The 55,838-nt window shown below is 41.3% G+C and carries 38 protein-coding genes and 3 pseudogenes; 36 read left to right on the top strand and 5 right to left on the bottom strand.

Annotated elements, in window-relative coordinates; genetic code table 11:
* The first annotated feature begins 94 nt into the window (after window positions 1-94).
* The 28 genes and pseudogenes from G5B12_RS12535 to G5B12_RS12410 all read left to right on the top strand — a co-directional run.
* Entirely contained in the window at window positions 95-520 is a 426-nt protein-coding gene (locus G5B12_RS12535; protein ID WP_003864588.1) for an N-acetyltransferase, read from the top strand.
* Window positions 521-614: 94 nt separating this feature from the next.
* On the top strand, window positions 615-929 hold the full coding sequence (locus G5B12_RS12530) for an L-2-amino-thiazoline-4-carboxylic acid hydrolase (protein WP_040466130.1): 315 nt from the start codon (window positions 615-617) through the stop codon (window positions 927-929).
* Between the two features lie 33 nt (window positions 930-962).
* Window positions 963-1,145, top strand: coding sequence for a DUF6440 family protein (locus tag G5B12_RS12525; RefSeq protein WP_003864586.1), 183 nt, complete (start codon window positions 963-965; stop codon window positions 1,143-1,145).
* A 112-nt stretch (window positions 1,146-1,257) separates the two neighbouring features.
* The gene (locus G5B12_RS12520; protein WP_130096804.1) at window positions 1,258-2,769 is read left to right on the top strand and encodes a hypothetical protein; all 1,512 of its coding nucleotides are present in this window, start codon (window positions 1,258-1,260) and stop codon (window positions 2,767-2,769) included.
* Between the two features lie 322 nt (window positions 2,770-3,091).
* A complete protein-coding gene (locus tag G5B12_RS12515; protein WP_003864584.1) occupies window positions 3,092-3,316 on the top strand; it encodes a DUF3791 domain-containing protein in 225 nt (74 codons plus the stop codon).
* The gene (locus G5B12_RS12510) at window positions 3,309-3,875 is read left to right on the top strand and encodes a DUF3990 domain-containing protein (RefSeq protein WP_020944841.1); all 567 of its coding nucleotides are present in this window, start codon (window positions 3,309-3,311) and stop codon (window positions 3,873-3,875) included. The genes G5B12_RS12515 and G5B12_RS12510 overlap by 8 nt, the downstream gene beginning before the upstream one ends.
* Window positions 3,863-4,093, top strand: a complete 231-nt coding sequence (locus tag G5B12_RS12505; protein WP_003864582.1) for a hypothetical protein — start codon at window positions 3,863-3,865, stop codon at window positions 4,091-4,093. Before G5B12_RS12510 ends, G5B12_RS12505 begins: the two co-directional genes overlap by 13 nt.
* Before the next feature lie 200 nt (window positions 4,094-4,293).
* The gene (locus G5B12_RS12500) at window positions 4,294-4,659 is read left to right on the top strand and encodes a DUF3847 domain-containing protein (RefSeq protein ID WP_015543456.1); all 366 of its coding nucleotides are present in this window, start codon (window positions 4,294-4,296) and stop codon (window positions 4,657-4,659) included.
* Window positions 4,659-6,386: a MobQ family relaxase gene (gene mobQ / locus G5B12_RS12495; protein ID WP_130096803.1), complete on the top strand. Its 1,728-nt coding sequence runs from the start codon at window positions 4,659-4,661 to the stop codon at window positions 6,384-6,386. Before G5B12_RS12500 ends, mobQ begins: the two co-directional genes overlap by 1 nt.
* A 38-nt stretch (window positions 6,387-6,424) precedes the next feature.
* Window positions 6,425-8,332 (top strand): AAA family ATPase, encoded by a 1,908-nt coding sequence (locus tag G5B12_RS12490; protein ID WP_023843669.1) that lies wholly within the window; start codon window positions 6,425-6,427, stop codon window positions 8,330-8,332.
* 257 nt (window positions 8,333-8,589) lie between these two features.
* Window positions 8,590-8,706: a putative holin-like toxin gene (locus tag G5B12_RS17570; protein WP_015543458.1), complete on the top strand. Its 117-nt coding sequence runs from the start codon at window positions 8,590-8,592 to the stop codon at window positions 8,704-8,706.
* Between the two features lie 303 nt (window positions 8,707-9,009).
* Entirely contained in the window at window positions 9,010-9,192 is a 183-nt protein-coding gene (locus G5B12_RS12485; RefSeq protein ID WP_015521925.1) for a hypothetical protein, read from the top strand.
* 26 nt (window positions 9,193-9,218) lie between these two features.
* Window positions 9,219-10,916, top strand: coding sequence for a recombinase family protein (locus tag G5B12_RS12480; RefSeq protein ID WP_015521926.1), 1,698 nt, complete (start codon window positions 9,219-9,221; stop codon window positions 10,914-10,916).
* Window positions 10,917-10,940: 24 nt separating this feature from the next.
* The gene (locus G5B12_RS12475) at window positions 10,941-11,072 is read left to right on the top strand and encodes a Maff2 family mobile element protein (protein ID WP_373153066.1); all 132 of its coding nucleotides are present in this window, start codon (window positions 10,941-10,943) and stop codon (window positions 11,070-11,072) included.
* A 4-nt stretch (window positions 11,073-11,076) separates the two neighbouring features.
* Window positions 11,077-11,949 carry a VirB6/TrbL-like conjugal transfer protein, CD1112 family gene (locus G5B12_RS12470; RefSeq protein ID WP_015541262.1) on the top strand — a complete coding sequence of 291 codons (873 nt, stop codon included), beginning with the start codon at window positions 11,077-11,079 and terminating at the stop codon, window positions 11,947-11,949.
* 14 nt (window positions 11,950-11,963) lie between these two features.
* Window positions 11,964-12,392: a PrgI family protein gene (locus G5B12_RS12465; RefSeq protein ID WP_005426563.1), complete on the top strand. Its 429-nt coding sequence runs from the start codon at window positions 11,964-11,966 to the stop codon at window positions 12,390-12,392.
* A gap of 55 nt (window positions 12,393-12,447) precedes the next feature.
* Window positions 12,448-14,829, top strand: a pseudogene (locus G5B12_RS12460) (VirB4-like conjugal transfer ATPase, CD1110 family).
* A gap of 27 nt (window positions 14,830-14,856) precedes the next feature.
* Entirely contained in the window at window positions 14,857-17,697 is a 2,841-nt protein-coding gene (locus tag G5B12_RS12455) for a CD1108 family mobile element protein (RefSeq protein ID WP_243102761.1), read from the top strand.
* Between the two features lie 12 nt (window positions 17,698-17,709).
* Entirely contained in the window at window positions 17,710-17,958 is a 249-nt protein-coding gene (locus G5B12_RS12450; RefSeq protein WP_021652602.1) for a DUF4315 family protein, read from the top strand.
* Complete coding sequence (locus G5B12_RS12445; RefSeq protein ID WP_174088425.1) at window positions 17,942-19,438, top strand: CD1107 family mobile element protein; 1,497 nt, start codon at window positions 17,942-17,944, stop codon at window positions 19,436-19,438. Before G5B12_RS12450 ends, G5B12_RS12445 begins: the two co-directional genes overlap by 17 nt.
* Before the next feature lie 48 nt (window positions 19,439-19,486).
* Window positions 19,487-21,589 (top strand): DNA topoisomerase 3, encoded by a 2,103-nt coding sequence (locus G5B12_RS12440; RefSeq protein ID WP_174088424.1) that lies wholly within the window; start codon window positions 19,487-19,489, stop codon window positions 21,587-21,589.
* A complete protein-coding gene (locus tag G5B12_RS12435) occupies window positions 21,579-28,316 on the top strand; it encodes a SpaA isopeptide-forming pilin-related protein (RefSeq protein WP_174088423.1) in 6,738 nt (2,245 codons plus the stop codon). The genes G5B12_RS12440 and G5B12_RS12435 overlap by 11 nt, the downstream gene beginning before the upstream one ends.
* A 63-nt stretch (window positions 28,317-28,379) precedes the next feature.
* Window positions 28,380-28,850: a helix-turn-helix domain-containing protein gene (locus tag G5B12_RS12430; RefSeq protein ID WP_173722373.1), complete on the top strand. Its 471-nt coding sequence runs from the start codon at window positions 28,380-28,382 to the stop codon at window positions 28,848-28,850.
* 130 nt (window positions 28,851-28,980) lie between these two features.
* Entirely contained in the window at window positions 28,981-29,082 is a 102-nt protein-coding gene (locus G5B12_RS17565; RefSeq protein WP_015524590.1) for a putative holin-like toxin, read from the top strand.
* Window positions 29,083-29,282: 200 nt separating this feature from the next.
* On the top strand, window positions 29,283-37,067 hold the full coding sequence (locus G5B12_RS18090; RefSeq protein ID WP_174088422.1) for a DEAD/DEAH box helicase family protein: 7,785 nt from the start codon (window positions 29,283-29,285) through the stop codon (window positions 37,065-37,067).
* A 54-nt stretch (window positions 37,068-37,121) separates the two neighbouring features.
* Window positions 37,122-42,482 carry a DUF3849 domain-containing protein gene (locus tag G5B12_RS12420; protein ID WP_059085541.1) on the top strand — a complete coding sequence of 1,787 codons (5,361 nt, stop codon included), beginning with the start codon at window positions 37,122-37,124 and terminating at the stop codon, window positions 42,480-42,482.
* Window positions 42,479-42,679 carry a transposon-transfer assisting family protein gene (locus tag G5B12_RS12415; RefSeq protein ID WP_059085542.1) on the top strand — a complete coding sequence of 67 codons (201 nt, stop codon included), beginning with the start codon at window positions 42,479-42,481 and terminating at the stop codon, window positions 42,677-42,679. The genes G5B12_RS12420 and G5B12_RS12415 overlap by 4 nt, the downstream gene beginning before the upstream one ends.
* A pseudogene (locus G5B12_RS12410) lies at window positions 42,646-42,768 on the top strand (sigma-70 family RNA polymerase sigma factor); the annotation flags it as partial. The gene G5B12_RS12415 and the pseudogene G5B12_RS12410, both read left to right, overlap by 34 nt.
* A 145-nt stretch (window positions 42,769-42,913) precedes the next feature.
* On the opposite strand, the gene G5B12_RS12405 reads toward G5B12_RS12410, so the two are convergent.
* Both G5B12_RS12405 and G5B12_RS12400 read right to left on the bottom strand, forming a co-directional pair.
* Window positions 42,914-44,278, bottom strand: coding sequence for a sensor histidine kinase (locus G5B12_RS12405; RefSeq protein ID WP_059085543.1), 1,365 nt, complete (start codon window positions 44,276-44,278; stop codon window positions 42,914-42,916).
* A gap of 4 nt (window positions 44,279-44,282) precedes the next feature.
* Entirely contained in the window at window positions 44,283-44,984 is a 702-nt protein-coding gene (locus G5B12_RS12400; RefSeq protein ID WP_015515120.1) for a response regulator transcription factor, read from the bottom strand.
* A 156-nt stretch (window positions 44,985-45,140) separates the two neighbouring features.
* On the opposite strand from G5B12_RS12400, the gene G5B12_RS12395 reads away from it, so the two are divergent.
* The 7 genes from G5B12_RS12395 (at window position 45,141) to G5B12_RS12365 (ending at window position 52,804) form a co-directional block, all read left to right on the top strand.
* A complete protein-coding gene (locus tag G5B12_RS12395) occupies window positions 45,141-45,905 on the top strand; it encodes an ABC transporter ATP-binding protein (protein WP_118511435.1) in 765 nt (254 codons plus the stop codon).
* Window positions 45,902-46,627: an ABC transporter permease gene (locus G5B12_RS12390; RefSeq protein WP_059085545.1), complete on the top strand. Its 726-nt coding sequence runs from the start codon at window positions 45,902-45,904 to the stop codon at window positions 46,625-46,627. Before G5B12_RS12395 ends, G5B12_RS12390 begins: the two co-directional genes overlap by 4 nt.
* 16 nt (window positions 46,628-46,643) lie before the next feature.
* A complete protein-coding gene (locus tag G5B12_RS12385) occupies window positions 46,644-47,414 on the top strand; it encodes an ABC transporter permease (protein ID WP_059085546.1) in 771 nt (256 codons plus the stop codon).
* A 4-nt stretch (window positions 47,415-47,418) separates the two neighbouring features.
* Window positions 47,419-47,577, top strand: a complete 159-nt coding sequence (locus G5B12_RS12380) for a hypothetical protein (protein WP_171030307.1) — start codon at window positions 47,419-47,421, stop codon at window positions 47,575-47,577.
* A gap of 692 nt (window positions 47,578-48,269) precedes the next feature.
* Window positions 48,270-50,372 (top strand): penicillin-binding transpeptidase domain-containing protein, encoded by a 2,103-nt coding sequence (locus G5B12_RS12375; protein WP_174088421.1) that lies wholly within the window; start codon window positions 48,270-48,272, stop codon window positions 50,370-50,372.
* 40 nt (window positions 50,373-50,412) lie between these two features.
* The gene (locus G5B12_RS12370) at window positions 50,413-51,570 is read left to right on the top strand and encodes a DUF6070 family protein (RefSeq protein WP_015541269.1); all 1,158 of its coding nucleotides are present in this window, start codon (window positions 50,413-50,415) and stop codon (window positions 51,568-51,570) included.
* Entirely contained in the window at window positions 51,557-52,804 is a 1,248-nt protein-coding gene (locus G5B12_RS12365; RefSeq protein ID WP_059085548.1) for a DUF6070 family protein, read from the top strand. The genes G5B12_RS12370 and G5B12_RS12365 overlap by 14 nt, the downstream gene beginning before the upstream one ends.
* 27 nt (window positions 52,805-52,831) lie before the next feature.
* Here the strand turns inward: G5B12_RS12365 and G5B12_RS12360 are convergent, their stop codons facing one another.
* Both G5B12_RS12360 and G5B12_RS12355 read right to left on the bottom strand, forming a co-directional pair.
* A complete protein-coding gene (locus G5B12_RS12360; RefSeq protein WP_117457978.1) occupies window positions 52,832-54,628 on the bottom strand; it encodes a BlaR1 family beta-lactam sensor/signal transducer in 1,797 nt (598 codons plus the stop codon).
* Window positions 54,629-54,638: 10 nt separating this feature from the next.
* On the bottom strand, window positions 54,639-55,013 hold the full coding sequence (locus tag G5B12_RS12355; protein WP_026077000.1) for a BlaI/MecI/CopY family transcriptional regulator: 375 nt from the start codon (window positions 55,011-55,013) through the stop codon (window positions 54,639-54,641).
* A 118-nt stretch (window positions 55,014-55,131) separates the two neighbouring features.
* Here G5B12_RS12355 and G5B12_RS12350 point away from each other — a divergent pair, with 118 nt between their 5' ends.
* On the top strand, window positions 55,132-55,545 hold the full coding sequence (locus G5B12_RS12350) for a winged helix-turn-helix domain-containing protein (RefSeq protein WP_019162151.1): 414 nt from the start codon (window positions 55,132-55,134) through the stop codon (window positions 55,543-55,545).
* 23 nt (window positions 55,546-55,568) lie between these two features.
* Here the strand turns inward: G5B12_RS12350 and G5B12_RS17300 are convergent.
* Window positions 55,569-55,838: pseudogene (locus G5B12_RS17300) on the bottom strand (hypothetical protein); the annotation flags it as partial.

The following is a 55,838-nucleotide window of genomic DNA, read 5'->3' as shown; positions in this document are numbered from 1 at the left end:
CGCACGTACGGATCTGTGAGGGGCTAAGATTGAGAGGTCTTAGTCTACTCGACTGAAAAATTGAGAAAATCGGAGTTTGAGGAGCATCACCGTTATGATTAGAGAATTACGGAAAGTGGATATAAATAAAGTTGCAGAAATATGGTTAGATACAAATATAAAGACACATTATTTTATCTCTGCTCAATATTGGAAAAGTAATTTTGAGTTAGTAAAAGAACTTCTATTACAGGCAACTGTCTATGTTTACGAGGATAAACAGGAAATACAGGGTTTTATAGGGTTAAGTAACGAATACATTGAAGGTATTTTTGTTTCTGCCGAAATGCAATCTCAAGGTATAGGTAAAATTTTGCTAAACTATGTAAAGGGAAAAAGAAACAAATTAATCTTAAATGTATATCAAAAAAATACACGGGCAATATCCTTTTATCAAAGAGAAGGATTTGAGATTCAGTATAGCGGTTTGGATGAAGCTACTGGAGAAAAAGACTATGTAATGGCATGGCAGCAGAAATAGAAATTCAAGTTTTAGTGTTTGGAAAATTATGACTTAGTGTGCAAGTTGGGAGAAAATATGGTAACGGAAAAAGAGAAAAAAGCATGTCGATTTATTGCCGAATGGCTATAAGATTGTGAGACAGTCTCTGGTAGATGATCTGGAGGGCGAAAAAAAGGTATGTTGGGAGACAGAAATTTTGCAGGATGATGATAGTGGATTTACTTATGAAATCAGCAGGTGTCTGTATTTCGATACCTGTAAGGAACATGGCTATGCAGAGTTCTGCAAAGTATTTTGCAACCATGACTGGTATGCTTATGGAGTATTAAAGCATCATTCGAGATTTATCAGAAAATCGACGATTGCCGAAGATGGAACTGTATGTCATGATACAATCGAGAAAGTAACAGAGAAACATTTTTTATAAAACCGAAAAATTGATTATGGGAGGAAATTGAAAATGGCGAAAGAAGAGAGATTTGAAAAAATATATTCTCAGGGAGCATTAACTACTACTGAGATATGGGTGGATAAGGAAACTGGTGTGAATTATTTATATCATGCATGTGGGTATTCAGGTGGACTGACTCCATTGTTGGACAGAGATGGGAAACCAGTTATTTCTCAGGCTATAAATAGATGACCTTAGAAACAGCAACTGTTATGGTAAGTAACAGCATCGTCACAATATGTATATGGTCGATTGGTGTGTGCGGTAATATACTATATTCAGAAAAACAATTCAGGAGATTTTTATGAGAAGATCAGGTTGGACAAAATGGTTGATCGTGATTCCGGCAATGCTAGGCATTGTGTTGGTGACCTATGTGCGGTATACAACGGATATCTGGGGATTTGGTGCATTTATCTGCCAGCTGATTGCAATTTTGGAATTGGCTTATGGTCTGCGAATTGCGATGCTGGCACAGAATAGAAAGAAGTCCTATCGGTTAACACCGGAAGAACGACATGAGTATGCACGGTATTTATATGAGAAGCAATATCACCGTTACCCTGCTGTAGCGAATCAGATGCTTTTGGTTATGGCACGGATGAGTGTACTCCTTAACAATTATGAACGGGCTGCACAGGAGCTGGCAGATATTCGTATAGATAAATTCAATCCAGCACAGTTGAAGTTGTATTATTACCTGAAAGTGGTTACAGCAATGGCAGCAGGAGATGCGACAGGGATTCAAGAGAGCCAGATGTGTTACGCAGGGATTCCGGATACTAAATGCACATATCCGTCAAAAGCAGAGCTTGCTATGTGGATAGAGCAGAGAGCGGCAGCGCAGATGGCAGAGGCACTGAAGAAGGCAGTGCCGGATAAAAAAGAGCATCCGATACGGATCAGTATCATTACTTTGGTTCTTGCGTATAGTACCTTCTTCTATGGATTGTGGTATGGTATAAAACGTGATATGGGATATGAAGTGAGATATCGTTTCGCAGAAATATCGATTACTGTTATTACAATCAGTCTGGCGGTTCTTTTGATCTGGGGGATCGTGAGTTTATACAGACACAATTGCCAGGCATTATCCATACAATTCGGTAAAAACAAAGTGGCATTGATAATTGTCTATGGAGCTGCTGCGATATTTGCACTTTTGATTATTGGAATGAGTGGTCTGAGTGTAGTGTTCGGAATGGATGGAACAGAAACGGTGACTGGTTGTGACAGCAAATATACGTATATAACTGTGCAGGAAGATTATGGTGGTGAACGGAGATACAGAACCAATAATCCATTTGTTATGCAGAGTATGGATGGTCTGTGGTGGTCTTCGGATACAATAGATGAAGAAGATAATCAAGAAGAGGATACTACAGAATTACCGGATTTGGATACAGAGAATTCAACAGATTCAGAGGATATTCAGAGTGGAAATACCATAGAAGATTACAAGACAGAAGGGCAGCATGATGGTCTGACAATTCAAAATGCAATGCTGGCAGTTTATAATTACCTTCAGGAGCAGAATACACTTCAAAATATGGCGTTCAGTTACACGGCGAATGCAAAGGGAGAAGTCTATGCTGTCGTCAGCGAAACGCAGGAAACAAAGAACGGTAATACGGTAAATGTGAGATACTGTCTGTACGATAATGGTTCCAAGACAGATGCAGATGGTAATTCCTGCGAAGAACTGGTGTTAGAAAAAGTATATCCGGATGGCAATTACGAGACCGAATTGGTAGATTTTTATCTGGTAAATGCAGATACGATGCAGGTGACAGACGAACAGAAGAATACGTGGTAAAATAAATTCTGGGGAAGTAGGTGCATTGTATGACAATGAGAGAAAAAATAAAACTATTATCGTAAATGTTTCAAGCGGACTGGGTTCTTTTGGAAGTATGCAAAAGGACTCCAAGACATAAGAGGTGAACTGCGCTGATCCAGGTGCCACGGCAACAGATTTGAATGTCGACGGAGGAAAGCAAACAGTACAGGCGCAATCGTAAAACTTGCAATGATTGATAAAACCGGACTAACAGTAACTTTTATTAGTCGATTTGGAAATATGCCTTGGTAATCAACAATTCCGGTTTTACTGACTAAGAAAATGAGGAGGATTCATAATGAGTGAGAAAACAGAGATTACTTTTATGCAAACAAGACTAATCCGGCTTGCTTCAGAAGAGTGGCATTTACCTGTTGAACAGATTATCCACTTGTTTAAAGAAGCCGATGTTCTTGGATATATAGAAAAATGCTATGGGATTTTTCATTGTGAAGGCGATGAAGCTGTGCTTGAAGATATTACTGAATTTTTGCAAAGAAAGGGGATAGAGATTAGTGCTTGAGTTAAAAGATGGATTTGTTCTCTATCATGGAAGTTATTGTGAAGTAAAAGAGCCAGATCTTGCCAAATGTGCAAAGAGAAAAGATTTTGGACAGGGATTTTATTTAACCACATCAAAGGAACAGGCAGAAAGTTTTCTGAGAACCTCAATAGCCAAAGCCATCGCAACCGGAACAATTGAAGAGGGGCAGAAGTTTGGATATATTTCAACTTTTGAATTCAAACTTTCAGAAAATCTTGAAACGCATATTTTTGAAAATGCAGATGTGGACTGGTTACATTGTATCGCCGCTCACCGAAAGAAAAAAATGTTTATTGAGGTTGAACGTGAAATGGCAAAATATGATATCATTGCAGGAAAGATTGCGGATGATGCAACAAACGCTACTCTTACCGCTTATCTTGCGGGTGCTTTTGGGACTGCAGGTGATAAAGTAGCAGACGATTTCTGTATCAGACAGTTGCTGCCGAATAAATTGAAAGATCAATACTGCTTTAAAACTGAGGCAGCTATTGAGTGTCTGAAATTTGTGAAAGGTGAGAAGATATGGCTGAAGTAACAATTCCAAAGGAAAAAATGAATTATACAATCGACCTTCTGATCACTATGGTGACAGATGAAATCGCAGAAGAGACAGGCAAGGACAGAAACGAGGTATTGACAGATTTTTTGTGTTCAAAGACAGGAAAAGCACTGTATGATGAGAAGACAAAGCTGTGGTGCACTGGTCCGGCATATATAGCTGAACTGTATATGGAAGAATTAAAGAAATCCTGATATGGGATGTGAGTTTAAATTTATACGACAATGGTGACAAAGACTTTCATTCCAAGGAGCAACAATTAAATATTTCAAAAACGCTGAGGTCAGCATTTCCTAATCACAGGACAACGACCTCAGTTTTTTATACCCAGGAATCGGCATTCATGAATAAGCCGGTTCTTTTTGTTTACAGAAAAAAGAAGGAGTACAAGAAAATGAGCAGAGCAAAAAATCCAAAGTATGAATCCATGTCATTGGAGGAACTGAAGGCCAACATGGAAAAGAGCAGACAGGAACTGGAGGCAGCAATTCACCACAAAAACATTCTGGAGCAGCGGAAGAAGCTGGTAGAACGCAGGGAACGTTCCCACCGGCTGATTGTCAAAGGGGCAGAGTTTGAGAAAGTATTTCCGCTGTCCAGAGATCTGGAACAGGAAGACGTCCAGGACATGATGAATCAACTGCAGAACAGCAGTTACAACAAGAGTATTGTGCGGCAGGCTCATATAGCCGCCTTACACAAAGATCAACAGCAGATTGCAGAAGCAGTAAAAAAGACAGAGAAGGGAGATGACAGTTAATGGCACTGTATCATTTTTCAGTAAGGAATGTATCCAGAGGGAAAGGGCAGATGGTGGTCGCTTCCGCAGCCTATATTTCCGGGCAGAGGATTTTTGACAGTTATTACAACAAGATACACGATTATACGAGCAAGTCAGGTGTGATATTTACAGAAATCCTGACACCGGAGTATGTGCCAGAGCGTCTGACTGACAGGGAAACACTCTGGAACGAGGTGGAGCATGTGGAACGGAACAACAAGGCACAGCTTGCCTATTCGTTTGACATTGCACTGCAGAATGAATTGACACTTGAGGAAAATATCAGACTGGCAAAAGAGTTCTGCCAGGAGCAGTTTGTGGCACGTGGCATGATCGTGGATCTGGCAGTCCATGAGGGAAAAGCGGAAAATGAAGAAGAACCGGATAATCCCCATTTCCATGTGCTTGTCCCAATCCGTCCTTTTACAGAGGAAGGAATCTGGGGCAATAAGCAGAGAAGGGAATATATTCTTGATGAGGATGGAAACCGGGTGAAGGATACCAAAGGAAAAGATATGTTCAATGCTGTTTCTACTACCGGATGGAATGATCCGGAGCTTTTAAAAGAATGGCGGCGGGCATGGACAGAGAAAGTAAATGGGAAATTCAGGGAGTGCCACATGGCATCCAGAATCGACCACCGTTCCTACAAAGAACAGGGGATTGACCTGATCCCGACCATCCATGAGGGATATGAAGTCCGGGCAATGGAGAAAAAGGGAATCAAAACGGTGATCGGAGAATTGAACCGGGCAATCCGGCAGTTTAACCAGATGTTTATTTCTCTGAAAGAATCCATTCAGTGGATGAAGACAGCTTATGAGGAAATGAAAGCAGAGCTGGATCGCAGGCAGAACCCGACACTGCTGGAAAGCCTGCAGGATTATTATGATAAAAAGACACAGGGCAGACCACCACTTCCCAATTTTTATGCGGAGATGAAACAGAGAGGTAAGAATCTCTCCAATTTACAGGAGTTTGCAAAATCCATCAGTTATCTTCAGACACATCAGATAGAAACGATGGATGACTTGCAGGAACGGATTGAGGAACTGAACGGTGTTGTTTCTGTCAGTAAAAAAGAAATTTCTGAAAAGCGGAAACAGTTAAAGGAACTTGAGAATCTGGAAAAGATGGCAGAGGTAATAAAAACAAATCAGCCATTGATTGATGAGTATAACCATTTCTATTTTCAGAAAAGACGGGAGAGATATTATCAGCAGCATAAAAAAGAAATCAATTATTACCGCAAATGTGAACGGGAACTGAAACAACATCTGGATAAAAATGGAAAAGTGCCAACTGCCAGATGGAAACGGGAGAAAGAAGAACTTCAGGCGGGGATCGAAGAGCTGAAAGCAGATAATCAGCCGTACCAGGAGGAACTAACTTTTGTGAAAAAGGTACAGAGCTGTGCGGATATTGCCAGACGTGACCGGGAAATGGCAGAAGCAGATACTTCCGGGCGTTCAGAAGAAAAAAGGGAGAAGCAGGTGAAGTTCCCGACATTTTACACAGTTCAGGCGAAAGAGATTCTTGAAGAAAACGGGAAAGCAGAGCAACAGCCGTTGAACCAGTCGGAGCAGAATCCAGAAAAGAAGACCTCTCTTCTGAGAAAACTGGATGAAAAAAAGAAAGAGTGTGCAGAGCGTGATGCAAAACAACAGGCAGTGAAGAAAAAGCGAAACTATGACATGAGTTTATAACAGTCTGTCAGCAGGACAGACGGGAAAGGATGAGCAAAATGCAGTATACAGAAGAACAAATTATAAGAGCAAATCAGACAGATCTTGTTTCTTTTCTGAGCGCACAGGGAGAACAACTAGGGAAAAGCGGAAAGGAATACCGTTGGAAAAAGCATGACAGTGTAACGGTATCCGGAAACCGGTGGTACAGGCACAGTCAGGGGAGGGGTGGCTATCCGGTGGATTTTGTGATGGAATTTTACAATGCCACATTTCCGGAAGCTGTCAAGATGCTAACCGGGGAGGAAGGCGAAGGCAGGAACAGTACCTGCCCCGCCCCGTCCCCTGACTTCCGATTACCAGAGAAAGAGGAAAATAATGATAGAATCATCAGATATCTGACAGAAAACAGAGGGATTGAAAAGAATATGGTGGAGGAATGGATCGGCAGTGGGGATATTTATGAAGAAAAGAAGCACCATAATGTGGTGTTTGTTGGCAGAGATGCAGACGGTATTCCAAGATATGCCCATTGCAGGGGAACTGGTGAAACAAAATACCGGGGAGATGTGGCTGAATCTGATAAATCTTACGGATTCTGTCACAGAGGGACGGATAATCAGTTGTTTGTGTTTGAAGCAGCCATTGATCTGCTTTCTTTTATCCAATTATTTCCCAAAGACTGGAAAAAGCGGAGCTACCTGAGTCTGGGTGGCATTTCCAGTGCGGCACTGATGGCTTTTCTTTCTGAACGCCCTCAGATTACTTCGGTTTTCCTGTGCCTGGATAATGACCATGCAGGGAATGAAGCCAGTGAGAAATTGGCAATAGAAATCCCGGACGGATACAGTGTCATCCGTCTGAAACCGTCCCGAAAGGACTGGAATGAAATCCTCTGTGATAAAAATGCAGACAGGAAGAAATCAATCATTGAAACAGTTACAATGAAAGTACCGGAGAAGGAAGAACTGGTGCCGATGTTGTGTTATGAAGACATTGAACAGACCAGTGTAGAATGGCTGTGGTTTCCCTATCTGCCATTTGGAAAACTGACGATTATTCAGGGCAATCCAGGAGAGGGAAAAACTTATTTTGCCATGATGCTGACCGCAGCCTGCACGAACCGTAAGACTTTCCCGAACATGGAAGAGATTGAACCTTTTAATGTGATCTATCAGACTGCAGAAGACGGTATGGGAGATACGATTAAGCCGAGGCTGGTGGAAGCAGGAGCAGACCTGAGTCGGGTGATGGTCATTGATGATACAGAGGAAGCATTGACGTTATCCGATGACCGTATTGAAAAAGCAATCCGTCAGAATCAGGTCAGACTTTTAATCATTGATCCGGTACAGGCTTTTATCGGTGCCGATGTGGATATGAACCGGGCAAATGAAGTCCGTCCGGTATTCCGGAAACTGGGAATGATCGCTGAAAAGACCGGTTGTGCGATTGTGCTGATCGGACATCTGAATAAATCTTCAGGGACACAGAGTACTTACCGGGGACTTGGTTCTATTGATATCATGGCGGCGGTGAGAAGCCTGCTTTTTATCGGGAAAGTAAAGAAAGACCCGACAACAAGAGTACTGATCCATGAGAAAAGTTCTCTTGCACCTCCAGGTGAGACGATGGCATTTAAACTTGGAGATGAAGAAGGATTCCGCTGGGTGGGAGCTTATGAGATTTCCGCAGATGATCTTCTGGACGGAAAGGAAGGAAAGCCGACAGAAACAAAACTGCAACGGGGAACGAAACTGATCTATGAACTGCTTGCAGACGGAAATGCAGTCACAATCCGGGAGCTGGATGAAAAGGCAAAAGCACAGGGAATCTCCCAGAGAACCATGCGAGAAGCCAGAAGCCGGATGAAAGAAGAACTGGATTATCGGATGAATGAAAAGCAGGAAAATACCATTCGATTAAAAAAACAAGGGAGAATGGGTGACGGCAGAATTTTGGAGTGAACGGCAGGCTTTATAGATACCCTATCTGCCGTCTGCCGGTGCAAGGCAATCAAACGGAAATAGCAGGTATCCATACAGAATAAGGATTGCTGTGAATCTGGAACAAAAATGAATTGTAATATGGCGGATATAATGGTATGATTATCCGGTAACAGCAATGTTACGGGGAAGCACCTGTGACAGGGTGTGGCTGCCTCCTGATATTTACAGACCGGAGCCTTTCGGGGTTCTGAGATGAAAGAAAGGAGGTGCGTGATATGACAGCTTATGAGATTATCTCAATATTCTTAGGCGTACTCAGTTTACTGATCGCTTTTGGTAGCCTGTTAATTGCGATTATTGCCTTTCTTGATCGGAAGAACAAGAGGAAATAAAAATGCCTATCCTGTCTGCCAACAGGATAGGCGGTGGTCGTAAGACCATTTAGTCAACTCAGGCGGCATCCACTTTGGAGTGGGTGCTTTTCCTATAACAAATGTACCACACATTCCTCTTGTTTTCAATGGGAAAATTAAAATATGCAGTTCATCTGACAGGGATTTATCCCTGTCTTTATTATATCCCCAATTTCTGAAATGTTAATACAAAAATTTTAATATATGTAACCAACAGTCTGGGCAGTTAATCTGTAAAAATGGATTAGCTGCTCTTTTTTTGCAAAAAATGGAGGTTTTACAATGGCAGTGAAGAAGAAAATTATCAACATCAGAGTATATTTTGACGGTGATCAGGACGCAAAAGAAGTGTTTGCAGAGGTGATCGCACAGAAAATACGTGACACGAAAACAAAAGATAAACTTGCAATAATGAAAGATAAGCAGTATAATGATTATGAGTTCAGTAATCTGAAATCTGCGTAGGATGTGCAAAGTAACGGAGGTATCAGATGAACAACAGATATATGAGTAACAATATAGAAAGAAATGCAACCTGGAGAGTTGGTGTATACTGCCGACTTTCCAAAGATGACGAATTGACCGGAGAGAGTGCCAGCATCTCCAACCAGAGAGACATACTGGTGAATTACTGTCAGTCACAGGGCTGGCAGGTGGTGGATGTGTTTCAGGACGATGGTTATACAGGATTGAACACAGACCGACCTGATTTGCAGAGACTTCTCAAAGCCTGTGAAAAAGGACTGGTGAATCTTGTAATTACCAAAGACCAGAGCCGACTGGGACGAAACCATGTACAGACAGGATTTCTGATGGAGGAGTTTTTCCCAAAGCATGGAGTAAGGTATATCGCATTATATGATAATGTGGATACCTTTGCCGGAGACAATGAGATTGCCCCATTTAAGAACGTGCTGAACGAGATGTATTCCAGAGATATTTCCAAGAAAGTCCATGCGTCCTATCACCTGCAGGCAACCAAGGGAAAGTTTACAGGTGTTGTTCCACCACTGGGATATCAGAAAGACCCGGAGGAAAAGGGACATCTCCTGATTGACGACGAGACAGCACCGATTGTCCGGAAAATTTTCCAGTGGGCGGTGGACGGTCATGGGATTAACTTTATATCCAGAGAACTGGAACGCCAGCAGATTCCCTGCCCGTCATGGTGGCACCGGAAACGGGGACTCCGCACCTATTACACAAAATGGGAAAAGAAAGACCCGGAAAATGGGAAATATGTATGGGATGAATCCTATCTGAAATCCCTGCTGATGAATCCCGTTTACTGTGGTGACATGGCTTCCCAGAAAAGGTACTACCGTTTCAAGATTGGCAATCAGGGAGATAAAGCTCCGGAGGACTGGATCACAGTCAGGGATACCCACGAAGCAATCATTCCGCAGGATGTATTTGATCTGGTACAGGCAAAGATGAAAGGCAGGAAACGCCAGACAGAACAGGGAGAATACAGCATGTTTGCCGGATTACTCCGCTGTGCAGAGTGTGGCGGTGCGTTGACGTTGAAGAAGACGCACACCAAAGACCAGCATGAAGTTTATACCTGTTCCACTTATATCCATAAGGGGAAAGCACATTGTACCCAGCACCGGGTGGACGCTGATGACCTGTATGATGCAGTCCTTACCAGAATCCAGGAATGTGCAAAAGCAGTTACCGGAGACGGAACAGAACTGGAAAACCGGGTAAAGGAGTTATGCGAGGAAGATACACAGGGACACAGGGAAAGTCTGGAGAAGCTGGTATCAAAGCAGAAAGACCGCCTGGAAACGTTAGACCGGCTGATTGCAAAACTGTATGATGACCTTATCAATGACAAGATTACAGAATCTGTTTTTGATAAGATGCTGGAGAAGACACAGAAGGAGCAGACAGATATCAAAAAGGAACTTTTCCAGAATGAGAGTGTGCTGAATACGGAAGAAAAACTGGATGCACAGTCCCAGCAGTGGATTGACGATATTAGCGAGTATGCGGACATCAAAGAACTGGATGCCAATCTTCTGAACCGGCTGATCAGTAAAATCGTTATCTCAGAACCGCAGGAGAAAGACGGAACAGAAAATTACTGCCGTACTCCTGAAACGGTCACAATGGAAATTCATTTCAACTTAAAACCAATACCGGAGCTTGGAACCATCGAAAGAGGTTCCGGCTCCCATAAATAAGAAAAATCTATCAAAATTTAATCTATTTTAATCTTTTCAAGGCTCATTTCGAGCAAATATTTTCTCATAAAAGACATAAAACAGTTGATGGCGGGCGGTGGCATCGTACTGATTGGAATAAACCTGATTCCACAGCTTGCAACTTTGTTTGGATAAATAAATGGGTGGAATAACCGAAAAAATAACAGAGTTCATAAAGGATCTGCTAACAGGTTGGATCACATCAAACCTGGATACCATGTTCACCGATGTAAATACCAAAGTAGAAACGATTGCTGCGGAGGTTGGGAAAACACCCCAAAATTGGAACAGTGGCATTTTTTCCATGATAAAAAATTTGTCGGATAATGTCATTGTCCCCATTGCGGGGATGATTATTACATTTGTACTGTGTTATGAGCTGATTTCCATGATTATGGAAAAAAACAATATGCACGATACAGATACGTTTATGTTTTTCAAATACATTTTTAAGATGTGGGTAGCGGTATATCTGGTTACTCATACTTTTGATATTGCGATGGCAATTTTTGATGTAGCGAATCATGTGGTATCCAATGCTGGCGGTATGATAACCGGTTCCGCATCTATTGATGTTACAGAAGCATTGAAAACGCTTCTTGAAACGCAGATTGAAGATATGGGAATCGGAGAATTACTGGGGCTTGGTCTGGAAACGATGCTGGTCAGTTTATGTCTAAAAATCATATCAGTCCTGATTACCGTCATTTTATATGGACGAATGATAGAAATATATCTTTATGTCTCTGTGGCACCTATTCCGTTTTCAACATTTACGAACAGGGAATGGGGAAGTATTGGAAATAATTATGTGAAGGCATTATTAGCGTTGGGATTCCAGGGATTTTTTATGATGGTATGTGTTGCGATTTATGCAGTTCTGGTAAATGCTATTACAGTTGCGGATAATCTTCATACAGCTATCTGGTCAGTTGCAGCATATACAGTTATTTTATGTTTCAGCCTGTTTAAGACCAGTTCCCTGGCAAAATCAATCTTCAATGCACATTAGGAGGAAACAAGAATATGGCATATGTTCCAGTGCCGAAAGATTTTTCAAAAATAAAGACAAAATTAGCACTGAATTTAACTAAAAGACAAATTATATGTTTTTCTCTGGCAGGAATTTGTGGTGTTCCGGTCTATTTGCTGACAAAAGCAGGACTGGGAACAGATGTGGCAGCAACGCTTATGATCATAGTGATGCTGCCATTTTTCTTTTTTGCAATGTATGAAAAGGATGGATTTCCAGCAGAGAAAATATTGCTTCACATTATCCGGCAGAAATTTTTAAGACCTGGAATCAGGGTCTATCGTTCCCAAAACTTATATGACCGGATTATAGAGTACGATAAATTAGAGAAAGAGGGTGCATGGCTTGAGAAAAAGGCAAAAGAAGCCAGGGAAGCGAGAAATCCGTTCCATTTCCTTAAAAAAGCAGACCGAAAAAAATAAGAAACAGAAAACCGGACTTACGAAAGAAGAAAAAAAGCGTCTGAAAGAACTTCGGATGATAAAAGCGGAGAATCAGAAGAAGAGGAAACCTTTTACAGCGCAGGATACGATTCCATATAAGGAAATATATAAGGATGGTATCTGCAGGACAGATGATAACTATTATTCAAAGATGGTGCAGTTCTACGATATAAATTACCAGTTAGCGCAGAATGATGATAAAGCGGCTATTTTTGAGAACTATTGTGAGTTCCTGAATTCATTTGACAGCTCTGTTGAGGTACAAATTACATTTCTTAATCAACAGGTGAATTTTGATGAGTATGCAAAAAATATTGATATTCCAGAGCAGGATGACTGTTTCAATGATATTCGGAAAGAATATTCGGATATGTTGAAAATGCAGCTTTCCAAAGGAAATAATGGGCTTGTAAAAACAAAATATATTACATTTTCCATTAAGGCGGATAATCTGCGAAATGCAAAATCCAGGCTGGAGAGAATTGAAGCCAGTGTATTGAATAATTTTAAGGTGATGGGAGCCATGGCAGAGCCTTTAAATGGGGTAGAACGTCTGAAAATTCTGCATGATGTGATGAATATGGACACAAAAGAATCTTTCCATTTCCATTATGGGATGGTTGCAAAAACAGGTCTGCAGACAAAAGACTTTATTGCACCTACCGGATTTGATTTTCGCAATGACAGCTATTTTCGGATGGGACAGACTTTTGGATGCGTGTCATATTTACAGATTACATCACCAGAACTTACGGATAAACTGCTGGCAGATCTGCTGGATCTGGAAGAGAATCTTATCATCAATATGCACCTGCGTCCAATTGATCCCAAGGCAGCTATTAAAAGCCTGAAAAGTACGCTGTCAAATATTCAGAAAATGAAAATTGAAGAACAGAAGAAAGCGGTCAGAAGCGGATATGATATGGATATTATTCCAACGGACATTTCTACATACGGAGAGGATGTGGAGGGATTGCTCAATGAAATCCAGTCCAGGAATGAGAAACTTTTTGAACTTACTTTTTTGCTGATGAATACAGCGGACAATAAGAGAAAACTGGACAATATTGTGTATCAGACTGCAGGAATCGCCCAGAAATATAATTGCAATATACGGAGACTTCAATATCAGCAGGAACAGGGACTTGTGGCATCACTACCACTGGGAATGAACCAGACTGGAATACAGAGAATTATGACTACGACTTCTACAGCAATCTTTGTTCCGTTTACCACACAGGAACTTTTCCAAGGCGGTGAAGCTCTTTACTATGGCTTAAATGCACTGTCAAACAATCTCATTATGGTGGATCGGAAACGATTGAAAACACCTAACGGCCTGATTTTGGGTACTCCTGGTTCCGGTAAGAGTTTTGCAACGAAAAGAGAAATTCTCAATGTTTTCCTGATTACAGACGATGACATTATTATCTGTGACCCGGAGGGAGAATATTTTCCGCTGGTAAATGCCTTAAATGGTGAAGTTATTAAAATCAGTGCAAAAAGTAATGATTACATCAATCCTATGGAAGTGAACCTGGATGTTATTTATCATCCGGAGAAATACAGGATTAATGGCGATGTGGAGGATATTGATACCATTATTGCTGATAAAGCAGAGTTTATCACATCTTTCTGCGAGGTCATTATGAAGAAACCTCAAAATGCAGAATTAAATGGTGATGAGGTTTCCATGATTGACCTGTGTGTAAAAGACATTTATAAAAAATATCTTTACAATGATCCAAAACCGGAAAATATGCCGACTTTGCAGGATTTCTATGAACGTCTGAACTTTTATGCACCAGATAAACCAGCAGCACAGAACATTGCCAACAGTCTGTAGTTGTATGTAACAGGATCGCAGAATGTATTTAACCATCGAAGTAATGTCGATACGCAGAACAGAGTGGTATGCTTTGATATTCGGGAACTTGGAACCACACTACGAAAAGCAGGGATGTTGATTGTCCAGCATATGGTTTGGACAAGAGTATCACAGAACCGCAGTCGTAGGAAATCAACCCGTTATTATGTGGATGAATTTCACCTTTTGCTGAACCAGCCACAGACTGCTAATTATTCTATTGAAATGTGGAAGAGATTTCGTAAGTGGGGTGGAATCATTACAGGAATCAGTCAGAATGTAACAGATTTTCTTGGCTCTCTGGCAGTAGAAAGTATTGTGGGAAACAGTGATTTTATCCTGATGTTAAATCAGCACAGCGGGGATCAGAAGATCCTTGCGGAGAAATTGAATATTTCCAAGCATCAGATTTCTTTTGTAAATAACAGTAATGCAGGAGAAGGGCTGCTTTTTTACGGAAATGTAATCATACCTTTTGCAGACAGATATCCGCAGGATACCAGAACCTATGCTTTGATGAGTACTAAACCGGATGAGATTCAGACTTAACGGACAAAAAAGCAGAGGTGAGGTACATTGGGAAAACAAAAATATACGGCGAAAGAGAAGAAAGTCAGCCGTATGACCAGAAATGGTCTGGTTGAGGAAAATCTTGCAACAAAGGAGACCAGAAAAGTTACAAACAGCGATCAGGAGTTGCCTTATAAACAGAAGGATGTAGAACAGGCATTTATTACTTCTGAAAAGAAGAAAAACTCTCATAAAAAAGCTGAAAAGAAACAATTTTCCGAAAAAGTTCAGGAGGGAAATCCTGCCAAAAAAGAAGAGGCTGCAAACAGTCCTCCGGGAAAACGAAAAACACAGGGACGGTACAGATACCGGGACAAGCCTGCAGGTGTATCTGTGGATTCAGCGGTAGAAATACGTGAGCGCAAAGAAAAACACAGGAGCCAGTATCAGCGACAGAAAAAGAAACAGCAGAGACTGCAGTTTGGAAAACTGGAGACAGATGGAAGTCTGAAGAAAGAAAAGAAAACTTCGGCTGAAACAGATGGAGGACATTTTCAGGCAGAGAAGAATGATGTTTCTACAAACCGAAAAAAAGGAAAGCAGAAATATAGCCGAAAAACAATAAAAACTTATCAGGAAGTGGATAAGGCTGCAAGAAAACAGGAAGCTGAGAGGCAGAACAAAATTCCGAAAGATTCTGTTTATACCAAGAAAACAAATGAGGAACAGAAAGCAAAGGTAAAGTACCATTTATATTTCGACAAAAAAACAGGGAAAACGGATGGTAAAAAGAAAACCTTGTCTTCTGTTCCAAAGAAAGCATTAAAAAATGCAGTATATCAGAAAGCAGGCGAAGACGAAGAGGAAAACAGTGCTGTAGATGCAGCACATAAGCTGGTGCGTTCAGGTGAGTGGATATTACAGGAACATAGCAGTAGAAATATCCGGAAGAACCGCAGTCAGATACATAAAGAAAACCGTTTAGAGAAAAGAGCCTGGAAGAGTGCATCCAGGTATCAATATCAGAAATATCTGGAAGAACATCCAGAGATGCAGAAAAAGCTGATCAGAAAATTAATACAGAAGCAAAGGATTAAGCGAGAGTATCAGATGGCATACCGGGCTGGGAAGATTGCAAAAGAAACAAAAGACACCTCAATCCGGTCAGTAAATCTTGCTACTAAAATTGCAAGAAAGGCACAGGAAGTATTTGTAAGAAATGTAACTACTCTGATCTCAATGGGGTTGTTATTGATTTTGCTTCTTTCCGTAATGACAGGATTTGCTTCCTGTTCGGCTATGTTTTCTAATGGAATTTCTACGGTAATCGCTTCCAGTTACATTGCGGATCCGGACGAAATTGAAAAAGCAGAGTTGTATTATACGCAGTTGGAAGCCAGTCTTCAACAGAAAATAAACCAGATGGAAGCCCGGTATCCAGGAAAAGATGAATACAGATATAACATTGGTGAAATCGGCCATGATCCTCATACATTGATCAGTTATCTGACTGCCAGTTATGGGGATTTTAAGTTTGATGAGATAAAAGGAGAACTGGAAACAATTTTTTCTTTACAGTACGGAATCACCGTAGAGGAAAAAAGTGAAACCCGGCAGGAAACATCTACAATACAGGTAGGGCAGTCATTGGGAAATGTTGTGACCAGTGGATACTGTAATTGTCCCATCTGCTGTGGCGTGTGGAGTGGAGGACCTACTGCTTCAGGGGCAATGCCACAGGCTAATCATACGCTTGCGGTTGATGCTGCAAACCCATTTCTTCCAATGGGGACGAAAGTAGTGATGAATGGGATTGAGTACACCGTAGAAGATACTGGAAACTTTGCCCAGTATGGTGTCCAGTTTGATGTTTATTATGATAATCACGCAGTAGCTGAGGCACATGGTCATCAGATCTGGGAATGTTTTCTGGCAGAGGGCAATCAGAACTCTGTGGAAGTTACCCGTACAGTAACTGCAGATGTACTGAATGTTTCTGTTCAGGCAAAACCGCTTAGAAGTGTTATTCTGTCCAGAATGGAAGAGGATGAGCAGGAAATTTATGAAGAGGTCTATTCCAACAGAGGAAATTTACAGACATATAAAACTCCGGTTGAGTTAAACTGGTATGCCTATATCAGTACCTATTATGGGTATTCTGTAAACAATGGAACCGGGCAGACACAACTTCACAGAGGTGTGACGATTAATGTACGACAGGGAACAGAAGTGAAGTCAGCGATGAATGGTTTTGTTGTAGATGTAGGATATAGCGGAACTTTTGGAAATTATGTAGTTACGCAGGATAAAAAAGGTGTGCAGATTAAATACGCTTATCTGCAGAGCATTTCGGTAGCAAATGGTCAGGAAGTAACAACAGATACTGTAATTGGTACAACGGGAAGTACAGGAAGTGCAACCGGAAGCCAGTTATATTTGGAACTGGTCAAAGATGGGGAATATTATAATCCTGTTTTTTATATCAGTACCGGAGATAGCGGGCTGTATGTTGGAGGAGGCAGTTATGATGATGAGACTGTGCGGAGATTATTTGCGGAAGCAGACAAATATCTTGGTATGCCGTATGTATGGGGCGGTTCCAGCCCGGAGACTTCTTTTGACTGTTCTGGTTTTGTAAGCTATGTGTTTACCAATTCGGGTGTCTGCAATATGGGAAGACTTACTGCACAGGGAATTTATGACATTTGTATGCCTGTATCACCAGAAGAAGCAAGGCCAGGAGATATTATCTTTTTCACTGGGACGTATGATGCGGGAGAGCCGGTTACCCACGTAGGAATTTATGCCGGAGATGGACAGATGATCCATTGTGGAAATCCAATTCAGTATACGTCCATTAATTCTGCATACTGGCAGTCTCATTTTTATGCTTTTGGCAGGCCATAAGGAGGGGCGTATTTGAACATTGAACGAATAAAAGAAGAACTTGCAAGAACCTACGTTAAGATTGAAAAGCTACAGAAAAAAGCAAGGGATCTGGAAGAACAGAAGAAACAGGCAGAGGATATGGAGTATCTGAAAATTATCCGAAGCAATGGAGTTTCCGCAGAGGAACTTCAGTTGATGATTGATATCAGCAAGGAGGAACAAAAAAAGATATTGGAAACCAGAGAAAAGGAGCAGACAGAAAATGAAGAAATTTCATAAAAGAGCAGCTGTATTTTTAACCGCAGCTACGTTAGCAGGACTTCCAGCAGGAGCTTTCTTTTATAGTTCGCCCGGAAGTCTGACTGTATGGGCAGATAATGTAGAAGTGGAATCATCAGAAGAAAGCAGCCCGGAAGATGTTGATTTTTCAGATGGATCAGAAGCTGAAATTCTTGCAGATCCGGTGGAACAGGCACAGGAAGATGCAGGAAATGATATGACGGAAACACCGGAAGTAGGGATTACCTTTACAGAACCCGAAGGCTGGCAGACAGATACGGCAACTGTAAAAATTCAAGTGGAAGATACAAAGAATACAGGTGCTTTTTCTATTGCAAAAGTAGAAGCAAGACTTTCAGAAAATGGAGGATGGTCAGACATAACCGGAAATATGGAAGTATCCATCTCTTCTAATTGTAGTGTTTATGTGAGAGTTACCGATCAGAATGGAAATACTTATGAGCAGAATCGTTACATAGAGTGTTTTGATAAAACCAAACCAACTATTATTGCGGCTGCGAAGAATGGGATACTGATCGTGCAGGGAGTTGATGCGGAATCGGGAATTGCTGCTTTGTATGTCAATGGAAATGAATTCACAGAACTGACGAATAATACATTAAATGTCCGTTTGCAAAAAGCGGATACTTCCTATGAATACTTTACCCTGCAGGCAAAAGACAAAGCAGGAAATATGTCAGAGATCTATAAAGTAGGAAACCCTTATTATGAAAATCCAGATGCAGTAAAAGAGAATACAGAGGTTTCCGGAACGGAGCAGAATGCAGCTTCTTTGCCAGCCGATGGAACTGCAAGTAAGCCCACCAGTGCTACGGCAACCGTAACGGAACATCAGACAACGAACGAGACTGCTACTGCACCAACAGAACCAGAAAACACAGGAAATGAAACGGATACAGAAGCAGATACCGGACGGGTGCAGGGAGAAAGTTCTGCTTCCGGCATGACAACAGGAACAGTTCAGGACAAAGGGGGAAAGGAATTTTATACGATCAAGACAAAAAGTGATAAGGTTTTTTATCTGATCGTAGATAAGGATAAAACGGATGAAAATGTTTATCTTCTTACAGAGGTAGGCGAAAATGATCTTTTGAACTTTACGGATACCAACATGGTCACACTTCCACAGAACCAGGCTATTGCAGAATCCGCACTGCCACTTGAAACAGAGAAGATCACAGAGATACCGGAACCAGAAGTTACGATCATACCGGAAGAAAAGGAAGAACCTGAGAAGAAAAGCAATAATTCTGGCACGATTTTATTAATGCTGCTGGTTCTGGCAGGAGTTTGTGGTGCTTACTATTATTGGAAATTTATGAAAGGAAGAAATACTTCTTTTGATTATGAAGAGGACGAGGACGACGATGAGGAGGAAGATACAATTCGTGAGGATGATGAAGAATTAGAAGAATATGAAATGGAAGGTGAAGTAGAAGACGAAGAATCAGAGGAATAACTTTGTTTCACTTAATTACAGCGACAGGTGCAGAAAGGAGATTGAAAATTGCAGCTTGTAATTGCGGAAAAACCCAGCGTAGCCAGAAACATTGCGAAGGTGCTTCATGCCACAAACGTAAAAGATGGCTACCTGGAAGGAAAAGAATATCTGGTTTCCTGGTGTATTGGGCATTTGATTGAACTGGCTAGTGCGGATCAGTACCGGGATGACTGGAAAGCATGGAAATATGAAACACTTCCCATGATTCCGGAGAATTGGAAATATCAGATTAAAGAAAGTACCAAAGGGCAGTTTCGGGTTTTAAAGGAACTGCTTCACAGAGCAGATATCACAGAAGTTATATGTGCAACAGATGCAGGAAGAGAAGGGGAGTTGATTTTCCGTCTGGTATATAACCAGGCAGAATGTAAACTTCCCTTTAAAAGACTGTGGATTTCTTCCATGGAGGAAAAAGCAATTCTGGAAGGATTTCAGCAGCTGAAAGATGGACATGAATATGATGATCTTTATTATTCTGCAGTGGCGCGAAGTGAAGCAGACTGGCTGGTAGGAATTAATGCCACCAGACTGTTTACGGTACTGTATCACCATCGGTTGATTGTAGGTCGGGTGCAGACACCTACACTTGCAATGCTGGTGGAACGGGAAAAGAGCATCGAGAACTTCCAGAAAGAGAAGTATTATCTGGTTCATCTTCTGATGGATGGATTGGATGCTGTAAGCAACCGGATAAAAGAGAAAAGTGCTGCCGTTCAGATGATGGAGGATATGAAGGATGAAACTGCACAGATTCTTTCAGTAAAGAAAGAGAAGAAAAAGGTACAGCCGCCGAAATTATATGATCTGACCACATTACAGAGGGAAGCAAATCGTCTTCTTGGATTTACGGCACAGCAAACCTTGGACTATACCCAAAGCCTTTATGAGAAGAAACTGGTGACGTATCCAAGGGCGGATAGCCAATATCTTACAGATGATATGGAAGAAAATGCTCTTCTGGTTGTCGGGGCAGTAAATAGTATGTTTCCTGAAATGTCAATAAAGGGTTCAGAACCAGATATAAAGAGACTTTTGAACAGTAAAAAGGTATCAGATCATCATGCAATTATACCAACGGTAGAAATTACAAACATGGATTTAAAAGCACTTCCGGGTGGAGAAAAGGAAATTCTCATGCTGATTGCATCAAAGTTATTATGTGCATCGGAACAGGAATACATATATGAGAGTATTAAGACTGAAATTTCCTGTCATGGAGAACTGTTTACTGCATCTGGAAAGAATGTTCTCCAATATGGATGGAAAGAAGTGGAAGAACGGTTCTTTAAATCATATGGGAAAAATGCAGAAAAGCCAGAAGAGGAGGAAAGTGATTTTCCAGATATAAAAATAGGACAGGTATTTGAATGTGTTGTTGTAAAATTTAGTGAACATTTTACAGCACCGCCGAAACATTATACGGAGGATACGCTCCTTAGTGCCATGGAACACGCTGGAAGCTCGGATACGATAGAAGACGCAGAGAGAAAAGGGCTTGGAACTCCGGCTACCAGGGCAGCGATTATTGAAAAACTGATTGAGAAAGGCTTTATTGAGCGTAAAAAGAAGCAGATATTACCTACAGCAGATGGAAGAAATCTGATCAGGATTCTTCCGGAAATGATCAAATCACCAAAACTTACAGCAGAATGGGAAAATGATCTGACACTGATTTCCAGAGGCCAGAAAAATGTAGAAGAATTTCTCTTCGAAATTGAAAAAATGGTTACCAAATTGGTAAGTGATAATGGACAGCCAGTGGAAGAATACCAGAAACTATTTTCAGATGGTCGGAAAGAAATTGGAAAATGCCCAAGATGCGGCAATAAGGTTTATGTGGGAAAGAGAAATTATTATTGTTCAGGAAGTGATTGCAGTTTTACTTTATGGAAAAATAACCGATTTTTTGAGAGTCAGGGAAAAACACTTGATGAAGCAACTGTCAGGAAGCTGCTGAGTGAGAAGCAGGTGCATTTCAAAGATCTGGTATCAGAGAAAACAAAAAGGAAGTATGAAGCAACTATAAAGATGGAGGTTTCAGAAACCGAAAATCCAAAGTTTCAGTTGATTTTCCCGGAACGGAAGAAAGGAAAAAAGAATGAAGAATAAAAAAAATATGAGAAGATTTTTGTCGGGATTCTTGGCAATGCTTACAGTGTTATCTACAATTCTATCTCCAATACTGTCCTATGCGGCAGATGTAGTGCCAGTGCCAGAAGAGCCACCGTTATACGAAGAGGTAAAAAATGAACTTGATGCAGATGAGGTGGTAAAAGCAAAAGATCTGGAACTGGAAACAGGCAGTATTTTTGAAGTGGAGAAAGATTTTACCGGACTGGAAATACCAGATGAAAAAAAGGTGAAGATCACTTTCCATGAGGCAAAAAATGAGGAAAAGCAGGACTTTACAACAGATTACGAAGATACATACAAAGCTGTTTATTATGTAGAGCCAGTAAGTGGCCACCCAATTTATCAGATCAATCGTAAGCTGATTGTAAAGGAAGCGGTGGTGCAGGTTGCTGAATCTGAGAATCAGGAATCTGTAAGCAACCAGGAAGATGAGAATGAAGCAGAAGGCGAGGAACCAGCCATAGGCACTGCAGAGAGTGAAGAACCTGTGCAGGATGAGGTAAATGTAGAAATTCCGTCAGAGGATGAAATCTATGAAGAAGTAACTCCGACAGAAATTCCGGTTGAGGAAGAGCCAATAGATACACCAATCCCGGAAAACCCGTCTGAGGAAGTTTCAACAGAAGAACCTGCCATAGATGATAATCCGGATACAGACAGCACATTTGAAGAAATTACAGATACAGATCCGGAAGAAATGCCAGAGGTGACAGACGACTCTTTTACAGATGGAACAGAGAAAACAGAAGATGCAGATGGAAATTATCAGGTAAATATTGTTCGTGGAGAAGAATTTCATATTGAGCTGAACCATGAAGATGGACAGTATCAGCCAGGAGAAACCGTTGTATTTTCCGGAGATATGCCGCAAGGCAGCTTAATTGCAGTAGGAACAACAAAAGTACAGGCAAACCAGACAGAGAATACAGAAGATTTATTGTATTCAGAGGTGACTTATCACGAAGAATCGGATAAATTCAGTTTTGAAATGCCAGCAGATGACATTGATCTAAGTGTTTCCACGGATCAGGCAGAGAACGGTATCATGTTACTTGCAGCCGATACTCCATGGGATGATGCAACAAATATTGAAGCAAATAAATATTACTATTATTCAGATGGCCAGCTTCATCCGTTTGATACAGTTATGGGACAGGGTGGAAATGACAGCTACAAATATGTTCGTTACAAAGCAGGCGGAAAGACTTATACAGTAAATGCGTATTGTATGCAGCACTCCATGCAGTCACCTCCAAGTGGGACAACATATAAAAATATGGTTGAACTGGATGAGGGCGGAGATGATAAGTATCTGCGGAAAGCTTTGTTCTATGGATATGGCGGTCCTGGATGGGGACATACATTCAACGGGTACAATGTAAAATCCATCATGGAAAAATATGGATGCAGTTCAGAGACAAGAGCCATGCAGCATTACCTGGTTGATTATTTATATGATGGCGAATCCGGATTTGGAGGTGCGCTTTCTACAACAGCGAAAAATATGCTGAAAGAGATTAAAGCAGCTCTTGCTAAAATGCCTGATCCGACAGCAATGAAACTTCTTCCAGGACTTTCTGTTAATGCAACGGGAAAGGAAACAGAAAGTTTTACCTGGAAGGCAAATGAAGCATTTACCATTACTATTCATCTGGAGAATGGAGTAAGCCTTGTTAATGAAACCACAGGAAAAACGGCATCTGGAAATGTCACTGTAAAGGGTGGAGAGAAATTCCATCTTGTAGCTACAACAGCCAATATGGGCAGTCTGAAAGGAAAGTATGCGATCACATCTAATTTTCCTTTGGATTTCCATGCAATGCTTTTAAAACTGGAGAGTTCACAGGACATTGGTTTTGGCTACTATACAGATTCCTCTGACCTGCAGATTACAGTTGACTGGCCGGAAGAAGCAGTTATCGAAATTACAAAGAAAGACGGCGATACTGGAAAAAATCTGGCTGGAGCAGTATATGGGGTATATAGTGATAACGCCTGCACAAAGCTAATTGTTAAAATGCCGCCAACAGACAGTAATGGTTCTTCACGTGTAACCCTTACTAAGACACAGGATACAGTTTACTTAAAAGAAATCACAGCACCAGAAGGTTATGTTGTCCAGGCTTCCTCTTATGGAGTGAAATTAGTAGTTGGCAGTACAACCAAACAGACTGTAACGGACAAAGAGCAGAAAGGAAATCTGACCGTTTATAAAGAGGGTGAGGTTTTCGTAGGAGCTGTATCTGATGAAAATGGAACTTCATTCCAGTATGAGAAACGCCGTCAGAAAGGAGCCGTTTATAACGTATATGCTGCCGAGGATATTGTAACAGCAGGTGGAAAAACAGTTTACAAAAAAGGCGCAGAAGTAGCGAAAAATCTGATCACAGGTGAGAACGGTTCTGTAACGGTAAAGAATCTTCCGCTTGGAAGCTATAATGTAACAGAAGCACAGGCTCCGGAAAATTTTTATAATGCAAAAGAAACAAAAAAAGTAACCATTTCTTATGCAGGGCAGACTGCAGAAGCGGCTTTCTCAGAGACTACCTTTACAAATGACCGTCAGAAAGCAGTGGTGCAGGTGATAAAGAAAGACAAAGATACTGAAAATACACTATCCGGAGGGCATTTTGCTCTGTTTGCAGCGCAGGATATGAAAACTGTGGATGGAAAAGTAGCAGTAAAAAAAGATGCTCTGATTGAGACTGCAATTACTGGTACTGATGGAAAAGCAGCATTTAAAGCAGATCTTCCAGTGGGATTTTCTTATTATGTAAAAGAAGTCCAGGCTCCGGCTGGTTATGTCAGAAATGAGAAAGATACTTATTCTTTCCAGTTCAGTTATACCAATGATGAACAGGCAAAAATTTCTTTCAGTCATACTTTTGTGAATGACAGGGTCAGTGCTGCAATCTTTTTGAATAAAAAAGATGCCGAGACAAAAGAAAATAAGGCACAGGGAGATGCTTCCCTGGAAAATGCGGTGTATGGACTTTATGCAAGAAACGACATTACCCATCCAGATGGAAAGACAGGCGTTATTTATAAAGCCGGAAGCCAGATTGGTACGCTAACTACCGATAAAGAAGGAAAAGCAAGGATAGAGAATCTTTATCTTGGAGAGTATTACATCAAGGAAATTACCCCATCCGTAGGATATCTGGCAGACGAGCATGAATATGATCTTGTATGCAGTGATGAAGGTGATCTGACAGCGGTTGTAGAAAAAGAGTGTACCTCACTGGAAACGGTGAAGAAACAGCCGTTTGAACTTATTAAAGCTGCCAATAATGGAGACACAGATGCTGCATTACTATCCGGAGCTGGATTTAGTGCATATCTGGTATCTTCTTTGGTGGTAAAAGAGGATGGAAATTATGATTTTTCCTCTGCAGAGCCAGTTGTGATCGGTGAAAATGGAGCAACGGAAATTTTTACAAATGAGAAAGGCTATGTAAAATCCATTGCAATTCCATATGGAACATATCTGGTGAGAGAAACTACAACACCCCATAATTACAAACCTGTAGATGATTTTATTGTCCGGATTACAGAGAATAAACCAACAGAGCCGCAGACATGGAGAGTTCTTTTGGATAAAGAATTTTCTGCAAAACTGAAAATTATCAAACAGGATGATGAGACTAAAAAATCTGTTCTAATTCCGGGAACAGAGTTTAAAATTTATGATATGGATCATGAAAAATATGTAGAGCAGGTAACTACATACCCGACAACTGTTACACATACCTCATATTTCACAGATATAGATGGATATCTGATACTGCCTCAGAATTTAAAAATTGGTCATTATAGAATCGAAGAGGTAACAGCACCGGACGGTTATACCATTAACAAAAATTATGTCGAAATACAGGTGGATACCAATACCCTGTATCAGACGGATCCGGTTTCAGGTGATGCGGTCATTGAAGTGGTATATGAGGACCATTCGGTGAAAGGAAAACTCACTGTACAGAAAAAAGGAGAGGTTCTTTCGACCTATAAGAATGATTTTAGGTATGAAGTTCAAAACCTTTCCGGTGCAGTATATGAAGTATATGCTGCAGAGGATATCTATACAGCAGATTTCCAGAAAGATGATACAGGAAAAAGAATCCTGAAATATGCAAAGGGTGCAAAAGTTGCAGAACTGACAACGGATGAATCCGGAAAAGCAGAGCTTGATAATCTGCCTCTAGGAGAATACAAAGTTGTAGAAAAGACTGCACCGGAGGGATTTGTATTAAATGAAGAAGAACAGAAGATTTCTTTCGTCTATGCAGACCAGAATACACCAGTGATCTCACAGAGTGCAGAGTTTATAAATGACCGCCAGAAAGTAGAAGTGTCAGTTGTGAAAAAAGATGCTGAAAATGAGAAAGGGCTTTCTGGAGCAGAGTTTGGTCTTTACGCAAAAGAGGATATAAAAGCAGGGGATAAGGTACTGGTAAAAGCAGACGAACTGCTTACAAAAGCGGTAACAGGTGAAGATGGAAAAACTGTTTTTGAGCAGGATCTGCCATTTGGAACTTATTATATAAAAGAACTGGCAGCACCAGATGGTTTTGTATCTTCAGATGAGCAGATTGAGGTGACTGCGAAATATCAGGGACAGGAAGTAAAAACAGTAAAACTGGAAACCGTTTTTAAGAATGAGCCGACAACAACTGAATTTACGAAATCAGATATTACAACAGGTGTGGAACTTGACGGAGCAACACTGACGGTTTTGGATTCAGACGGAAAAGAAGTAGAAAAATGGACTTCTGTAAAAGGAAAAGCTCATGTAATAAAAAGACTCCATGTGGGAAAAACCTACACACTTCGGGAAGAGTTTGCACCATATGGTTATCTGCAGGCGGAGGAAGTGAAATTTACAGTTTCTGATACTGCAGATGTTCAAAAAGTAGAAATGAAGGATGCTGTTCCGGTTGGACGAATCATCATCAATAAAAAAGGTGAATTTGTCAAGGAAGTTACCTGGAAAGATATGCTGGCAGGCGGCATGGACGCAGCATTTGGCTATGTTACAGGTTCTTTGAAAGATGTTACTTTTGAAATTTATGCAGCGGAGGATATCAAGGCTGCAGATGGGGAAAGCAGTGATTATTATAAAAAGGACGAATTGGTAGCAACAATTACGACAGATGCTCTTGGATATGCAAGATCAGAAGATCTTCCTTTAGGCAAATATTATGTAAAGGAAAAAGAGACGGCGGATGGATATGTTCTGGATGGAGAAATCAGAGAGGTTGATCTGACTTATCGTGATCAGAATACTCCGGTTGTGACTTATGATGAGGACTGGCAGAATAACCGCCAGAAAGCAAAAGTAACTGTAGTTAAGAAAGAAAAAAATACAGACCGTGTTCTGGAAGGCGGAGTATTTGCACTTTATACAAAGAATGATATTTTAAATGCAGAAGGCGAAGTAATCCTGAAAGCAGATACCATGATCGAGCAGAAAGCTACGGATCAGGATGGAAGGATTGTATTTACGGCAGATCTTCCAATCAATGGCAACTACTATGTAAAAGAAGTGCAGGCTCCTGCTGGATTTGTGACAACAGAAGAAATCAAGGAATTTGATTTTGCTTATGCGGGAGAAGAGGTTGCAGAAGTATCCTTTGAGTTCACTTATGAAGATGAGCCAACTACTTTTGAAATCACAAAATCAGATATTACAACCGGGGAAGAATTACCAGGTGCAAAACTGAAAGTATCCGATTCAGAGGGAAACGTTGTGGATGAGTGGACTTCCGGAAGCATACCACACATCATTAAGGAACTGGAAGTTGGAAAGAAATATACATTAACAGAGACAATTCCTGCTGATGGTTATGCAACTGCAGAATCCATTACGTTTGTAGTAGAAAATACTGCAGATATACAGAAAGTAGAAATGCAGGATGATACAACAAAAATTCTGATCAGTAAAGTTGATATGACAGATGGAAGCAGCGAGGTCAAAGGTGCTAAACTGTATATTCTTAATGAAAACCAGGAAGTTATGGAAAGCTGGACATCTGGTGATCAGCCCCATTATGTAGAGAAACTTTCAGTCGGCACTTATACGTTGTTGGAGGAAACAGCACCGAAAGGCTATATTGTGGCAAATAAAGTGACATTTGAGGTTAAGGACACCGGAGATGTTCAGGGAGCCAAAATGGAAGATGAACAGGCAATGGGCAAGGTAATCTTAAATAAAACGGATAAAGATACCAAGAAGCCAATGAAAGGTGTAGAATTTGCCCTTTGTGACAGTAAAGGTAAAGTTCTGGAAACTCTGGTAACAGACAGTGCCGGCCATGCAGAATCAAAGAATTATCCGATTGCGACTTTTAAGAATGGGCAGTATAAAAAAGCAATCACATATATCCTGAAAGAAACAAAAACACTGGATGGCTATCAGCTTGATGAAACCGAGCATAAGATTCAGTTTGAATATGTCAATGACCGTACTCCTGTGATTGAATATACTCTGGATCTGACAAATAAGAAAGCTCCGGAAAAAGACACTCCGGAAACATCAGAAAACCAGGGAGTCAGCACTCCTGGTTCCCATGGTTCTGATGCGACTTCTGTATCCAATTCACCAAAAACAGGAGATAATACAAATATTGCTATTTTTGTGCTGACTCTTGCGGTATCAGCAGGATGTCTGGGAACTGTAGTGGCAGTTAAGAGAAAACGCAAATGATAATATAAATAGTGTTCTGGGGCTGTGGTTACTGCACAGCCCCATTTTGAAAAGGAGAAGAAATTGAAATTAGGAGCAAGAATAAGAAAAATCCGTATGTTTCGCAAGCTAACGCAAAAAGAACTGGGGCGCAGGTTAGGGTATGGAGAAAATAGTGCAGATGTGAGAATTGCCCAATATGAAAGCGGACAGCGCACGCCAAAACAGGAAACGCTTATCCGGATAGCAGAAATATTGGAAGTTGATGTCCGGAATTTTTTAAGTCCTGGAATTGCGACAATGGACGAATTAATGGAAACTTTATTCTGGATGGATGAAGAAAATAGAGGGCTTTTTCATCTGTTCCTGCTAAATGATTCAGAAAGTGAAACAGTTGGAATCACAATAAGGGATAAAAAAACAATGTCTTATCTGCAGGAATGGATGGGGAAAAAGCAGAAATTGGGCGATGGAAGAATCACAGAAGAGGAATATCTGGAATGGAAACTGCATTGGCCAGAGAATAAGAGAAAAACAGAATATAAAACCGTATGAAGTAAAAAGGAATTGCTTTGCGGAGAGTTACCTGTTAGAATATTACTGGAGTAACCGTGTACAGGGTTGGTAAAAACCTCCTGGATTTTCAGATTCCGTTAAGGGATACAGAAGAAGGGAGGTGGAGCGAATGGATACATACGAAGTCTTGAGCTTATTGTTCTTAGGCGGTACGTTTCTGATTGCTTTGCTTGCCTATTTGGATAATAGGGACAACAAGCGAAAAAAATAGCCTACCCTGTCTGCCAACAGGATAGGCAGCTCTCTTTGAGAGCAAAATAAATTAAAACCTAATCCAGGAGCATCCACCTTGTGGGCGGTTACTCTTTTCAATTAGAATATAGCATTTTCTCTCCGAAAAGTAAAGTACATTTTATGCAGCCAATTCTAAAAAAGAGTGGGCTGTTTTTTTATTGATAGGAGGGAAGTTTAATGTCTAAACTACAGGACATCCGAAACTTGGTGCAGGAACATGCCGTATCAGTGAGCAGTTCGCCAGGGGATTGGATGGATTATATGGACACAGCATCAAGGTTATATCGTTATTCTTTTTCAGACCAGCTTCTGATCCATGCACAGCGTCCAGACGCAACAGCCTGTGCATCACTGGAACTATGGAATGAAAAGATGTTACGCTGGGTAAATCGTGGTGCAAGAGGAATTGCCTTGTTTGATGAAACCTGGCAGAATACCAAACTTCGTTATGTGTTTGATATTTCGGATACCCACATGGTAGCCGGAGGCAGAAGCCCATATCTTTGGAAGATGCAGGAACACCAGAGAGAAGAGATCCTCACCCATCTGGCAGAAGTCTATGCTCTGGAAGAAAAGGATGCGGCAACTTTGCAGGACGCATTGATGGCGGTCGCAAGGGAAATGGTCAATGACAATCTGGAGGAATACCTGGATGGATTGGAATATGCTGTAGAAGGTACTTATCTGGAAGATCTGGATGAGGTGACGATCCGCAGTGATTTTCGTCAGCTGGCAACAGACAGTGTTTACTATCTGCTTTCCAGGCGATGCGGGCTTGACCCGATGGAACTTCTGGAAGAAGAGGACTTCATGCATATCACAGATTATAACCGTCTGTCAGTTCTCACCTTCCTTGGAAATGCGGCAAGCCAGCTCAGTGAGAGTATTCTGATTGATATTGGAAAGACCGTACATAAAATTTCTCTGGAAGAAGCGAGAAAAGAGGTTGAAAAATCCAATGAAAGGAATTATAATAACTTTACCACGTTAATGCACGAAATTAAAGATCAGGATGCAGAAACGAAAAAAGAAGAAAATATTGAAAATGAAGGAGGAAACGATTATGGAACTGACATATCATCGCAAGGGAGATTACCTGTTTCCGAATCTGACCGTCGAAGAGGAAGAAGTGACGATCGGGAAATATGGGATGCTGCGGAGGACATTTCTGAAAGAACACAAGAACAGCCTTTATCAGAGCCTGTTTCTGACCGGGAAGCTGAACAGCCATCTGGAACAGATCGAGAAAGCAGCACAGGAGAGAATGGACAGCCAGATGGAGAAATTACTGGAGAAGAGTCCGGCACCGGACAAGGAAGCAGATCCGATGGCATGGACAGCACACATGAACGCACTGATGGCAACAGCGGAAGAGAGCATCTTGACGGAATTGGTATACAGTTAGTCGAAGATACAAGAGAAGATGGATTGAGTAAAGCAGAGGAAGAGATCGCCTCTGCTTTATCTTTGCCCGAATATCCCACCGCAAATGAACAAAGACGGCAGATCGAGGAAAGGGCAGCTGCCCTTTATGCCGGAGAAATTCCGATTCCAGAGCAAGTTGTTGATGAGATCTTACGGACAGGAGGAAACCGGAAAGCCAGCCAGCTCCGGATCATCTATAATTTCATGAGTGAACAGACACCGGAGGAATATACGGAGTTTGTGAAGCGTGAATACCGTAAAGGTGGAAAAGGTTTTCAGATTGATGGAAATGAATATTCAGTCTGGTTTGATGAAACCGGGATGCAGATCGCAGTAGGGCATACGGTTACAGACCATATCTTAGATAAGGCATTTTTATCATGGGAAGATGTCAGCGGACGTATCCATCAGCTTTTAGACCAGGGTGAATATGCACCGCAGTCTGTATTGGATGCGGCAAGAAGTAATGCAGTAAAAGAACACGCCCAGGCTCTTGCCTATATGAAAGGGGATATGGCAGAAGGAGTAGCGGAGATTGTTTTTGACGAAGAGGACTTACCACATCTTCGCAGTATCTATCCGGAGATCACGGATTATCTGGAAGAAAAGCTGGAGGATCCCCAGTGGCTTTCGGAACTGAATGAAAGACTGGATGCACTGGCAGAAGCCTATGAAGAAAATCATTCTATTATGCGTTTCCATCATTATAATCCTATAAATATCTCAAAGCAGTTTCAAAAGTTTGCGGATGAGGTGATTCCTTATCAGGCTAGGGACGGCTTTGCCTGGAAAGAACATCCGATGTTCATTACACAGGATGAGATTGATGCTTATCTTGCAGGAGGTGGAGCGTATTCGCAGGGCAGGCTTAGGACGTATTCCTTTTATCTACTTCATGAAGATGAAAGATCGAGGACAGGTTTTATCAAGGAACAGTATGGGATCGGTGGAAGCAGTCATGCACTGTCTGGTGCCGATGATTCACACGCAAACTATGATGGAAAAGGATTGTTTCTTGCAAGAGGTGCTTATGGGAATCCATATACGTCAATTTTATTATCCTGGAATAAAGTTGCAAACAGAGTAGCTTATCTGATAAAGAATGACCAGTTCCTGCAGGCAGAAGATTATGCTCGTATGCCGGAATATGAACGTGAGCAGATGGCGAATAAGGTACTCCGCTTTTATGACCGTCTTCCGGAAGAGATAGACAGACCCTTTACAGATGACTTCTTCTGGGAAAAACCAGGAAAAGAAATGGTCGCAGTATTAGAGAATCCAGAGCAGACAGAAGAACTGTTACAGAAGATGGATGCAGCATTGGCAGCTCTGCCATTGGATTTTGAAGCGTATGGGACAAACTATCAGCAGAAAACAGAACTTCTTTCGGAACTCCACCAGTATGCAGAAGGAACCTATACGATATTCCCGACACCGGAAGCAGAACCGTCTTTTGCGGAACCATCCGGACACCAGATGACCATGTTTGATTTCTTGGATACGAAGGCAGTGGCAGAACCGACCGTAGTAGATATGTCAGATGTGGAGGAAATAGAAGAGGAAGAGGTTACTGCCGAAGAATCTATTCTGGAAAGTCAGGAACAGGAAAAAGCTGTGATAGAACCATACAACTTCCGTATCCAGGATAATGACCTTGGTGCAGGCGGTCCGAAGGCAAAGTATAAGGCAAATATGGAAGCCATCCATTTGTTACAGACTTTGGAGAAAGAAGAACGTCTGGCAGCACCCGAAGAACAGGAAATTTTATCCCGTTATGTTGGCTGGGGTGGTATCCCGCAGGCATTTGAGGAGAGTAACAGCAGCTGGGCAGATGAGTATCTGGAATTAAAGAATACCTTATCACCAGAAGAATACAGAGCAGCAAGGGCATCGACCTTAAATGCTTTTTATACATCCCCGACCGTGATCCGAAGCATGTATGAAGCACTGGAAAATATGGGACTGAAACAGGGAAATATCCTGGAACCATCGTGTGGAGTCGGTAACTTTATGGGACTGATCCCGGAGAGTATGGGCAAAGCCAATATGTACGGTGTGGAGCTTGACCCGGTTTCGGGCAGGATTGCAAAACAGCTTTATCAGAAAAATAAGATTGCCGTACAGGGATTTGAGGAAACCAGTTATCCGGACAGCTTTTTCGACTGTGTGATAGGCAATGTTCCATTTGGGGCGTATCAGGTCAGTGACCGCAGATATGACCGGCATCATTTTATGATCCATGATTATTTTATTGCAAAATCCCTTGATCTGGTGCGTCCCGGTGGCGTAGTGGCTGTGGTAACTTCCAGTGGAACGATGGATAAGCAGAATCCGGCAGTGAGACAGTATATCGCAAATCGGGCAGAACTGCTTGGAGCCATCCGATTACCGAATAATGCGTTCCAGAGAAATGCCAATACCAGTGTTGTTTCTGATATTTTGTTTTTCCAGAAAAGGGACAGGGCATCCATTGAGGAACCGGAATGGTTAAATTTAAAGGAAATACCGGAAGGCTATTCGGTCAATGCTTATTTTGCAGAGCATCCGGAAATGGTGCTTGGTGATTTTACTACAGAAAGTACCCAGTACGGAAAGCAGGAAGTGACCGTAAAACCAAAAGAAGGCATTACCTTAGAAGAACAGTTAAAAGAAGCTATCAGGAATATCCATGGCACGATTACGGAACTGGAACTTTCGGATACAGAGCTGGAGGAGGATGTTGTCTCTATCCCGGCAGACCCGGATGTAAAGAATTTCAGTTTTACCGTAGTGAATGAGGAAGTCTATTACCGGGAAAATTCTGTGATGAACCGCATGGAGCTTCCGGCAATGACAGCGGAACGTGTCAAAGGGATGGTGAAGATCCGTGATGTTACGAATGAACTGATCCAGTGTCAGATGGAAGAGGGAAGCGATGAACAGATCATAAAGCTGCAGGGAAAACTCAATGAAGAATACGATACCTTTACAGCAAAATATGGTCTTATCAGCAGCAATGCCAATAAGAGGGCATTTAGTCAGGACAGTAGTTATTGTCTTTTGACTTCTCTGGAATTTCTGGATGATAAGGGAGAACTGAAACGGAAAGCGGATATTTTTACCAAAAGGACAATCCGTAGGGCAGAAACGGTAACTTCCGTGGATACTGCCAGTGAAGCACTTGCGGTTTCTATTGGTGAGAGGGCAGGCGTTGACCTTTCCTATATGGCACAGCTTTCCGGGAAAACAGAAGAGGAGCTTACTGAAGAACTGGCAGGGGTGATCTTTAAGAATCCAATCGGTGAAAAATGGGAGCCGTCGGACGAATATCTTTCTGGAAATGTGAGGGAGAAACTTCAGATTGCCAAACAGTTTGCAGAAGATCACTCGGAATATCAGGTGAACGTGCAGTATTTGGAGCAGGTACAGCCAAAAGATCTGGATGCATCAGAGATTGAGGCGAGACTTGGGGCAACCTGGATCTCTGAGGATTACATTACACGGTTCATGGCAGAAACATTCCATACACCAAGATATTATGTAGGGAGCAAGGTCAAAGTCCAGTATGCCGAAGTGACCGGACAATGGAATGTTATGGGAAAGAATGTGGACAGTTACGGAAATGCTCTTGTTACTTCCACATATGGAACGCAGAGAGCCAATGCCTACCGTCTTTTGGAAGATGCCTTAAACCTTAGGGATACCAAGATTTATGACACGGTACAGGATGCCGAGGGGGAACACCGGGAATTAAACCGGAAGGAAACAATGCTGGCACAGCAGAAGCAGGAACTGATCAAAGAGGAATTTAAGGAGTGGATATTTAAAGACCTGCACCGACGGGAAGATCTCTGTAAGATCTATAATGAACGATTTAACAGCATCCGTCCACGGGAATATGATGGAAGCCATATTCAGTTTGTCGGCATGAACCCGGAGATCACCCTAATGCCGCACCAGAAAAACGCAGTGGCTCATGTGCTGTATGGAAATAATACCCTTCTGGCTCATTGCGTAGGAGCAGGGAAGACGTTCCAGATGATTGCAGCCGGTATGGAATCAAAACGGCTGGGACTCTCACAGAAGAATCTTTATGTTGTGCCAAACCATCTGACCGAGCAGTGGGGCAGTGATTTCCTACGTCTCTATCCGGGAGCAAATATCCTGGTGGCAACGAAGAAAGACTTTGAGCCGGCAAACCGAAAACGGTTCTGTTCCCGTATTGCGACAGGGGATTATGATGCCGTGATCATTGGACATACGCAGTTTGAGAAAATCCCCCTTTCAAAAGAACGGCAGATTGCCATGCTGGAAGATCAGATTGCAGATATTACGTTCTCCATTGAAGAAGCAGCACATCAGGCAGGGCAGAATTATACCATCAAGCAGTTGGAAAAAACAAAGAAAAGCCTGCAGGCGAGGATGAAAAAACTCAATGACCAGACCAGAAAGGATGATGTAGTAACTTTTGAGCAATTAGGTGTAGACAGACTGTTTGTGGATGAAAGCCATTCATTCAAAAATCTTTTCCTATATACAAAGATGAGAAATGTAGCAGGTATTTCACAGACGGATGCACAAAAAAGTTCCGATATGTTTATGAAATGCCGGTACATGGATGAACTGACAGGCGGCAGGGGAATTACCTTTGCTACGGGTACTCCCGTATCGAACAGTATGACCGAGCTTTACACTATCATGCGTTATCTCCAGTATGACACACTCATGCGTATGGGCATGGGACACTTTGATTCTTGGGCTGCAACGTTCGGGGAGACAGTAACCGCAATCGAATTATCACCGGAAGGAACGGGCTATCGTGCGAAAACACGGTTTGCCCGTTTTTTTAATCTTCCAGAGCTGATCTCCATTTTTAAGGAAGCTGCGGATATTCAGACATCGGATATGCTGAATCTTCCTGTACCGGAAGCAGAGTTTATCAATGAAGTCTTAAAACCAAGTGAAGAACAGCAGGAAATGGTCAGTGCCTTTTCGGAACGTGCGGAAGAAGTAAGAGCCAGTCTTGTGAATCCAACAGTGGACAACATGCTCAAGATTACTAATGACGGAAGAAAATGTGCATTGGATCAGAGGCTATTAAATGAACTCCTTCCGGATGCAGAAAAAAGCAAGGTCAATACCTGTGTGGAAAATGCTTTTCAGGTATGGGACGAGGGAAAAGCAGATCGGACAACACAGCTGATCTTCTGTGACTTGTCTACTCCAAAAGGGGATGGGACTTTCAATGTATATGATGATGTCCGAAACAAACTGGTTGCCAGGGGAATCCCGAAAGAAGAGATTGCGTTTATCCATGAATACAACACGGAGACAAAGAAAGCAGATTTGTTTGCAAAGGTACGGGCCGGGCAGGTGAGAATCCTTATGGGTTCCACTCCAAAACTCGGTGCTGGTACCAACGTACAGGACAGGCTCATTGCCCTCCATCACCTTGACTGTCCGTGGAAGCCGTCTGATCTGGAACAGCAGGAAGGACGTATCTTAAGACAGGGAAACCAGAATGACAAAGTAAAGATATTCCGGTATGTGACGGAGAACACTTTTGATGCGTATATGTGGCAGATTTTGGAGAATAAGCAGAAGTTCATCAGCCAGATCATGACCAGTAAATCCCCGGTCAGGGCTTGTGAAGATGTGGATGATACGGCACTGTCCTATGCAGAGATCAAGGCACTTGCCACAGGTAATCCGCACATTAAAGAAAAAATGGATCTGGATGTGCAGGTGAGTAAGCTGAAACTCTTAAAGGCAAACCATACCAGTCAGATTTACCGTCTGGAATCCGATATTGCAAAGAATTTCCCGGTACAGATCAGTGCATTGAAAGAGCGGATTGCCGGGATGCAGGTGGATTCGCAGGTAGTAAAAAGCGTGGATTTACAGGATAATGACACGTTTGCCATGACGGTAGGGAATGTCCTTTATGAAGATAAGAAAGAAGCAGGCGAAGCGTTGATCGCCGCCTGTGCAGGTTTAAAAACCGTCAGCACCGGCGGAAAGGTTGGGGAATATCATGGGTTTACGTTATCTGCTTCCTACAATATGTTCTCCAATGCGTTTGAACTGACGGTCAAAGGAAAATGCTCTTATAAGCTGGAGATCGGAAAAGACCCTGTAGGAAATATGCAGCGTATCCATAACACGCTTTCTTCCATTGACAGGAAGCTGACGGAAAGTGAGCAGAAGTTAGAAACCGTACAACAGCAGCTTGCTACTGCACAGGAAGAGGTAAAGAAGCCATTTCCGAAAGAAACAGAGCTGAATGAAAAGATGGAACGGCTATCCGAGTTAAATGCATTGCTGAACATGGATGAAAAGGGTAATGAGACGATTATGGCAGATGAGGATATTGGCAGAGAAGGAAGCAACACAGACAGCAGGGATGCCATAGAAGAAAAAGAACTTCCGGAAACAGCAGACAGAATCCATAAGCCGTCTATTCTGGAACGCTTAAAGCAGGAGAAGGCACAGCAGAATACAGCGGAACAGCCATCTGTACAGAAAGCTGCAAAGAAAAAACATGAACAGGAGTTATAAAAGATTTCCCGTCAGAGTTTTCTCTGGCGGGGACATAAAATGGAGGGTTTGTTTATGGCAAATAATATAGAAAAACAGTTAAAAGAAATATCGGAACGGCTGGAGCAGGGAGTAAAAGAAATCTTTACTTCGGAGAGATATACCGAATATCTGAATACCATGTCAAAGTTCCACAATTACAGCTTTAATAACACGCTGCTGATCACCATGCAGAAACCGGAAGCAACACTGGTGGCCGGGTATCATGCATGGCAGAAGAAATTTAACCGTCATGTAAAACGTGGAGAGAAAGGAATCCAGATCATCGCACCAGCACCGATACGGGAGAAACAGGAGATTGAAAAGATCGACCCGGTAACAAAAGAGCCTGTGATCGGGGATGATGGACAGCCGGAAACAGAGATCGTGGAGATGGTGATACCGAGATTCCGTGTAACGACAGTGTTTGATGTCAGCCAGACAGAGGGGGAACCGATCGCAGAACTGGAGGTGCCGGAGCTTACCGGAAGTGTACAGTTTTATGATACGTTCATGCAGGCATTGCAGAATATTTCTCCTGTGCCGATCCGTATGATGAATGTGGAAGGGGATGCAAAAGGCTATTATCACCAGACAGAAAAATATATTGCGATAAAGGAAGATATGAGTAATGTACAGACGATGAAAACCGGAGTCCATGAGGTGAGCCACGCATTGCTGCATGACCGGGAAGTAATGGATGCGGAAGGAGTCTTAAAAGACCAGACAACAAAGGAAGTGGAAGCAGAAAGTATTGCTTATATTGTCTGCAACCATTTTGGTCTGGATACTTCAGAATATTCGTTTACCTATATCGCCAGCTGGTGCGAGAGCAGGGATATGAAGGCGTTGAAAGCATCTATGGATACCATCCGAAAAACATCGGCAGAGATCATTGAGAATATCGAGGCACAGATGTACGAGTTGGAAATGGAAAGACCAATCCGGGATACCTTCCATAAGGAAGATTTGATTCTGCATCTTTCGGGCAGCATGGGTTCCGAGTTTACTTATGATCTGATCGAAAATATGAGCAGGGAACAGTTAGAACAGAATGTGGGTGAATACGTCCGCCTTCTGGAAAGTGGTGAGATAGAGGAAAATGAGAAACCACTGGAAAGTTTTCTGGAAGAAAAAGGTGCTGCCGTCACACCACTCTATGACAGCAGTGGGCACGGAGAGAACTATCCGATTGATTTTTATGATGTGGAATATGATGCGGACACAGGCGTTACTTCTTTTTCTGACCTTTCTCCGAAAGATCAGGCAGAGATGTTGGTGCAAAAAGCAGAGTTTCCAAGAAATATTTTTTCGGAAAATGAAAAGGCATTTGTAAATGAATATGCAGAAACCTTCCCCGGACAGGTGGAAAGACTGAATGACCTGGTATGGGATATGAGGGAATCTTACGATGAAGCCGGTTCAAAGCTGGTGTATGAAGTGATCCAGGCAGCAAGGGCAAACTTCCCAGTGAAGGAACCGGAGATTGCAGAAGAAACAGCCATGCAGTATGCCCACCGTCTGATTGAAACGGCAGAAGCTGCAAATACAGGAAATTTCACAGATTCCCAGAGAAATCTTATTGTGAATTTTGCATATAAGATGGATGACAAAGACGAAGTGCTTGGACTGGTGAACCGTATGATGACCGCAATCCGCAGACCGGAAAGTGAATATACGAGAAACCTTATGAATGAAACACAGGCACAGATTGACAATTTCCCAGATGGCATGATCGGTTTTATAGAAATGCACGAAGCAGGAATCCGACTGGAACACATGTATCCTCTTGAAAAAAACAGGGCAGTAGAATTGTATCGTGAGGGTGCGGAAGTTTTTCTCTTACATGGAAATCCAGACAATCCAGAGCAGGCAGGACAGATTCTTGCAGAAACAGAAAATGCAATCCTGGGACATGACGGTATTTTTGGTATCACGGAAGCAGAATGGGAAGTACATAAAGAAAGAGAAGCAACTGCCGCCAGACAGGAAAAACTGGAACAGGACAGTGCGGAAAAGATTGATGAGACACTTCTTCTGCATGGAGAAAGCAGAAGGTTTGCCATTTATCAGATGGATAGTGGAGATGAGCATACTTATCAGTTTATGGGAATAGAATCCGCAAAGAGTCTGGGCTATACCATTGATGGAAAGGATTACCGGATGGTTTATGCAGCACCATGGATGCCAACGATCACGTTAGACAATATATTTGAACGATTTAACATTGATCGACCGGAAGATTTCCGTGGTCATTCCTTATCGGTAAGTGATGTGATCGTGATAAACAGGGGTGCAGAGATTACAGCCTATTATGTAGATTCTTTTGGATTTCAGGAACTTCCGGAGTTTGTCCAGCAGAGAATGAACATGCTGGAACATAATTCCGTCAGGGCATATCCGCCAGTTTATAAAGGAACATTGGAACAGGCAATGGGAGAACGGGATGTGGATGCTTATCTGGATTCCAGAAAGTTAAACCTGGACTGTAAGAAAGCCATCGAAGAAGCCATCCGGGAGAATTTTGACGGACTGCACTTAAAGCAGGGTGCGGCAAAAGAAGTCGTGGAACGCTTTGGGGAAGAACGTATGAATTTTGTTATGGCAAACACCATCCGTGAACTTTCTCATGATGGAAGATTTTCCAGACAGAACAAAGACTGGGCGGAGCATATCGAAATCCCGGAAAATATCAGCCGGGGCAGAAATCTGAACCTGGATTATGTGATTGAAAGCCACCCGGCAGTTTTAGATGGGTTTATCGACATGGCAAGAGCTGAGATCCGGATGCAGAGGATAGAACAGGCGATAGGAGAAAACGAAGTGACGATCACAGCAGAGACAAGAGGATATGAAGCAGAAGGACATAACGGGACATGGCATACGGTTGATAAAAAGGAATATGCTGGGGAAAAGTTTTTCTTAATGGAACATGATGAATTTGGCTCCGATGTGGCTGGCATTATCGTAGCAGAAAATGGACAGCTTGTAGCGGAGGACTTATGGAATGGATTTGATGAAGGAGCGTTAGAAACTGTATCAGAATATCTGCAGGAAAATGGAACAACACTTTATGACTTGACGGAATTCCCGAAAGATTCTGTTGTAACCCTGCGGAGTGGACAGACACTTACAATCGAAGAAATACAGGCAGTACAGAAAGACATATGGGAAGAAACGATGGCAGGAAAAAATGAATCGGGAACAGATGTCCGGTTTAATTTTCATGCAGTCAGTGAGGTGCAGCTGCCGGAAGGCATAAAGTTAAAAATGCCAGAGATTCATTACATTGATAATTTTTATGTGATGGAAGATGTAAATGCAGAGGGTGTAGTAAAAGTAAACCGGTATGAATCACTGGATGAAGCGATGCAGGAATATTTACGTCTGCCAAATCATCAGAAAAAAGTGCTTGGTATCCAGAATACGGAAACGATGCAGGAAAGCATGGATTTTATCCGATGTGAAAACGGGATAGATCGGCTGACCCATGCGTATGAACAGATCGGAGGGTGGCTGAATCCAGAAATATATGAAGCGGTAAATAAAATGGAAAACATGCTGGACTGGAATGAGGTACAGATTGCATATCAGATTGGAAAACAATACTTTACAATCCAGACCGCAGAAGATGGCTATGACTATACATTTTACAATGAAGATTATCAGGAGGATGATGGAGGAATCTATGACAATCCGACAATCTATGTGGATGAAGCTGCCAGTGATATTTTAGAAGATAAAGGGTACTCACTGGAAGATGCAAAAGTAGTGGATTATGAAGAACTGATGGCAGATGTGGAAGAAGTTCAGGAAGAACAGATGCAGCGGATACAATTAGAAAAGAACTGCCCGGCAAGTATTTTTGAAGGATTTCGCAGAGAAGAAGCACTGCAAACCTATGAGGGAATCGCAATGCAGTTTACCAGGAGTAAAGGGTATCTGACCATACAGGCAACAGAAGAAGGATATTCTTTTATTTTTTATGACTTTGACCTGCATGAAATCCAGAGAGGTGATTATGATAATCCCGACGCATTTATCCAGGAAGCCGCTTATGAAATTCTTAAAAGTGAGAGAATGGATGACATGGAATGTGTCAAAGTGGATTATAAAGAATTTGAGGAAATGACGATCCAGCACTCTAAAGATTTATTGCAGGAGGGGGAACTTCGTGTGACTTCTGAGATTGGAAGAAATGAACTGGCATTAAATAGCCTGAGCAGGGCAGAAGTAGAAAGAGGGGTTCTGTATCATGCACAGGCAGTATTAGAAGATATGGGAATGGAACAGGAGGTAGAGCTGCTTGCTGCAAGAGTGTATGGTTCCAGAAGCAGACAAGATCTTTACCGGGAAGATTCTGACCTTGATATAGCTCTTTCCTATAAAGGTGATATTCGAGAAGATAGCTTTTTCAATGCCTTAAATGAATCTGGTATAGCGATGGCAGGAATCCAGGTGGACATTAATCCGATAGCAGAGGAGCGAATCACTCTGGCAGAGTATATAAAAGAATCTGAAAAATATCTTGACCAGCAGGAGATTAAAAAGCTCGCTGCGGATCTGGATAATTTTAGTTATGACGTTGATACCTATGAGTATAACGATACGATTGAAAATAGAGAAGAACAGGTGGAAAAACTCACGGAGGATATTTTGAATAAGAAAACAGAAGCTATCAAGGACTGGCTGCTTGAGGTATCCGAGGAATCCGATATAGACAGCGATGTGATAACTGCCCGTTCTTTACTTTCCCGTTTGGAAGATACAGAGCGACTTTCTATCTTTGACAAACAGCCAGAACAGGAACAGCCAGAAGCTACGATCAGTTTTTATGTCGCAGAGTGCATGGAGTTTCCAGTCATGGGAGAGTACCATAATAACCTCACTTTAGAAGAAGCCATTAAAATATATGAGAGTATCCCAGCAGAGAGACTGCATGGGATTAAAGGAATCGGATTTGATCTGCAAGATGGTGATGAAGATTATTCCGGGGAATATGAGTTGATGAGTGCAGACCGGATACAGCGTGATCTGATAGATATGATTCCTCACTATAAAGAAAGCTCTCTGGTGCAGAAAGCAATCGCAGACATGGAAAAGTATCTGGATGAAAAGCATGGAAGGGTGAAGGAAACGGAACATACGGCAGAAACAGTAATAGGAAGTGGACAGAAACCTTCTGCGGTTACGGCAGACAGAAGGGCAAAGCAGGAACCGGTATCTGTAAGTCAGAGCCAGACACAAAAGGCGGAACCTGCAAGCAGAGCAAAAGGTGAAGTGAAGAAGTCTGTGCTGCAGTCTTTAAAAGATTTTCAGGCAAAGGCAAAAGCACAGGAGCAGAATAAGACAACAGAAAAATCCAAGACACATAAGAAAGGAGAGGTGGAATTATGATGGATCTGGCGATGAATTTTGATGCGGATGAATGTTTAGTAACCGCAATGTTTGATAAAGGAAACAGAAATGACACGATGGAGGCAATCGACCATATCATTCCTTTTTTAAAAGGCGATGCGGATATGATTGGTCTTGTCTGCAATACCATAAGAAAACTGTTCTGCATGCCCGATACTATCTGGGAATGGCGGTAAACGAAATTGCCGAAGTAGAAGGTGTAGACCCAAGCCGTGTCCGAGACAGTATCCGCCGTGGATTAAAGCAGCTTGTAAAATATTTTTGATAAAATTTCATTTGATGAGCCTGTTTTTTGTCAGTGTTAATAAGAAGGTTATACCGATTTGAAGTGCGCTTATTAAGACAACGCCAGATCCAGGGGCGTAGCACCTCTGCATCTGGCGTTGTCTTATAGATTTGTACTTGCCTGTTTATCCGATATACGGGAATATTAAAGTGGCTTCACACCCTTTCGGGAAAACATTAGTAAGTTTGAAAGTGCCGTTATGAGCTATGGCGACTTGTTGGACAATCAGCAATCCAAGCCCATGTCTTAAATCAAGCCGTTCATCTGTGCTTTCCATATAATGCGGTTTTTCTTCCAGCTCTTGCAGCTTTTCAGCAGACAGACCCGTTCCGTTATCCGTAACCGCCAAGATAAGATGGTTTTGCGATGCTGTAAGCGAAAGGCAGACTTCACAGCCCTGTGGGTTGTGTTTCATGCTGTTCTGGACAAGGTTGTTTACAGCTCGCGAAATCAATCTGGCATCACATTCCAACACAGCATTTTCGGCGTCAGGAGTGATCTTAATTCCGATGTTGTAGCTATCGGAAATTCCTGTATTCAACAGGTCTGCTACATAGGATCGCAGTAGTTTGGATAAGCGAACCATCTCTTTATGAAGCGGCTGCATCTCATATTCCAACTGCGATACTAAATTCAAATCCTGCACCAGCTCTTTGATTTTTACACTTTGCTTCCGTACTATTTCCGCCTGTTCACGGATGCTCTTGCTGGCAGCTTTACTTTCTGCAATACGGTCCGCATACCCCATAATCATGGAGAGAGGTGTGCGGATGTCATGGGAAACGCCGCTGATCCAGTTCGCCCGCGCTTCATTTTGCCTATTCAAAATGGAAGAAGCTTTGTTTACACTGCTTGCAATTTCCGATAGTTCTCCGCTGATATGAAGTGAAACTGGCTTTCCGTCTGCCAAAGTTTTCACAGCGGACACAATCGGTTCGGTATTGTGAATGATTCTGCGTTTGGAAAAGTAATAGGCTGAAAAGAGGCACAGCAAATCCAAGCCAAGCATCCCCAGCACAAAGATGGGGAGTCGTTGAAGTGCTGCAATGGAATAGTAATTGCTGGTGAGTTTTGTGTAGCTGTCTGTGGGATAGCCCAGCACCAACAACCCATCATCGGTGTTCCAAATAAAAACCGGGTAATCCTCAATATACCCTTTTGAAAATAGTGCGACATCTTGAATTGTGTAATTTTTCGGCACATTGTCCGGCAAATCAACCGACCAATAACATTGACCATCTGTGTTCAAGTAGATCGCCCAAATATGATTCTGTCGGAGCATTTGCACCGCCTCATCCGATAATTGTTCCGGTGTAGCAGCGGTAGCAGTCATTTCCAACATGGCTTGCGGGGATGAATCGCCATAATCCTCGGTCACAATCTTTTGAAAAGTCAGACCGAATACTACTGCATTAAGAAAAAGCAATATCAGAATAAAGGCAACGAACGACACAAGATATTTAGATATATAACTTCCGAATGATTTCATGACATCACTTCCTTGCTATCAGCTTATAGCCTAATCCTTTAATGGTTATTAGGGACACGGGTTTTGATGGATCGGTTTCAATTTTTTCCCGGACGCGCCGGACATGAGCATTGAGGCTGTTTTCGTAGCCAAAAGGATTATCCCCCCAGAGGGCTTCACAAAGCGCATCTACGGTAACAATCTTTCCAGCATTACGGGCAAGCGTTTCAAGTAAAGTATGTTCTTTGGCTGTCAGGGAGATAATTTCGCTGCCCTTATGGACTTCGGCCCGGCTGAAATCAATCGTACATCCATCCAAAACAAGCAGCGGTGAATCCTCTTTGTAGGTCCGCCGCAGTACCGCATAGATACGCAGTAACAGTTCCTGCGGCATAAAGGGCTTAGAAATGTAGTCATCTGCACCAAGCCCCAATCCCGATAATTTGTCTGCTGCTTCGTCCTTTGCTGTTAAGAAAATGATCGGCACATTGGTAAAAGTGCGGAAATGTTGCATCAGAGAAAAGCCATCCCCATCCGGCAGCATGACATCCAAAACAATTAAATCGGGAGTTTCCTCTTTTGCGGTCAAAATAGCTTCTTTGACTGTCATTGCGGTAAGGACAGTTTCAAATCCTGCATCTTTCAATATATCTGAAACCATTTTCAATAGTTCCTGTTCATCATCTACCAACAGGAGCCTTTTAGTATGTAAAAAGGAATTATCCATAGCAGTTTCTCCAATCTGATTTTGTTTGTTTCTATTATATCATGGGCTGTCCATTCTGCGTTCTTGTTCCTTGAAAAGTAAGGTAAAAGTAAGGACGGGAGAATGTAGATGTCAGGTTGAAGTTGTACCATAGAAGCATCGAAAGGAGATGTTTCTATGGACTATATCATTACAACGGAACAGTTGACCAAGAAATATAAGAACTTCACTTCGGTCAATCATGTTTCGCTTCATATTCGCAAGGGCAGCATTTATGGTTTTCTTGGCCCGAACGGGGCAGGCAAATCCACTACCATGAAAATGCTGTTGGGGTTGACCACTCCCACAAAAGGCAGCTTTACCATTGATGGGAAACAGTTTCCGCAGGATCGGATTGCCATTCTCAAAGAGATCGGCTCTTTCATCGAAGCGCCGTCTTTCTACGCGAATCTCACCGGGCGGGAAAATCTTGACATTATCCGCCGCATTTTGGGACTGCCGAAAGCTGATGTGGAAGATGCTCTGGAACTGGTAGGGCTGACCGAGTTTGGCGACCGGCTGGCAAAACAGTATTCGCTGGGAATGAAGCAACGCTTGGGCCTTGCCGGGGCGCTCTTGGGGCGTCCGCCGATTCTGATTCTGGACGAACCCACAAACGGTCTTGACCCGTCTGGTATCCATGAAATCCGCAATCTGGTAAAATCCTTGCCCAGCCTTTACGACTGCACGGTGCTGATCTCGTCCCATATGCTGTCTGAAATCGAATTGATTGCAGATGACATTGGAATTCTCAACCACGGGCGGCTGCTGTTTGAGGGAAGCATGAATGATCTGCGTCAATACGCCCTGCAATCCGGCTTCGCTGCGGACAATCTGGAAGATGTGTTCCTTTCTATGGTTGAGAAAGATAACATGGACAGAAAGCAGAGGGCAAAATTATGAAAACGCTGGCAATCGAACTTCGGAAAGAAAAGCGAACCGGCGTGATTCCTGTGCTGCTGGCCGTTGGTGTCTTGGGAGCCGCCTACGCATTTGTCAATTTCATTGTGCGGAAAGACACACTTCTGAATCTGCCGCTGGCCCCGATGGATGTCTTGTTGACCCAGCTCTACGGCATGATTATGGTGCTGAATCTGTTCGGTATCGTGGTTGCTACCTGCATGATCTACAACATGGAATTTAAGGGAAGTGCCGTAAAGAAGATGTATATGCTTCCCGTCAGCGTCCCAGTCATGTATCTGTGCAAATTTCTGATTCTGACGGTCATGTTTTTGGTTGCAATCGTGCTGCAAAACCTGGCACTTGCACAGATTGGAATGACGGACTTGCCGGACGGAGCATTTGAGATGGGTACGCTGGTACGCTTTGCCGGATACTCTTTTCTCACATCCATGCCGGTACTGTCGTTTATGCTGTTGATTTTCTCGCGCTTTGAAAATATGTGGGTGCCGCTTGGAATTGGTGTTGCCGGTTTTCTGAGTGGTATGGCCCTTGCAAATTCGGGGCTGATGCTTTTGCTGGTGCATCCTTTTGTGATTATTCTGAAACCAGCAGTAGCCATGAGTGCCCAGCCTGATTCGACGGTTGCCCTTGTCGCTTTGGTGGAAACACTGTTGTTCCTTGCTGTGGGCTTGTGGCTGGCGAAGTACAGACGCTACGAGTAAGGAGGGATAATAAGAAATGAGCTTTTTGGATTTACTCAAAATCGAGTTTATGAAAGTAAAACGCTCCAAAATCGTACCCCTGATTTTCATTGCACCTTTATTGGTGGTGGTTTCCGGGGTTGCGAATTTGAGCAACTACTTTACACCGGAATACACCAATGCGTGGCCTGCCATGTTTATTCAAAGTGCGCTTGTTTACGCCTACTATCTGCTTCCATTCAGCATGATCGTGGTTTGCGTGATGATCGCAGGACGAGAAACAGGAAATAACGGGATTCTGAAAATGCTGGCGCTACCGGTCAGCCGCTGCGCATTATCCATTGCCAAATTCTGTGTGCTTACCTTTTATCTGTTTATGGAGATGGTGGTGTTTCTTGTCGTATTTGTAATCGCTGGGCTGATTGCGACACAGACAATGGGAGTAACAGAAACCCTGCCGATCCTATATCTTCTGAAATGGTGCTTGGGGCTGTTTCTGACTATGCTGCCGTGCATTGCGGCTATGTGGGCCATCACTGTGCTGTTTGAAAAACCGCTTCTTTCTGTGGGATTAAATCTGCTGCTTGTGATTCCCGGTGTATTGGTTGCGAATACGCCGCTGTGGATCGCCTACCCGTACTGTTACAGCGGTTATCTCGTTTCCTGCTCTCTCCATGACTTTACAGCAGAAACTTCCGACGCCGCTTTTTCGTTTTCGGTGTTTCCGTTCCTGCCGTGCGCGATTGTAGTGTTTGGCCTGTTTTTCGCGTTGGCTGTCACCCAATTTGGGAAAAAAGAAATGAGGTAAAACTATGGAAAAGAAAAAATTTCAATCAGTTAGTATCGCTGCGCTCATTGTGAGCATCCTACCGCTGGTGGCTCTTGCCCCATCGCTTCTGCACCTTTCGCTGTCGGATGGAGTCCGAACCGCTTGGGCCGGAGCCAATATCGTTTTTGTCCAGTATGTTTAATAGGGTCTGACCCCAATGTCGGGAACTTTGAGAAGTGTTAACAGGTATATATTGGAAGAATTCAGCCAGGGAAACTCTGGCTGATATAAAAACACATCTGCAGAAACAGTGACTGAAGAAATTTTGAGTAGTGGAATTGGGAAGAAGTATTTAGATACTATAATAAAGAGATTAGCTGGCTTGTATACTGACAGAGAGGACATAGTAAACAGATTTGCGTTATTATCAGGGATTGTAGGGAGATTCCGAAGAGCTTTTGTTCAGATGATGAAACAATAGGATTGGTACAGGAAATATATGGAACAAAAGTTAATAAAGGGATTTGTTGCGTTTTCTGCTATAATAATCTGCCAGCAAAGAATGTGTTGTCTGAATATGTTTGTGATTATAAGAAACGAGCAGGGTTATTTCAAAGATCAGCAGATTTAGAGTAGTTCTTTTTTTTCTGAGAGAAAATTAAAAATCGTTTTTGGTTCTTCTGGAGAGTGATTATAGCGTTTGGGAAACATCCGGAGAAACCATTACCTCAGAGTGTCGTAAAGTTCTTTATCAAAGAAGGCTTTGAGATGCCCTTTCTTTTTTATGCAAATCTTTTCTCTTGTCTACATATATAAACCTAAGAAAAAGCTTGACGTTTAAATATTACAAGTGTAATATTTAAGAAAATATGAAAAAAGGAGAAATAAAACTATATGAGAAAAAAGAAAAGAAAAAAACACACGAAGATTATTACAAAAATAGTTTTATTTAGCGGTATATTGATTGGTGGTGGAATCGGTATTGTAACAATAATGAATTGTAATGTTCCTGAAAAAAGACTAATGGAATATATGAAATATATTGAAAAAGGGGAATATGAGCAAATGTATGCCATGCTGGATCAGAAAAAAAGCAGCATGAACAGTAAGGAAGAATTTATAGAACGAAATTCTAAAATATATGAAGGCATTGAGATGTCTGATCTGTCCATAACCGATATTACAGTAAAAAGACAAGAAAACGGAAATGCGGCAGTTTCCTATACAACAAATATGCAGACTGCTGCAGGAAATGTAGAATTTACCAACGATGCGGTATTTTCACATGATTGGACAGGATATCATTTAATCTGGCAGGATCAGTTGATTTTTCCAGAGTTATCTGCAACGGATAAAGTTCAGGTAACGTCAGAAGAGGCAAAGAGAGGAGATATTTTAGACAGAAATGGTCGTCAGTTGGCTGGAGAGGGAACTGCATCTTCGGTAGGAATTGTTCCGGGCAGGATGGAGAACAGAGAAGATACAATAAAAAAACTGGCAGAGTATCTTGGAATTGGAGCAGACGAAATTGAGGATAAGTTAAAAGCCGGTTGGGTAAAAGCAGATTCTTTTGTACCAGTAGCAACAATTCCTAAAATAAAAGAGGTCGATCTTTTGACAGTGAATCCGGATAAAACTGTTCTGGAAGAAAAAGAAAAGCAGGACACATTATTGAAGATTCCAGGTATTATGTTATCTGATGTAAAAGTACGAACTTATTATCTAAAAGAAGCTGCCTCTCATCTGGTAGGGTATGTACAGGCGGTTACAGCCGAAGATTTGCAGGAACATAAAGGGGAAGGGTATCGTACAAACAGTGTGATTGGAAAGACTGGACTGGAAACGCTTTATGAAAAAGAACTAAAAGGAACAGATGGGTGTGAAATCTGTATTGTAGATGCAAATGGAAATAAAAAAAGTGTTATTGCATATGAGCCTAGAAAAGATGGAGAAGATATCCATATTACGATTGATGGTGATCTTCAAAGTACTCTTTATGAACAATTTAAAGAAGACAGAGGATGTTCTGTAGCTTTGAATCCTTATACAGGGGAAGTATTGGCGTTGGTAAGTACGCCATCTTATGATAATAATGATTTTGTACGTGGAATGGACAACAGCCAGTGGAGTGCATTAAATGAAAATGAAGACAGGCCTTTATACAACCGCTTTCGCCAGACATGGTGTCCTGGCTCAACTTTTAAACCTGTAATTGCTGCAATTGGATTAAAAGTGGGGGCATTTACTGCAAATGACGATTTTGGAAATGAGGGTCTGGCGTGGCAGAAAGATTCCTCGTGGGGAGATTATACAGTGACTACACTTCATGATTATGAACCTGTGATCTTGAAAAATGCGCTTATTTATTCAGATAATATTTATTTTGCAAAAGCAGCATTAAAAATTGGTGCGGATCAACTGATGCAGTCTCTAAATCAAATAGGATTTAATCAGGAACTTCCATTTGATATTAAAATGTCAGAGTCCCAATATTCTAATATGGACAAGATAGAAACAGAAATCCAGCTTGCTGACAGTGGGTATGGACAGGGACAGATTCTGGTAAATCCTTTGCATCTTGCAAGCATTTATACGGCTTTTCTAAATGATGGAAATATGATAAAGCCATATCTTCACGCGGATGGTGGAAGCACTTCCAGTGAAATCTGGATAAAAGATGCTTTTTCACCACAAATTGTTTCGGAGGTTATGGAGGGGTTAGAGGGTGTAGTGAATAACCCGGAAGGAACTGGTTATGGAGCATGCCGGGAAGACATTAGATTAGCAGGAAAAACCGGAACAGCGGAACTGAAAGCTACAAAAGAAGATACATCTGGAACAGAAATTGGCTGGTTTACAGTTTTTACTACAGATAGAGATACAAAGAATCCTATTTTGCTCATCAGTATGGTAGAGAATGTGAAAGATATTGGAGGAAGCGGTTATGTGGTGGAAAAGGATAAGGCGATACTGGATGAATATCTTGGTAATGAATAATTTTTACCTTTAAATATTACAAATGTAAGAGGAAAATGATATGAAAAAAATTTGGAAAATATTTGTGGGAGTTATTTTTCTTGCTGTCTGTAGTGGATGTGGCATAAAGAAAGAGCAGAAAAAGACAATTGAAGATACGAAAGAAAAAATTTACAGAGAGTGTGAAATGCTAGCAGAAGGCTATCGGAACATATATGAGAATGCTGTGAAAGAAAATGCACTATATGAGCTGAGTACAATACAAAAAAGTATGGATTATTTTGGAAAATATGGATATGCAGTAATTGATTCCTACAATCAGCTGGATATGGTTCAAAGTATTAAAGTAGATGATTTTTTGAAAAAAGCAGAAAAAGAGAAGAATGGAAAAACTACTATATTTCAAGTTATAGCAGGGGATTATTTTATCCGGTATGATCTGAAAACCAAACAGGGGAAAATAGACGTTGAAGTAAGCTCTTTTAAATGGAAAGAGGACACTTGGCAGGAAACATATTATCATGAGTTTAGAGCTAATTCATGGAAATATACAGAAAACGGGCATTTCTTTATAGAAGAATATCATCCGGCAGGATATGATGGACCGTCTGGATATCGGGACTTTCGGGTAGCACCGTTAAATAAAAAATGTCGGGAGTTGAATCGAAAATATATACTTCCTTTTGGATATACACTTAATAAATTGTTTACTTCTAATTGGAGTGAAAAAAATTATGATGGAATAAATTTTTATGATGTTTTTGATCGTTTACTTTCAATGGAAGAAAAAACTGATGAATTTAAGGAAGGAAAGACTTATGAAATCCCAAAAGAATCATTTGAAACGATATTTCAAAAATATTTTAATATAAGCGCAGAGATACTGCAGACAGGAACGGTATTTCACACAGAAATACAGACATATCGGTATCGAACCAGAGGAATCGTATATGATTTTGCTCCCACACCATATATTCCATATCCGGAAGTTGTTTCCTACATAGAAAATCAAGATGGAACAATAACACTGGAAGTAAATGCGGTATGGCCACAAAAAGAATTAGATCAGGCGTTTTGTCATAGCGTAACCATTCGGCTGTTAGATAAAGATAGATTTCAATATGTATCCAATTATGTATCAAGGTCAGAAATAGAGGTTACCTGGTATACGGAAAGATTATCAGACGAAAAGTGGGAGGAATGTTATGGAGATAATTGATATGATTACAAAAAGAAAACTGAAAAAGATGATGAGCGTTTTATTTATTTCGGGATGCTTTTTCATAGGAAATACAAAATGTAAAGGGGCTGATTTAGAATATATTTCACAGGAAACTGCGAATTATGCTGTACAAGAAAGAGGATATGATTTGCCAGTAGATGAAGTCGTGAAAGAAGAAGCTATTGAAGATTGTAAGAATGTTATGAATCAGATGAAAGTCATTTATCAAAAGGCGGATAAAGGGACTTCATCGAATATAGTAGTTTCTGAGACAGTAATGGAAGAAATGCAGGAAGTATTAAAGGAAAAAAATGTCCCCGTTATTACATCAGCACCGTATTCAAATATGGCTAATTATTCTAAAATGGAAGAATTTCTTTTCAGGGCAGAACAGGATCTGACAGGAGATATCGTCTTATATAGGATTAACAGGGATGGTGGGATAGAAAGACTCAAATTCAATTATGATGGGACAGATATGTATTTGCTGGCTGTGAAAGCTGTTTGGGGTATGAACGACAATCCATCTATTGTATATGTTTCGTATACAAGGATAGAAGAATGGAAATATACAGAAAAAGGCTGGTTTGGTTATACGCTATGCGTTCCAAAGTATCCGGAAGTATCAGAAGCGGTTGATGGCAGTTCTATGATAAGAATTAAACCTTTAAGTGATGAATGCAGGGAAGTTTCAAAGAGGTGTGTGTATTTGCTTGGATATCAGGGGAATAATCTTTTATGTTCTGATTGGGATAGATCTGATATGGAAGGGTTAGATTATAATGGTTTATATGAATATTTATATCGAATGAAATACGGGGAGAGATATGAGTTTTCAGGTAACTCAAGTGGAATTCCGGCAGAAGAGTTTGAAAATCTGATAATGGAGTTTTTGCCGATAACAGCAGATCAAATTAAAAAATGGGCAGTATTTGATTCGGAACATCAAACTTATGACTGGGAACGATTAGGCTGTTTAAATTATAGCCCTACTCATTTTGGAACATCTTTACCGGAGGTCGTTGAAATAAGAGATAGCGGAGAGGGAAACAGTGTGTTGGTTGTTGATGCTGTATGTGATACATTTATATGTAATGATGCCGTTATTACAAGTGAGCTGACTGTTAAGTTCAACGATGATAAGAGTTTTAAATATATGGGGAATAAAATTCTGAATAATGGTACGAAAGAAGTTCCCAAATATCAATATAGAATAAAAAGAAAGAACTGATAACAACTATCAGCCCTTTCATATTTGTTAATTCCATATATGTAATTTTTTTAAGATATCAGAAGTGATTTCAAATGCTTTTTTGCCAGTTGCATTAGAATCACTTTGGATATTGGTTGCAAAATAATAGCTGTTATCGGAAGTTTCTACATATCCGATAAACCAGCCGTTGATATCCTGTCCGTTGACACGACCGGTTCCAGTTTTTCCGTAGAAATTACCATTAGGTGTACTGGCAATTTTTATAGCATTTTTAACAGAAAATACATTTTGGAAATTTAGATGGAATTCATTTGTGTTAAATTTTTTTAATAATGTTACTTGCTCTAAAGGCGAGATTTTTAATGAAAAATCGGACCAGTATAAATCCAGATTTGAACTGGTTGTTTGGTTTCCATATTCTATTTTATTCAAAAATTCCTGGACTCTGTTAATTCCGAGCTGCGAATCAATTGCCTGGAAATACCAGTTAACGGAATTTTGCATAGCAGAGTTTAAATCCTGATCAGCTTCCCAGGATGGAAAAGGAAAGGCATCACCATTCCATGTCATGGAAGAGTGTTCTGGTGTGATGATTCCGGATTCCAACCCTAATAATGCATCGTATATTTTGTAGGTAGACTCTGGCGGAATACGTTTGGTGGCTTCTTCAAGATCGTATATTTTCCAGGAATCCAAATTATTGTCATACAAAACAAATGATCCATCATATGTTCCAAATGTTTCGGATATATCTAACAGGGAGATATTTTTGTCTGTATCACTAAAATGATATACGCTTTGAGTAGAGGCATCAATGGATAAAATGGGTGTACATCCAATAAAAACAGCACTAATGACCAGATAAATTATCAATGCTCTCATTTTTTGATAAAGAGTTTCTTTCCTAAAAACGGCGATGTTGAGAATACGTCGTTTCATCTGCCTGAAATTTCCGGACATTCCAACTGCCAGTGGAGAGGAAAAAGAGGATATTTTTTCTGCAAAATTAATCAGTGTAGTTCCATAAGCTTGGTATTCATCAGCAGAAATCATCTGCAATACAGCAGAATCACAGGCTATTTCACGGTCACAGAGAATTTCTTTTAAAGTGTACCAAACAAAAGGGTTAAACCAGTAGAGTATATTACTTATGACCATGAGGAAGCCAATAAATGTATCTTTGTGACGGTAATGCTGTAATTCGTGTAGCAGCATAAAACGCATATCATCAGGATTCAGTTCGGAAATTAAATGGATGGGAATGTAAATTCTGGGATGTATTATTCCGATTAAAACTGGTGATTTTAAAAATGCAGTACTGTAGACTGATACTGGGTGAGAGATTTTAAGTTCCTTTAAACAATTGTAATAAATAGTTTTTACCTGCTGATTTTGAAGCGGGAGAGCAGATCTTTTTATGGAACGTACATAGTTTAATGAATGAAGGGTGAGGACTGACATAATCATAACACCCGTTATCCATATTAGAAAGAGTATGGTATTCAAGCCTCCAGAAAATTGACTACTGATGGAAACTGAAAAATCATTCACCTGGTTTAACAAAATATTTTGTGTATTACTGGTAAGTTCGGATAGCGTGTCGGTACCAGAGTTAAGTCCTGAGTCAGTTTGAAAAAAATGTAACCATGAAAAAAGTTGTGAGCCATGAATCTGTACAGGAAAAAATGGCACGGCAAGTAATAAAAATAAAAGAAAACAGAGATGGTACTGTGTAGTCGCAGATAAATATTTTTTCAGAAGTTTTTTTGTTCCGATTATTACAAGTGTAAAAATACATATGAAGATATTACTGATTAAAAAGTGGATGATCCAGTTGCTCATTCAAAACCTCCTATTTCTGATGTTTTGATAATAAATGGCGTAAGTTATCAATTTCTGTTGAAGAGAGCTTATCGTCTTCAAGGTAAGAAGCCAGCATAGAAGAAAGATTTCCATTATAATATCGCTTTAAAAAAGAATTGCTTTCCTGGCGTATATATTCATCTTCTTGGACTAATGGAGTATAGACAAATACCCGGCTTTGTTTTTCGCAGGAAAGAGCTTTTTTGGAAACAAGTCTCTTGATAAGAGTTTGAATTGTTTTTGGACTCCAGCTGGTAGTTAGAGTAAGTTTTTCTGTAATTTCATTTGTATTGATGGGAGCATATTTCCATACAATTTTCATAACTTCAAATTCGGCTTCTGAAATCTGGGGTAGTGACATAATAAAATCCTCCTGCTAAATCCTACATATGTAATAAATATATTATATTACTTGTAGAAGAAAAAAGTCAAATGGCAGATGATATATAGAATATAAAATTAATAATGTAGAGGCAATAAAGGTGAAAAAGATAGAAATTATTGAGAGAATCACAGATGCTAATGGAAGCATAAGTGAAAACATATTGACTAGCTGGGAACATAAAAACCAATTCATACCGGAAATTATAAGGTTTGGAGAATTAAAAATATATCTACAGGAACGAATTGTTAAAAAGAATGATAGTGATGTTCATCTTTCAAAATATGAATATGATATTTTACTTTTTTTAGCGAAAAGTCCAGGTAGAATATTTGGAAAAGAAATGGTTTATGATCTGGTATGGAATGAACCTTATTCCGGTGATTATAATGTGGTTATGCGACATATCTGCAATATCAGAGAAAAAATAGAAGATGATCCTGGACAACCATTATATATACAAACAGTACGAGGTGTAGGATATCGGTTTAATGGGAATTTAGGCAGCGAGTGAAATCGCTGCCTATTATTATGGTTTTACAAAGAAGGGAGTTGGTTATGAGAAGATCTTTGTATTTCAGGAGCATCCTGTTTGAGATATTTGGACAGGTTTTGATGTATCAATTCCAACTCTTTTATTTCTTGCTTAAAAGAAACGTATTGAGTATTTAGAGATTCTTTTCTGGAAATAAGATCTGCAATTTGCTCTTGCAACTTATTGGAATTAAGATGTTTCAGGTTTATACCATTTTTGAATATTACGGTGCGGCAGAGCCGCCAGTCCGGTGTGGCGAGAGCCACCTGTCC

Source organism: Blautia sp. MSK.20.85 (assembly GCF_013317245.1).
In the GTDB taxonomy this organism is placed as follows: Bacteria; Bacillota; Clostridia; order Lachnospirales; family Lachnospiraceae; genus Blautia_A.
This window is presented reverse-complemented; position numbering and strand designations above follow the sequence as displayed.

What these genes read in the sequence shown, in the direction of transcription:
- G5B12_RS12535 (WP_003864588.1), top strand. Translation starts at nt 95, where the DNA reads ATGATTAGAGAATTACGGAAAGTGGATATAAATAAAGTTGCAGAAATA.
- G5B12_RS12525 (WP_003864586.1), top strand. Translation starts at nt 963, where the DNA reads ATGGCGAAAGAAGAGAGATTTGAAAAAATATATTCTCAGGGAGCATTA.
- G5B12_RS12520 (WP_130096804.1), top strand. Translation starts at nt 1,258, where the DNA reads ATGAGAAGATCAGGTTGGACAAAATGGTTGATCGTGATTCCGGCAATG.
- G5B12_RS12515 (WP_003864584.1), top strand. Translation starts at nt 3,092, where the DNA reads ATGAGTGAGAAAACAGAGATTACTTTTATGCAAACAAGACTAATCCGG.
- G5B12_RS12505 (WP_003864582.1), top strand. Translation starts at nt 3,863, where the DNA reads ATGGCTGAAGTAACAATTCCAAAGGAAAAAATGAATTATACAATCGAC.
- G5B12_RS12500 (WP_015543456.1), top strand. Translation starts at nt 4,294, where the DNA reads ATGAGCAGAGCAAAAAATCCAAAGTATGAATCCATGTCATTGGAGGAA.
- mobQ (WP_130096803.1), top strand. Translation starts at nt 4,659, where the DNA reads ATGGCACTGTATCATTTTTCAGTAAGGAATGTATCCAGAGGGAAAGGG.
- G5B12_RS12490 (WP_023843669.1), top strand. Translation starts at nt 6,425, where the DNA reads ATGCAGTATACAGAAGAACAAATTATAAGAGCAAATCAGACAGATCTT.
- G5B12_RS17570 (WP_015543458.1), top strand. Translation starts at nt 8,590, where the DNA reads ATGACAGCTTATGAGATTATCTCAATATTCTTAGGCGTACTCAGTTTA.
- G5B12_RS12485 (WP_015521925.1), top strand. Translation starts at nt 9,010, where the DNA reads ATGGCAGTGAAGAAGAAAATTATCAACATCAGAGTATATTTTGACGGT.
- G5B12_RS12480 (WP_015521926.1), top strand. Translation starts at nt 9,219, where the DNA reads ATGAACAACAGATATATGAGTAACAATATAGAAAGAAATGCAACCTGG.
- G5B12_RS12470 (WP_015541262.1), top strand. Translation starts at nt 11,077, where the DNA reads ATGGGTGGAATAACCGAAAAAATAACAGAGTTCATAAAGGATCTGCTA.
- G5B12_RS12465 (WP_005426563.1), top strand. Translation starts at nt 11,964, where the DNA reads ATGGCATATGTTCCAGTGCCGAAAGATTTTTCAAAAATAAAGACAAAA.
- G5B12_RS12445 (WP_174088425.1), top strand. Translation starts at nt 17,942, where the DNA reads ATGAAGAAATTTCATAAAAGAGCAGCTGTATTTTTAACCGCAGCTACG.
- G5B12_RS12435 (WP_174088423.1), top strand. Translation starts at nt 21,579, where the DNA reads ATGAAGAATAAAAAAAATATGAGAAGATTTTTGTCGGGATTCTTGGCA.
- G5B12_RS17565 (WP_015524590.1), top strand. Translation starts at nt 28,981, where the DNA reads ATGGATACATACGAAGTCTTGAGCTTATTGTTCTTAGGCGGTACGTTT.
- G5B12_RS18090 (WP_174088422.1), top strand. Translation starts at nt 29,283, where the DNA reads ATGTCTAAACTACAGGACATCCGAAACTTGGTGCAGGAACATGCCGTA.
- G5B12_RS12420 (WP_059085541.1), top strand. Translation starts at nt 37,122, where the DNA reads ATGGCAAATAATATAGAAAAACAGTTAAAAGAAATATCGGAACGGCTG.
- G5B12_RS12415 (WP_059085542.1), top strand. Translation starts at nt 42,479, where the DNA reads ATGATGGATCTGGCGATGAATTTTGATGCGGATGAATGTTTAGTAACC.
- G5B12_RS12405 (WP_059085543.1), bottom strand. Translation starts at nt 44,278, where the DNA reads ATGAAATCATTCGGAAGTTATATATCTAAATATCTTGTGTCGTTCGTT.
- G5B12_RS12400 (WP_015515120.1), bottom strand. Translation starts at nt 44,984, where the DNA reads ATGGATAATTCCTTTTTACATACTAAAAGGCTCCTGTTGGTAGATGAT.
- G5B12_RS12395 (WP_118511435.1), top strand. Translation starts at nt 45,141, where the DNA reads ATGGACTATATCATTACAACGGAACAGTTGACCAAGAAATATAAGAAC.
- G5B12_RS12390 (WP_059085545.1), top strand. Translation starts at nt 45,902, where the DNA reads ATGAAAACGCTGGCAATCGAACTTCGGAAAGAAAAGCGAACCGGCGTG.
- G5B12_RS12385 (WP_059085546.1), top strand. Translation starts at nt 46,644, where the DNA reads ATGAGCTTTTTGGATTTACTCAAAATCGAGTTTATGAAAGTAAAACGC.
- G5B12_RS12380 (WP_171030307.1), top strand. Translation starts at nt 47,419, where the DNA reads ATGGAAAAGAAAAAATTTCAATCAGTTAGTATCGCTGCGCTCATTGTG.
- G5B12_RS12375 (WP_174088421.1), top strand. Translation starts at nt 48,270, where the DNA reads ATGAGAAAAAAGAAAAGAAAAAAACACACGAAGATTATTACAAAAATA.
- G5B12_RS12370 (WP_015541269.1), top strand. Translation starts at nt 50,413, where the DNA reads ATGAAAAAAATTTGGAAAATATTTGTGGGAGTTATTTTTCTTGCTGTC.
- G5B12_RS12365 (WP_059085548.1), top strand. Translation starts at nt 51,557, where the DNA reads ATGGAGATAATTGATATGATTACAAAAAGAAAACTGAAAAAGATGATG.
- G5B12_RS12360 (WP_117457978.1), bottom strand. Translation starts at nt 54,628, where the DNA reads ATGAGCAACTGGATCATCCACTTTTTAATCAGTAATATCTTCATATGT.